This window comes from Bradyrhizobium macuxiense, from assembly GCF_001542415.1.
GTDB classification, from domain to species: domain Bacteria; phylum Pseudomonadota; class Alphaproteobacteria; order Rhizobiales; family Xanthobacteraceae; genus Bradyrhizobium; species Bradyrhizobium macuxiense.
Genome location: NZ_LNCU01000115.1, coordinates 1 through 55,964, shown reverse-complemented (window position 1 = coordinate 55,964; position 55,964 = coordinate 1). Strand labels below are relative to the sequence as shown.

55 protein-coding genes and 1 pseudogene (1 of these 56 running past the window's edge) are annotated in these 55,964 nt (G+C 64.0%); 28 read left to right on the top strand and 28 right to left on the bottom strand.

Features of this window, described 5'->3' with window-relative positions:
* A protein-coding gene (locus AS156_RS34875; protein WP_066513896.1) for a glucose 1-dehydrogenase crosses the window boundary here: on the bottom strand, positions 1–726 show its 5' portion. 48 nt of this gene lie to the left of the window's left edge; the window shows 726 of its 774 coding nt (coding positions 1–726); its start codon is at positions 724–726; its stop codon lies off the left edge, out of view.
* Positions 727–837: 111 nt separating this feature from the next.
* Between AS156_RS34875 and AS156_RS34870 the strand changes: the two genes are divergently transcribed.
* Complete coding sequence (locus AS156_RS34870; protein ID WP_066513895.1) at positions 838–1,314, top strand: winged helix-turn-helix transcriptional regulator; 477 nt, start codon at positions 838–840, stop codon at positions 1,312–1,314.
* Between the two features lie 557 nt (positions 1,315–1,871).
* Here AS156_RS34870 and AS156_RS34865 read toward each other — a convergent pair.
* Positions 1,872–2,144, bottom strand: coding sequence for a hypothetical protein (locus tag AS156_RS34865; RefSeq protein ID WP_136626594.1), 273 nt, complete (start codon positions 2,142–2,144; stop codon positions 1,872–1,874).
* A gap of 183 nt (positions 2,145–2,327) precedes the next feature.
* Here AS156_RS34865 and topA point away from each other — a divergent pair, with 183 nt between their 5' ends.
* From topA to AS156_RS34830, 8 genes and pseudogenes are all read left to right on the top strand, one after another.
* Positions 2,328–5,105 (top strand): type I DNA topoisomerase, encoded by a 2,778-nt coding sequence (topA, locus tag AS156_RS34860; RefSeq protein ID WP_066513893.1) that lies wholly within the window; start codon positions 2,328–2,330, stop codon positions 5,103–5,105.
* Entirely contained in the window at positions 5,106–7,436 is a 2,331-nt protein-coding gene (gene rnr / locus AS156_RS34855; RefSeq protein WP_066513892.1) for a ribonuclease R, read from the top strand.
* On the top strand, positions 7,424–7,864 hold the full coding sequence (locus tag AS156_RS34850; RefSeq protein ID WP_066513891.1) for a DUF983 domain-containing protein: 441 nt from the start codon (positions 7,424–7,426) through the stop codon (positions 7,862–7,864). Before rnr ends, AS156_RS34850 begins: the two co-directional genes overlap by 13 nt.
* A 36-nt stretch (positions 7,865–7,900) precedes the next feature.
* Positions 7,901–8,641 carry an NUDIX hydrolase gene (locus AS156_RS34845; RefSeq protein WP_066513890.1) on the top strand — a complete coding sequence of 247 codons (741 nt, stop codon included), beginning with the start codon at positions 7,901–7,903 and terminating at the stop codon, positions 8,639–8,641.
* Between the two features lie 265 nt (positions 8,642–8,906).
* Positions 8,907–9,230: pseudogene (locus AS156_RS45315) on the top strand (LLM class flavin-dependent oxidoreductase); the annotation flags it as partial.
* A 1-nt stretch (position 9,231) separates the two neighbouring features.
* Positions 9,232–10,226 (top strand): LLM class flavin-dependent oxidoreductase (locus AS156_RS34840; RefSeq protein WP_245313205.1); only part of this gene is annotated, 995 nt, incomplete at its 5' end.
* A gap of 127 nt (positions 10,227–10,353) precedes the next feature.
* A complete protein-coding gene (rpmG, locus tag AS156_RS34835; protein ID WP_018271988.1) occupies positions 10,354–10,521 on the top strand; it encodes a 50S ribosomal protein L33 in 168 nt (55 codons plus the stop codon).
* Between the two features lie 121 nt (positions 10,522–10,642).
* Positions 10,643–11,161 (top strand): hypothetical protein, encoded by a 519-nt coding sequence (locus tag AS156_RS34830; protein WP_245313204.1) that lies wholly within the window; start codon positions 10,643–10,645, stop codon positions 11,159–11,161.
* Here AS156_RS34830 and AS156_RS45695 read toward each other — a convergent pair.
* The 3 genes from AS156_RS45695 to AS156_RS34815 form a co-directional block, all read right to left on the bottom strand.
* On the bottom strand, positions 11,158–11,286 hold the full coding sequence (locus AS156_RS45695) for a hypothetical protein (RefSeq protein WP_280984561.1): 129 nt from the start codon (positions 11,284–11,286) through the stop codon (positions 11,158–11,160). The two genes, AS156_RS34830 and AS156_RS45695, sit on opposite strands and share 4 nt — an antisense overlap.
* Positions 11,287–11,358: 72 nt before the next feature.
* A complete protein-coding gene (locus AS156_RS34820; protein WP_430641832.1) occupies positions 11,359–12,750 on the bottom strand; it encodes an ammonium transporter in 1,392 nt (463 codons plus the stop codon).
* 505 nt (positions 12,751–13,255) lie between these two features.
* Positions 13,256–14,488 (bottom strand): MFS transporter, encoded by a 1,233-nt coding sequence (locus AS156_RS34815; RefSeq protein ID WP_066513886.1) that lies wholly within the window; start codon positions 14,486–14,488, stop codon positions 13,256–13,258.
* A 133-nt stretch (positions 14,489–14,621) separates the two neighbouring features.
* Here AS156_RS34815 and AS156_RS34810 point away from each other — a divergent pair, with 133 nt between their 5' ends.
* On the top strand, positions 14,622–15,236 hold the full coding sequence (locus AS156_RS34810; protein ID WP_066513885.1) for a TetR/AcrR family transcriptional regulator: 615 nt from the start codon (positions 14,622–14,624) through the stop codon (positions 15,234–15,236).
* Positions 15,237–15,363: 127 nt separating this feature from the next.
* Positions 15,364–16,569, top strand: a complete 1,206-nt coding sequence (locus tag AS156_RS34805; RefSeq protein ID WP_136626593.1) for a serine hydrolase domain-containing protein — start codon at positions 15,364–15,366, stop codon at positions 16,567–16,569.
* A gap of 134 nt (positions 16,570–16,703) precedes the next feature.
* Here the strand turns inward: AS156_RS34805 and AS156_RS34800 are convergent, their stop codons facing one another.
* Complete coding sequence (locus AS156_RS34800) at positions 16,704–18,077, bottom strand: PleD family two-component system response regulator (protein WP_066513884.1); 1,374 nt, start codon at positions 18,075–18,077, stop codon at positions 16,704–16,706.
* 15 nt (positions 18,078–18,092) lie between these two features.
* Complete coding sequence (locus AS156_RS34795) at positions 18,093–18,458, bottom strand: response regulator (RefSeq protein WP_066513883.1); 366 nt, start codon at positions 18,456–18,458, stop codon at positions 18,093–18,095.
* A gap of 229 nt (positions 18,459–18,687) precedes the next feature.
* Between AS156_RS34795 and AS156_RS34790 the strand changes: the two genes are divergently transcribed.
* Both AS156_RS34790 and AS156_RS34785 read left to right on the top strand, forming a co-directional pair.
* Positions 18,688–18,987, top strand: coding sequence for a DUF3572 domain-containing protein (locus tag AS156_RS34790; RefSeq protein ID WP_066513882.1), 300 nt, complete (start codon positions 18,688–18,690; stop codon positions 18,985–18,987).
* Positions 18,966–20,282: a DNA polymerase IV gene (locus tag AS156_RS34785; protein ID WP_066513881.1), complete on the top strand. Its 1,317-nt coding sequence runs from the start codon at positions 18,966–18,968 to the stop codon at positions 20,280–20,282. The genes AS156_RS34790 and AS156_RS34785 overlap by 22 nt, the downstream gene beginning before the upstream one ends.
* Positions 20,283–20,383: 101 nt before the next feature.
* Here the strand turns inward: AS156_RS34785 and AS156_RS34780 are convergent, their stop codons facing one another.
* Both AS156_RS34780 and AS156_RS34775 read right to left on the bottom strand, forming a co-directional pair.
* The gene (locus tag AS156_RS34780) at positions 20,384–20,785 is read right to left on the bottom strand and encodes a RidA family protein (RefSeq protein ID WP_066513880.1); all 402 of its coding nucleotides are present in this window, start codon (positions 20,783–20,785) and stop codon (positions 20,384–20,386) included.
* A gap of 69 nt (positions 20,786–20,854) precedes the next feature.
* Positions 20,855–21,721 (bottom strand): cell envelope integrity EipB family protein, encoded by an 867-nt coding sequence (locus AS156_RS34775; protein WP_066513879.1) that lies wholly within the window; start codon positions 21,719–21,721, stop codon positions 20,855–20,857.
* A gap of 302 nt (positions 21,722–22,023) precedes the next feature.
* On the opposite strand from AS156_RS34775, the gene AS156_RS34770 reads away from it, so the two are divergent.
* From AS156_RS34770 to AS156_RS34755, 4 genes are all read left to right on the top strand, one after another.
* Positions 22,024–22,491 carry a RidA family protein gene (locus AS156_RS34770; protein WP_066513878.1) on the top strand — a complete coding sequence of 156 codons (468 nt, stop codon included), beginning with the start codon at positions 22,024–22,026 and terminating at the stop codon, positions 22,489–22,491.
* Positions 22,492–22,494: 3 nt separating this feature from the next.
* Entirely contained in the window at positions 22,495–23,247 is a 753-nt protein-coding gene (locus AS156_RS34765; RefSeq protein WP_066513877.1) for a glycerophosphodiester phosphodiesterase, read from the top strand.
* Positions 23,248–23,401: 154 nt separating this feature from the next.
* A complete protein-coding gene (locus tag AS156_RS34760) occupies positions 23,402–24,649 on the top strand; it encodes a GNAT family N-acetyltransferase (protein WP_066513876.1) in 1,248 nt (415 codons plus the stop codon).
* 53 nt (positions 24,650–24,702) lie between these two features.
* Complete coding sequence (locus tag AS156_RS34755) at positions 24,703–25,128, top strand: HIT family protein (RefSeq protein ID WP_066513875.1); 426 nt, start codon at positions 24,703–24,705, stop codon at positions 25,126–25,128.
* Positions 25,129–25,249: 121 nt separating this feature from the next.
* Here AS156_RS34755 and tsaA read toward each other — a convergent pair whose 3' ends face one another.
* The 3 genes from tsaA to AS156_RS34740 form a co-directional block, all read right to left on the bottom strand.
* On the bottom strand, positions 25,250–25,741 hold the full coding sequence (gene tsaA / locus AS156_RS34750) for a tRNA (N6-threonylcarbamoyladenosine(37)-N6)-methyltransferase TrmO (protein ID WP_066513874.1): 492 nt from the start codon (positions 25,739–25,741) through the stop codon (positions 25,250–25,252).
* 3 nt (positions 25,742–25,744) lie between these two features.
* Positions 25,745–26,719 (bottom strand): Bug family tripartite tricarboxylate transporter substrate binding protein, encoded by a 975-nt coding sequence (locus AS156_RS34745; protein ID WP_066514117.1) that lies wholly within the window; start codon positions 26,717–26,719, stop codon positions 25,745–25,747.
* Positions 26,720–26,802: 83 nt separating this feature from the next.
* Complete coding sequence (locus AS156_RS34740; protein WP_066513873.1) at positions 26,803–27,765, bottom strand: lytic transglycosylase domain-containing protein; 963 nt, start codon at positions 27,763–27,765, stop codon at positions 26,803–26,805.
* Positions 27,766–27,856: 91 nt separating this feature from the next.
* On the opposite strand from AS156_RS34740, the gene AS156_RS34735 reads away from it, so the two are divergent.
* Positions 27,857–28,786, top strand: coding sequence for a glycine/sarcosine/betaine reductase selenoprotein B family protein (locus AS156_RS34735; RefSeq protein WP_066513872.1), 930 nt, complete (start codon positions 27,857–27,859; stop codon positions 28,784–28,786).
* Between the two features lie 236 nt (positions 28,787–29,022).
* Here AS156_RS34735 and AS156_RS34730 read toward each other — a convergent pair whose 3' ends face one another.
* Positions 29,023–30,036, bottom strand: coding sequence for a bile acid:sodium symporter family protein (locus AS156_RS34730; protein WP_066513871.1), 1,014 nt, complete (start codon positions 30,034–30,036; stop codon positions 29,023–29,025).
* A gap of 105 nt (positions 30,037–30,141) precedes the next feature.
* Between AS156_RS34730 and AS156_RS34725 the strand changes: the two genes are divergently transcribed.
* The gene (locus tag AS156_RS34725; protein WP_066513870.1) at positions 30,142–30,993 is read left to right on the top strand and encodes a LysR family transcriptional regulator; all 852 of its coding nucleotides are present in this window, start codon (positions 30,142–30,144) and stop codon (positions 30,991–30,993) included.
* 18 nt (positions 30,994–31,011) lie between these two features.
* Here the strand turns inward: AS156_RS34725 and AS156_RS34720 are convergent, their stop codons facing one another.
* Together AS156_RS34720 and AS156_RS34715 are read right to left on the bottom strand one after the other, a co-directional pair.
* On the bottom strand, positions 31,012–32,067 hold the full coding sequence (locus tag AS156_RS34720) for a phenylacetaldoxime dehydratase family protein (RefSeq protein WP_066513869.1): 1,056 nt from the start codon (positions 32,065–32,067) through the stop codon (positions 31,012–31,014).
* Between the two features lie 29 nt (positions 32,068–32,096).
* Positions 32,097–33,113 (bottom strand): carbon-nitrogen hydrolase family protein, encoded by a 1,017-nt coding sequence (locus AS156_RS34715; protein WP_066514115.1) that lies wholly within the window; start codon positions 33,111–33,113, stop codon positions 32,097–32,099.
* 207 nt (positions 33,114–33,320) lie between these two features.
* On the opposite strand from AS156_RS34715, the gene AS156_RS34710 reads away from it, so the two are divergent.
* The 3 genes from AS156_RS34710 to AS156_RS34700 all read left to right on the top strand — a co-directional run bounded on the left by AS156_RS34710 (position 33,321) and on the right by AS156_RS34700 (position 36,415).
* A complete protein-coding gene (locus tag AS156_RS34710) occupies positions 33,321–34,277 on the top strand; it encodes an AraC-like ligand-binding domain-containing protein (protein WP_066513868.1) in 957 nt (318 codons plus the stop codon).
* A gap of 147 nt (positions 34,278–34,424) precedes the next feature.
* Positions 34,425–34,778: a PilZ domain-containing protein gene (locus tag AS156_RS34705; RefSeq protein WP_066513867.1), complete on the top strand. Its 354-nt coding sequence runs from the start codon at positions 34,425–34,427 to the stop codon at positions 34,776–34,778.
* A gap of 215 nt (positions 34,779–34,993) precedes the next feature.
* On the top strand, positions 34,994–36,415 hold the full coding sequence (locus AS156_RS34700; RefSeq protein ID WP_082747909.1) for an MFS transporter: 1,422 nt from the start codon (positions 34,994–34,996) through the stop codon (positions 36,413–36,415).
* Positions 36,416–36,502: 87 nt separating this feature from the next.
* Here the strand turns inward: AS156_RS34700 and clpA are convergent, their stop codons facing one another.
* Both clpA and clpS read right to left on the bottom strand, forming a co-directional pair.
* Complete coding sequence (gene clpA / locus AS156_RS34695; protein WP_066513865.1) at positions 36,503–38,899, bottom strand: ATP-dependent Clp protease ATP-binding subunit ClpA; 2,397 nt, start codon at positions 38,897–38,899, stop codon at positions 36,503–36,505.
* Between the two features lie 258 nt (positions 38,900–39,157).
* Positions 39,158–39,490, bottom strand: a complete 333-nt coding sequence (gene clpS, locus AS156_RS34690) for an ATP-dependent Clp protease adapter ClpS (RefSeq protein WP_066513864.1) — start codon at positions 39,488–39,490, stop codon at positions 39,158–39,160.
* A gap of 482 nt (positions 39,491–39,972) precedes the next feature.
* Between clpS and AS156_RS34680 the strand changes: the two genes are divergently transcribed.
* Positions 39,973–41,394, top strand: a complete 1,422-nt coding sequence (locus tag AS156_RS34680) for a TadE/TadG family type IV pilus assembly protein (RefSeq protein ID WP_066513862.1) — start codon at positions 39,973–39,975, stop codon at positions 41,392–41,394.
* Positions 41,395–41,469: 75 nt separating this feature from the next.
* Here the strand turns inward: AS156_RS34680 and AS156_RS34675 are convergent, their stop codons facing one another.
* Positions 41,470–41,805 carry a phasin family protein gene (locus AS156_RS34675; protein ID WP_066513861.1) on the bottom strand — a complete coding sequence of 112 codons (336 nt, stop codon included), beginning with the start codon at positions 41,803–41,805 and terminating at the stop codon, positions 41,470–41,472.
* A gap of 425 nt (positions 41,806–42,230) precedes the next feature.
* On the opposite strand from AS156_RS34675, the gene AS156_RS34670 reads away from it, so the two are divergent.
* Positions 42,231–43,988 carry a D-alanyl-D-alanine carboxypeptidase gene (locus AS156_RS34670; protein WP_066513860.1) on the top strand — a complete coding sequence of 586 codons (1,758 nt, stop codon included), beginning with the start codon at positions 42,231–42,233 and terminating at the stop codon, positions 43,986–43,988.
* A gap of 321 nt (positions 43,989–44,309) precedes the next feature.
* Here AS156_RS34670 and AS156_RS34665 read toward each other — a convergent pair whose 3' ends face one another.
* Positions 44,310–45,032, bottom strand: a complete 723-nt coding sequence (locus AS156_RS34665) for a DnaJ domain-containing protein (RefSeq protein WP_066513859.1) — start codon at positions 45,030–45,032, stop codon at positions 44,310–44,312.
* 139 nt (positions 45,033–45,171) lie between these two features.
* Here AS156_RS34665 and AS156_RS34660 point away from each other — a divergent pair, with 139 nt between their 5' ends.
* The gene (locus AS156_RS34660; protein ID WP_066513858.1) at positions 45,172–45,579 is read left to right on the top strand and encodes a DUF302 domain-containing protein; all 408 of its coding nucleotides are present in this window, start codon (positions 45,172–45,174) and stop codon (positions 45,577–45,579) included.
* 13 nt (positions 45,580–45,592) lie between these two features.
* Here the strand turns inward: AS156_RS34660 and AS156_RS34655 are convergent, their stop codons facing one another.
* From AS156_RS34655 to AS156_RS34645, 3 genes are all read right to left on the bottom strand, one after another.
* On the bottom strand, positions 45,593–46,360 hold the full coding sequence (locus AS156_RS34655; protein ID WP_066513857.1) for a hypothetical protein: 768 nt from the start codon (positions 46,358–46,360) through the stop codon (positions 45,593–45,595).
* Positions 46,361–46,460: 100 nt separating this feature from the next.
* Entirely contained in the window at positions 46,461–47,408 is a 948-nt protein-coding gene (locus tag AS156_RS34650) for an alpha/beta fold hydrolase (protein ID WP_066513856.1), read from the bottom strand.
* A 412-nt stretch (positions 47,409–47,820) separates the two neighbouring features.
* The gene (locus AS156_RS34645; protein WP_066513855.1) at positions 47,821–48,744 is read right to left on the bottom strand and encodes a division plane positioning ATPase MipZ; all 924 of its coding nucleotides are present in this window, start codon (positions 48,742–48,744) and stop codon (positions 47,821–47,823) included.
* Between the two features lie 320 nt (positions 48,745–49,064).
* Between AS156_RS34645 and panC the strand changes: the two genes are divergently transcribed.
* Together panC and AS156_RS34635 are read left to right on the top strand one after the other, a co-directional pair.
* Entirely contained in the window at positions 49,065–49,916 is an 852-nt protein-coding gene (gene panC / locus AS156_RS34640; protein ID WP_066513854.1) for a pantoate--beta-alanine ligase, read from the top strand.
* A gap of 200 nt (positions 49,917–50,116) precedes the next feature.
* Positions 50,117–50,872: a hypothetical protein gene (locus AS156_RS34635; RefSeq protein WP_066513853.1), complete on the top strand. Its 756-nt coding sequence runs from the start codon at positions 50,117–50,119 to the stop codon at positions 50,870–50,872.
* A 61-nt stretch (positions 50,873–50,933) separates the two neighbouring features.
* Here AS156_RS34635 and AS156_RS34630 read toward each other — a convergent pair whose 3' ends face one another.
* The 5 genes from AS156_RS34630 to AS156_RS34610 all read right to left on the bottom strand — a co-directional run bounded on the left by AS156_RS34630 (position 50,934) and on the right by AS156_RS34610 (position 54,158).
* Positions 50,934–51,374 carry a DUF1489 family protein gene (locus AS156_RS34630; RefSeq protein WP_066513852.1) on the bottom strand — a complete coding sequence of 147 codons (441 nt, stop codon included), beginning with the start codon at positions 51,372–51,374 and terminating at the stop codon, positions 50,934–50,936.
* 148 nt (positions 51,375–51,522) lie between these two features.
* Positions 51,523–52,446 carry a hypothetical protein gene (locus AS156_RS34625; protein ID WP_066513851.1) on the bottom strand — a complete coding sequence of 308 codons (924 nt, stop codon included), beginning with the start codon at positions 52,444–52,446 and terminating at the stop codon, positions 51,523–51,525.
* A 154-nt stretch (positions 52,447–52,600) separates the two neighbouring features.
* Positions 52,601–52,804 (bottom strand): hypothetical protein, encoded by a 204-nt coding sequence (locus AS156_RS34620; RefSeq protein WP_136626590.1) that lies wholly within the window; start codon positions 52,802–52,804, stop codon positions 52,601–52,603.
* 216 nt (positions 52,805–53,020) lie between these two features.
* Positions 53,021–53,389: a YidB family protein gene (locus AS156_RS34615; protein WP_066513850.1), complete on the bottom strand. Its 369-nt coding sequence runs from the start codon at positions 53,387–53,389 to the stop codon at positions 53,021–53,023.
* A 115-nt stretch (positions 53,390–53,504) separates the two neighbouring features.
* Positions 53,505–54,158, bottom strand: a complete 654-nt coding sequence (locus AS156_RS34610; RefSeq protein WP_066514112.1) for a glutathione S-transferase family protein — start codon at positions 54,156–54,158, stop codon at positions 53,505–53,507.
* A 104-nt stretch (positions 54,159–54,262) separates the two neighbouring features.
* Between AS156_RS34610 and AS156_RS34605 the strand changes: the two genes are divergently transcribed.
* Positions 54,263–54,940, top strand: a complete 678-nt coding sequence (locus tag AS156_RS34605) for a DUF599 domain-containing protein (RefSeq protein ID WP_066513849.1) — start codon at positions 54,263–54,265, stop codon at positions 54,938–54,940.
* A 9-nt stretch (positions 54,941–54,949) separates the two neighbouring features.
* On the opposite strand, the gene AS156_RS34600 is transcribed toward AS156_RS34605, so the two are convergent.
* A partial coding sequence (locus tag AS156_RS34600) for an IS630 family transposase (RefSeq protein ID WP_082747544.1) occupies positions 54,950–55,964 on the bottom strand: 1,015 nt, incomplete at its 5' end.

The following is a 55,964-nucleotide window of genomic DNA, read 5'->3' as shown; positions in this document are numbered from 1 at the left end:
GTCGACGAACAGTTCCTGCCCTTGCAGATGCGCGGAATCGTCCGACGCAAGGAACAGCACCGTTTTCGAAATGTGATCTGGTTCACCTAGGCGCCCGAGCGGCGTGCTCTTGGCGATCCGCGCCTCGAGCATTTTCTCCGCTTCCGGCGTCGCGATTGCCGCGCCCCAGATCGGCGTACGCACCGCGCCGGGCGCCACCACGTTGACGCGGATCCCGCGCGGCGACAGTTCCGACGCGATCACCCGCGCCATTGCACGCACGCCGGCCTTGCTCGCCGCATAGGCCGAATAGCCGGGATTGCCCAGCACCGAGATTACCGAGCCGTTGAGGATGATGGACGCGCCGTCGTTGAGATAAGGCGCGGCCGCCTGCACGGTGAAGAACACGCCGGTGAGATTGGTTCGGATCACGTTCTCGAATGCCGAAAGCGTGGTGCCGCCGACCGGCGTCTGGCCGGGGATACCGGCATTGGCGAACACGATGTCGTATTTGCCGAATTTGTCCGCGCCCTGCCCCACGGCGGCTTCCAGCGCTGCGACGTCGGTGGCGTCGGCCACCACCGCAAGCGCGTTCGGCCCGAGTTCCCTCGCTGCCGCCGCCAGCGTCTCTTTGTTGCGTCCGGTGATGACGACCTTCGCGCCCTCGGCCACGAAGAGTTTTGCGGTCGCAAGGCCGATGCCGCTGTTGCCGCCGGTGATCAACGCCGTCTTGTTCGCCAGTCTCATGTCCGCCTCCAACGTGGTTGCATTATTAAACTCGGTTGCCCACGTAAGGTATCTGGTTTAATAATGCAACCACACAAGGACGTGATCGCACGCCCTTGTCCGGAGACAGACGTGGTGAAACGAACCAGCCTTGCAGGCGATGCCTGCCCGATCGCACGCGCCCTCGACGTGTTCGGCGACTGGTGGTCGCTCCTGATCATCCGCGATGCCAGCCTCGGCCGGCGCCGTTTTAGCGAATTCCAGGCGAGCCTCGGCCTCGCCAAGAACATCCTCGCCACGCGGCTGCGCGCGTTGGTCGAGCGCGGCATCCTGAAGACGGTCCCCGCCTCCGACGGCAGTGCCTATCAGGAGTATGTGCTGACGCCGAAGGGCCGCGGCATCTTCCCGATCCTGGTCGCGCTCCGGCAATGGAGCGAGGAGTTCGACGAGCACCCCGACGAGATCGCAACCATCCTGGTCGACCGCGAGAACGGCAAGCCGGTGAAGAAACTCGCGCTGTATTCGCGGGACGGCCGCGTGCTTCACGCCGCCGACACCGCGCTGAAGCCGCGGCCGGCGACGAAGCGTGCGCGGCGCGTAGTGCCGTAGCTAAGGGTCCGGTCACTGCGGCGCGCGCCCGTCCCCTCCGTCATTCCGGGGCGTGCGAAGCACGAACCCGGAATCCATCAAGCCGCAACGTTGGTGGTGGAATGGATTCTCAGATGCGCAATTGCGCATCGCTTGCGTCTTGAACGGGCGGTGACAAAAGAGCCCAGTCTCGCCGGGGAGAGCCCGTATAAGCCGTAAACCATCGCGCAGGGAAGGCCGGATTGCTCCGGTTACACCTGTGGTCCTACCCCCGAGCTTTCTACCATTGCTCGGGGCCCATGGGTGCGATCGGCACCCGGCTTTCCCTGCGCCCTCTGCTAACGAAGAGGGCGGAACGAAATGCAAAGCTCGGACAAATGATGTCGCGAGAATGCGAACGTACGACTCATTAGCGGTTCAACACATTCGCTGTCGTCCCTGCGAAAGCAGGGACGCAACCACGAATGTCTATTGTTGTGCGAAGCTGGAACGACGAATCCCCATCACGACAACCGCCGCGGAATATGGCTCCCTGCTTTCGCAGGGACGACGGAAGCGCACGACATCTTCCTCTCCCCTCACGACGGCTTCCGCCGGCTCCGCGCCCGCAACTGCTCGTCGGCTTCCAGCCGGGTCATCGCGAGCAGACGCTCGAGGACTTCGAATTTGTGGCGTTGGGCGAGTTTCGCGAATTCGGTCGCAGCCGCGCCGATCAGGACCAGGGCATCATCCGGGCTGTCCTCCCCACCTGTCCCGTCGTCTGCCGATCGGCCCCCTTCCGTTTCCGGCTGCCTCGTGTCCTGCTCAAAAAGCTGCTTCATCCCACCCAATAGAAGAAGAGATGGGCCCATTCCGGCCACAACTATAAGACGCATTTTTCAACCCTTGAGGTAGGATTTTGCTACCCAAACCTGCCCTTTCAATATCTGTCGATTTGACAGGGGCCGCCTCAGCACCCATGTTCGCCCCGAAACGGCGGACCGCGAGTCTAGCGGAATCCGTCTTCAAGTTTTCCCGTAAGCTATTGGAATGACATGAATATCGTCATTGTGGAGTCGCCGGCCAAGGCCAAGACGATCAACAAATATCTGGGATCCTCCTACGAGGTCCTGGCGTCGTTCGGCCATGTCCGCGACCTCCCGGCGAAGAATGGTTCCGTCGATCCGGACGCAAATTTCCAGATGATCTGGGAGGTGGACGCCAAGGCCGCCGGCCGGTTGAACGACATCGCCAAGGCGCTCAAGGGTGCCGACCGGCTGATTCTCGCAACCGACCCTGATCGCGAGGGCGAGGCCATCTCCTGGCACGTGCTGGAGGTGATGAAGGAGAAGCGCGCGCTGAAGGACCAGAAGGTCGAGCGCGTGGTGTTCAATGCCATCACCAAGCAGGCCGTCTCCGAGGCAATGAAAGCACCGCGCCAGATCGACGGTGCGCTGGTCGACGCCTACATGGCGCGCCGCGCACTCGACTATCTGGTCGGCTTCACCCTCTCCCCGGTGCTATGGCGCAAGCTGCCCGGCGCGCGCTCGGCCGGCCGCGTGCAGTCGGTCGCGCTGCGGCTGGTCTGCGACCGCGAGCTCGAGATCGAGAAATTCGTCCCCAAGGAATACTGGTCGCTGATCGCGACGCTGCTCACCCCGCGCGGCGAAGCCTTCGAAGCGCGCCTGATCGGCGCCGACGGCAAGAAGATCCAGCGGCTCGACATCGGCTCCGGCGCGGAGGCCGAAGATTTCAGGAAGGCGATCGAGGCTGCGACCTTCAAGGTCGCGACCGTCGAGGCCAAGCCGGCACGGCGCAACCCGCAGGCCCCCTTCACCACCTCGACGCTGCAGCAGGAAGCAAGCCGCAAGCTCGGCTTCGCGCCGGCGCACACAATGCGCATCGCGCAGCGGCTCTATGAAGGCATCGACATCGGCGGCGAAACCACCGGTCTCATCACCTATATGCGTACCGACGGTGTGCAGATCGCCGGCGAGGCGGTCACCCAGGCGCGCAAGGTGATCGGCGAGGACTACGGCAACGCCTATGTGCCCGACGCCCCCCGCCAATACCAGGCCAAGGCCAAGAACGCGCAGGAAGCGCACGAAGCGATCCGCCCAACCGACCTGTCGCGCCGTCCCGCCACGATCGGCCGCCGGCTCGATGCCGATCAGGCCCGGCTCTATGAGCTGATCTGGAAGCGCACCATCGCCAGCCAGATGGAATCGGCGGAGCTCGAGCGGACCACCGTCGACATCGAGGCCAAGGCCGGCGCACGCACACTCGAGCTGCGTGCCTCGGGCCAGGTCATCAAGTTCGACGGCTTCCTCGCGCTCTACCAGGAAAGCCGCGACGACGAGGAAGACGAGGATTCACGCCGCCTGCCCGCGATGAGCCAGGGCGAAGCGGTGAAGCGCCAGAGCCTTGCCGTCACCCAGCATTTCACCGAGCCGCCGCCGCGCTTCTCGGAAGCCTCGCTGGTGAAGCGGATGGAAGAGCTCGGCATCGGCCGTCCATCGACCTACGCCTCGATCCTGCAGGTGCTGAAGGATCGAGGCTACGTCAAGCTGGAGAAGAAGCGGCTGCACGGCGAAGACAAGGGCCGCGTCGTGGTCGCGTTCCTGGAGAACTTCTTCTCGCGCTATGTCGAATACGACTTCACCGCCGACCTCGAGGAGCAGCTCGACCGTATCTCCAACAACGAGATCGCCTGGCAGCAGGTGCTGCAGGATTTCTGGCGCGGCTTCATCGGCGCGGTGAACGACATCAAGGACCTCAGGGTCGCCGAAGTGCTCGATGCGCTCGACGAGATGCTGGGCCCGCACATCTATCCGCCGCGCGCGGATGGCGGCGATATCAGGCAGTGTCCGACCTGCGGCACCGGCCGGCTCAATCTGAAGGCCGGCAAGTTCGGCGCCTTCGTCGGCTGTTCGAACTATCCGGAGTGCCGCTACACACGGCCGCTCGCAGCCGACAGCGCCGAGAGCGCCGACCGCATCCTCGGCAAGGATCCCGACACCGGGTTCGATGTCGCGGTGAAGGCCGGCCGCTTCGGGCCCTATATCCAGCTCGGCGAGCAGAAGGATTATGAGGAAGGCGCCAAGCCGAAGCGCGCGGGCATTCCGAAGGGCACCTCGCCCGGCGATGTCGATCTCGAGCTCGCGCTGAAGCTGCTGTCGCTGCCGCGCGAGATCGGCAAACATCCGGAAACCGGAGAGCCGATCACCGCCGGCCTCGGCCGGTTCGGGCCGTTCGTGAAGCACGAGAAGACCTATGCCAGCCTCGAGGCCGGCGACGAGGTGTTCGACATCGGGCTGAACCGCGCGGTCACGTTGATCGCGGAGAAGATTGCCAAAGGTCCGAGCGGCCGCCGCTTCGGCGCCGATCCCGGCAAGCCGCTCGGCGATCATCCCACGCTCGGCGCGATTGCGCTCAAGAACGGGCGCTACGGCGCCTACGTCACCGCGGACGGCGTCAACGCGACAATCCCGAGCGACCGCGCACCCGACGAGGTCACGCTCGCCGAGGCGATCGCGCTGATCGACGAGCGCGCGGCCAAGGGCGGCGGCAAGGCAAAGGGCAAGAAGGCGAAGGCGGCGAAGCCTGCCAAATCGACAGCCAAGGCCGCTGCAAAGTCCGAAAAGGCCGACGGCGAGGCCGAGGCCAAGCCTGCGAAGAAAACCGCGGCCAAGAAGGCCGTAGCGAAACCGAAATCGGACGCCGCCAGCAAGGCGCGCGCGCCGGTCTCATCAGGCGCCAAGACGTCGGCCGCGAAGCCCTCGGGATCAACCAAAGCGCCCGCAAAGAAGAGCGCCGGCAAGGCAAGAGGATAAGTGAAACCAAAACACGACCATGGCTTTCCGGCCCGGGACGCCATCGTCGCCTTCATCCGCGCCAATCCAGGCAAGGTCGGCACTCGCGAGATCGCCCGCGAGTTCGGCCTGAAGAACGCCGACCGCGTCGAACTGAAGCGGATCCTCCGCGAGCTCGCCGAGGACGGCACGGTCGCCAAGCGCGGCCGCAAGATCCACGAGCCGGCCGCGCTGCCGCCGACCGTGCTCGCCGACATTACCGGCCGCGACAACGACGGCGAATTGATCGCCACGCCTGCCGAGTGGGATTCGGAGGAAAATGGCACCGCGCCGAAGATCCGCGTCGAGATCCCGCGCCGGCCGAAGCCCGGCACCGCTGCCGGGGTCGGCGACCGCGCCCTGCTCCGCGTCGAAGTCACCAATGAACGCGACGGCACGCCCTATCGTGGCCGCGTCATCAAGGTCATCGATCACGCCAGGAGCCGCATCCTCGGTATCTTCCGCCGCAACCCCGACGGCGGCGGGCGGCTGATCCCGGTCGACAAAAAACAGGCTGGCCGCGAGCTCAACATCGCCAAAGCCGACACTGCCGGCGCCGAGGACGGCGATCTCATCGCCGTCGACCTGATCCGCAGCCGCGGCTATGGGCTCGGCTCCGGCCGCGTCAAGGAACGTCTCGGCTCAATCGCGAGCGAGAAAGCGATCAGCCTGATTGCGATCCACAGCCACGACATTCCGCAGGTCTTCTCGCCCGCCGCTCTCAGCGAAGCCGAGGCGGCCAAGCCCGCAACCTTGCAGGGCCGCGAGGACTGGCGCGACGTGCCGCTCGTCACCATCGATCCGCCCGATGCCAAGGATCACGACGACGCGGTGCACGCCGAAGTGGACTCCGATCCGAACAACAAGGGCGGCTACATCGTCCATGTCGCGATCGCCGATGTCGGCTTTTATGTGCGGCCGGACTCGGCGCTCGACCGCGACGCGCTCCAGCGCGGCAACTCGGTGTATTTTCCCGATCGCGTCGTGCCGATGCTGCCCGAGCGCATCTCGAACAATCTCTGCTCGCTGGTGCCGGGCGAGCCGCGCGGTGCGCTTGCGGTGCGTATGGTGATCGGCCCCGACGGTCGCAAGCGCTCGCACACCTTCCATCGCGTGCTGATGCGCTCGGCAGCAAAACTCGCTTACGCGCAGGCGCAGGCGGCGATCGACGGCAGGCCCGACGACACCACCGGCCCCCTGCTCGATCCGATCCTCAAACCGCTGTGGTCCGCCTACGAGTTGGTCAGGCTCGCGCGCAACGAGCGCGATCCGCTCGATCTCGATCTGCCCGAACGCAAGATTCTCCTCAAACCGGACGGCACCGTCGATCGCGTAATCGTACCGCAGCGGCTCGATGCGCACCGGCTGATCGAGGAGTTCATGATATCAGCCAACGTCGCAGCCGCCGAGACGCTGGAGAAGAAGGGCCTGCCGCTGATCTATCGCGTGCACGACGAGCCGAGCCAGGAGAAGGTCCACAATCTCCAGGAATTCCTCAAGACGCTCGACCTGCCCTTCACCAAGTCAGGCGCACTGCGGCCCTCGCAGTTCAACCGCGTGCTCGCGCAGGTCTCGGGCGAAGACTACGAGCCGCTGGTCAACGAGGTGGTGCTGCGCTCGCAGGCGCAGGCTGAATACTCCGCGGAGAATTACGGCCATTTCGGCTTGAACCTGCGCCGCTATGCGCACTTCACCTCGCCGATCCGCCGCTACGCCGACCTGATCGTGCATCGCGCGCTGATCCGCGCACTCGGCCTCGGCGAAGGCGCGCTGCCGACGGACGAAACGGTGGAGACGCTCGCGGAGATCGCAGCGCAGATCTCCGTCACCGAGCGCCGTGCCATGAAGGCGGAGCGCGAGACCGCCGACCGCCTGATCGCGCATTTCCTTGCCGATCGCGTCGGCGCCAGCTTCCAGGGCCGCATCTCCGGCGTGACGCGTGCCGGCCTGTTCGTGAAGCTCGACGACACCGGCGCCGACGGGCTCATTCCGATCCGCACGATCGGCAGCGAATATTTCAACTATGACGAAACGCGCCACGCGCTGATCGGCTCGCGCAGCGGAACCATGTACCGGCTCGGCGACGTCGTCGATGTGCGCCTGGTCGAGGCCGCACCAGTGGCCGGTGCGCTGCGCTTTGAGCTATTATCCGACGGTCAGGCTATTCCGCGTGACAGAAAACGCGACGGCGCCAGAGCCGAGCGCCGCGCCAATGCACATCAGGAGCGGAAGGCACGCGGCAAGAAGAAAGACCGCAAGCCGGCAAAGCAAAAGTCCGGCAAATCGAAGCGAGGCAAATCATGGAAACGATAACCCCGCCCACGGTTGTCTGGACCCGCGACACCGCTCAGCCCGAGAAGCGCGACGTCTGGACTGCGATGAAACGCGGATTCCGCTGCCGCTGCCCGCGTTGCGGCGAAGGCAAGCTGTTCCGCGCGTTCCTCAAGGTCGATGACCATTGCTCGGTCTGCGGCCTCGATTTCACGCCGCATCGTGCCGACGATTTGCCCGCCTATCTCGTCATCGTCATTGTCGGCCATATCGTAGTACCGACGGTGCTGTGGATCGAGACCAACTATTCGCCACCGGTGTGGCTGCAACTGGCGATCTACCTTCCCCTCACCCTGGTCTCAGCCCTGGCGTTGATTCAGCCCGTGAAGGGCGCAGTTGTCGGATTTCAATGGGCGTTGCGCATGCATGGCTTTGACGAAAATGCCCCTAGCGACATCCCCCCGGTCTAGCTAAACGGGACGACAAGAAGAACCGAAAGGGATGAAATGACTGAAACTGCCACTGCCGTCCACCAAGGCGAAAAAGAAGCTGATCACCACGCCTATTTCAGGCCGAAGGATGCGGCAACGCTGATCCTGATCGATCGCTCCGGCACCAAGCCGAAGGTGCTGGTCGGCAAGCGTCACGACAAGGTGGTGTTCATGCCGGGCAAATACGTCTTCCCCGGCGGCCGTGTCGACAAGGCCGACAACCGCGTTCCCGTTGCCGCGCCGATCACCGCGGAGCTCGAAGCCAATCTGCTCAAAGGCAGCCCGAAGATCACGGCGGGCCGTGCGCGTGCGCTTGCCAATGCCGCCATCCGCGAGGCCTGCGAAGAGACCGGGCTCTGTCTCGGCCGCAAGGTCGAGAAGACGGTGAAGCTGGACGGGCCCTGGGGGCCATTCGCGGACGCCGGCCTGTTGCCCGATCCGTCCGGCCTGTTCCTGATCGCGCGCGCGATCACTCCGCCCGGCCGCGTCCGTCGTTTCGACACGCGCTTCTTCACCGCAGATGCCTCGGCGATTGCGCATCGTGTCGAAGGTGTGGTGCATGCCGACGCCGAGCTGGTCGAACTCGTTTGGGTCGAGATCGGCTCGGAGCCGCTCGCCGACGCGCATGCCATGACCAAGAACGTGCTCGCTGAACTCGACCGCCGCCTCGCCGCCGGCCCGCTCCGTCACGACGCGCCGGTGCCGTTCTTCCATTTCTACGGCGGCAAGATGCAGAAGGACGTGTTGGGAGCGTAGGCTCGCTCCCCCCTCCCGTCATTGCGAGCGAAGCGAAGCAATCCATTTCACTGCTTGCTGAACCATGGATTGCTTCGTCGCTTCTGCGCAAAATTGCTTTGCAATTTTGTCGCGAGCTCCTCGCAATGACGATGGTATAGACGACTGCAGACTTATCCTCCGGCCGTCCCTCAAATTGCAAGAATCTTCTGGCGTCGCCGGGATAGCGCGCCGCAGCCCGCCTCCCTATCTAATCTCCTAACGACCTCAACGACGGAACGCGGCGATGGCGAAGCGTCAACTCAAGCTCGGCGCGTTCATGCGGCCGATCAGCATCCACACCGGCGCCTGGCGCTATCCCGGAGCGTGGCCGGACGCCAATTTCAATTTCGTCCATATCAAGCAGCTGATCCGCAAACTTGAGGCCGGCAAGTTCGATGCCTTCTTCATGGCCGACCATCTGGCCGTCCTGAACATGCCGATCAATGCGCTGAAGCGCAGCCACACCGTGACCTCGTTCGAGCCGTTCACGCTGCTGTCGGCGCTCGCGGCCGTCACCGAGCACATCGGCCTGATCGCGACCGGCTCGACCACCTTCGACGAGCCCTATNCCCGCCGCTTCGCCTCGCTGGACCACATCTCCGGCGGCCGCGCCGGCTGGAATATCGTCACGACCTCCAATCCGGATGCGGCGCTGAATTTCGGCCTCGACGATCACATGGAGCATGCCGAGCGCTACAAGCGCGCCCGCGAGTTCTACGATGTCGTCACCGGCCTGTGGGACTCCTTCGCCGACGATGCTTTCGTGCGCGACGTCGAGTCCGGCCTGTTTGTCGATCCCGACAAGATGCATGTGCTCAATCACAAGGGCAAATATCTCTCGGTCCGCGGCCCGCTGAACATCGCCCGCCCGGTGCAGGGCTGGCCGGTGATCGTGCAGGCCGGTGCCTCCGATGACGGCAGGCAGCTTGCGGCAGAGACGGCGGAAGCCGTCTTCACCGGCGGCGGCAGCCTCGCCGACGGACAGAAGCTCTACGCCGACATCAAGGGCCGCATGGAGAAGATCGGCCGCGATCCCGAGCATCTGAAGATCCTGCCCGGCGCGTTCGTCGTGGTCGGCGACAGCGTCGAGGAAGCCAAGGAGAAGCGCGCGCTGCTCGACAGCCGCGTGCATTACGACAGTGCGATCGCCTCGCTCTCGGTGATCCTCGGCACCGACGCCTCCGGCTTCGATCCGGACGGGCCGCTGCCGCCGATTCCGGAAACCAACGCCAGCAAGAGCGGCCGGCAGCGCCTCGTCGATGTCGCCGCGCGCGACAAGCTCACGGTGCGCCAGCTCGCCCAGCGCGTCGGCGGCTATGGCGGGCTCGCCTTCGTCGGTACGCCGCAGACCATCGCCGACCAGATGGAGGAATGGCTGACGAGCCGTGGCAGCGACGGCTTCAACATCATGTTCCCGTATCTGCCGCAGGGATTGTTCGAGTTCGTCGACAGGGTGGTGCCGGAACTGCAGAAGCGCGGAATCTTCCGTACCGAGTACGAAGGGCGGACGTTGCGCGAGAATCTGGGCCTGCCGCGGCCGAAAAACCAGTTCTTCGAGGGTTAATCGGCCGGAATCGGACCGATCTGGAGCCGGAAATCCTTGACTTTGGGCGGTTTCTGGCTAGTTTCCCGGCCAAACGCGGGCCGATTTGGCCGGCTCTCGATTACCCCTGCATTTTTGAGGTTTGCACATGGCCAAGGCGGTCACCATCAAGGTCAAGCTCGTGTCGACGGCCGACACCGGCTTCTACTACGTCGCCAAGAAGAATTCGCGCACCATGACCGACAAGCTAGTCAAGAAGAAGTACGACCCGGTCGCGCGCAAGCACGTCGAGTTCAAGGAAGCCAAGATCAAGTAAGATCGTGTGCTTCCAGCGTTCGAACGGGGCCCTTCGCGGCCCCGTTTTTGTTTTTGCGGCCGCGCATCCTCGCCTATGCTTCCCGCACCGGCCCGGGCATAGGGTTCACATGATCGCAGCCTTGCAAGAGCAAGATGTCGGCGGCTACTCGGTCGCCTACGGACGCGAGGACACCTACTTTCCCGTGTACATCACGGCAGCGCTGGCCGCGATCTTCCTCACCGCCTCGTGGATCACCGGCGCGCTTTACTGGCTGGCGCTTGCGGCCGCGGCGGCCGCCTTCACCTACTACAACATTCCCCTGCTGGAGGCTGGCCGTCCGACCATCGGCGCCAACCAATACGGCATCTTCATCCAGGCCTTCGGGCTGATCCGATGGCGCGCCATCGAGCGCATCGATCTTGCAGAGATCGCCGAGCGGGCGATGACGGTGCATGAGCTGCAGATCGCGCTCAACGTGCCGCTGAGCAGCGCGCTTGTCGCCGACTGGCGCAAGCGGCCGATCTATCGCCTGTTGATGCGGCTGCCCTGGTCGATGGATCATCGCGGCGTGGTGCGGGTCAACCTGGACCCGTTCGATCGCGCGCCCGACGAAATCCATCGAACGTTCCTCAGGATGTGGCGCTACTACCGCAGCTAGCCGCCGAACGCCTCGTCACGCAGATGCGCATCCGCGACGCGCGCATCGGGATTGTGCGTGATGGTCATGAACCAAATCAGGCTGAAGAACAGCGACCATGCTGTGTTCCAATAGAACCAGTTCATGGGATCACCTCGAACAGCTTTGACCCGTGTGGGCCGGCGGCGATCGCCGGCCCTGCGGAATGCCGCCCCAGATTATTGCACGACTTCCCCATGTAGCGCGAGATCCAGCCCCTCGCGCTCGATGTCCTTCGTCACACGCAGGCCGACGAAGAGATTGACCACGAACAGGATGATCAGGCTCACGATGGCGTCATAGACGAATACAGTCGCAACGCCGATGCACTGGTTGAAGAACTGGCCGACATTGCCTTCCAGAGCGCCCGCCGTTCCGCCGTATTGCTCGACCGCGAACACCCCGGTCAGCAGCGCCCCGACGATACCACCGAGGGCATGGACGCCGAAGCAATCCAGCGCGTCATCGTAGCTGAACATGCGCTTCAGTCCGGTGCATCCCCAATAGCAGACAACACCGGCTGCGATGCCGATGGCGAACGCGCCGACCGGTCCGACGAAGCCCGAAGCCGGCGTAATCGCCACGAGGCCGGCGACGGCACCCGAACAGATGCCGACGACGGTCGGTTTGCCCTTGAGCGCCCACTCCACCAGCATCCAGGTGAAGCCGGCTACCGCGGTTGCAATCTGCGTCACCAGCATCGCCATGCCGGCCTGCATCCCCGCCGTGACAGCCGAGCCGGCGTTGAAGCCGAACCAACCGACCCACAGCAGCGAGGCGCCGATGAAGGTCAGCACCATGTTGTGCGCCGGCCCGGTCTCGACACGCTTGCCGAGCATGATCGCACACATGAGGCCGGCAACGCCGGCATTGATATGCACGACGGTGCCGCCGGCGAAATCGAGCACTTTCACCCACGCGGCATCGTTACCCGCGGAAAAGATTCCGTCAGGCCCCCACACCCAGTGCGCGACCGGCGCATAGACGAAAATCGCCCACAGCCCGATGAACCAGAGCATCGCCGAGAATTTCATCCGCTCGGCAAATGCGCCGGCAATCAGAGCCGGCGTGATGATGGCAAAGGTCATCTGAAAGCAGATGTAGACGGATTCCGGAATGGTCGCGGCAAGCGGATTGGGATTGCCGATCCCGCCCTTCCCGATGTCGCTCAGGATGTCCTTGAGAAACATGCGATCGAGACCGCCGATAAACGGAGTGCCTGCACGAAACGCCAGGCTGTAGGTAAGGGCCGCGAACAGGATGGTGACCAGGCAGGTGACGGCGAAACTGGTCATCACGGTGTCGCCGACATTCTTCTTGCGCACCATGCCGCCATAGAACAGCCCAAGACCCGGGACCGTCATCATCAAGACAAGTGCGACGGATGTCAGCATCCACGCGGTGTCGCCGGAGTTCGGCGTACACTTTTCGAGGATCTTGCCGCCGCAGGCCGGCGGCGCGGCGTCCTCAGCCAGTGCGAGGTCGCTGAACAGAAGGTAGAGGCACGCTACTCCCAAGAGGGCAACCAGAAGTCTCACGAGCCGTTGGCGCGTGTCTGTCGCTAACTGCATCATCGTCCTCCCCTCGCAAGAAATGTCAGTGGTTGAAGCCGCCCTGCCGGGCTCTCCCGGCCGTACGCGGACAGCGCAGCAAGCGCCGACGCGTTGCCAGCCTGTCCGGTTCTCGGGATGTCTTGCAGCGTAAAAGTCGCGGCCGCATCAAGCCTGGCACAAGGCGCAACAACTCTTTGCTCGGCGGCACGGCGATGGCCGTCGGGTTCGGATGGCTGGAGCTTGACGGCGACTAGCCTCATCATCGGCCAGCCTTTTCCCAATGCGTCCCCAGACGGAAAACCGAAACCACAGTTTCCGCCTCCATTCTTGCCTGGATTCAATCAAGATTCGTGCCACCGGCATCGCCGAGGTAGCACGTTGAAAGGATTGCCGTTTCAGTTCGCGAATAAAGCGGCGCGACGCACTCCTGCATGCTGTTTCAGCAGGCAACTGACTGGCAAATGGGCAGCCCGTAACGGCCGCCAATTTAGTTGGCAGCCGTCCAAAGTGCGAGAGCCGGAAACTAGGCGGCCTTGAGCAACGGCGGTTGCGACGGCCGGATCAGCGCGAACGTCAGCTGGATGATGCCGCCGGTCAGGCCGAGCGCGACGCCGATGCGCCACGCCATGGTGTAGGACCCGAAGGTGTCGTAGATCACCCCTCCTCCGTAGGCGCCGAGGAAGCTGCCGATCTGGTGGCTCATGAAGGCGAGACCCTGGATCATCGCCTGCCAGCGCAGTCCGAACATCTCGGCGACCGCGCCCGCGGTCAACGGACCGACGCCCATCCAGAGGAAGCCCATGATGGCGCCGAACAACAGCGTGGATGCAGGCGTTGCCGGCAGCATGAAGTACCAGGCGAGCGCCAGCGAGCGCAGGATGTAGATCGCACCGAGCAGCGCGAGCTTGTTCCAGCGTTGGCCGGCCCAGCCGAAGAACAGCGAGCCCAGCACGTTGAAGCCGCCGATCATGCCGAGCGTCTGCGCGCTGAGCATCGGGTCGAGGCCACAGATCGCGAGATACGACGGCAGATGCGTGGTGAGGAACACGAGCTGCATGCCGCAGACCATGTAGGCGCAGGTCATCACGACGAAGGACGCGTTGCTGAACGCCGTCTTCGCCGCCGTCATGGCGGTGGCGTTGCCGATATCGTCGCCTACGGGCTTGGGGAGCGGAACGCTGTCGACCCGTCCGGCATACCAGGCGGCCGGGATCATCGCGATCGACAGGATCACGAAGCCGGCGAGCCCAACGCGCCAGCCGAATCCTTCATTGAGCATCTGGCCGATCGGCGCCGACACCAGTGCACCGAGCGAGCCCGCGGCGGAGACGATGCCGAGCACGGTCGAGCGCACCGTCGGCGGCACCGCACGCGCCGAGACCGACATCGCCATGGCATTTGCCGTACAGGCGAGCGAGGCGCCGATCAGCACACCGCCGCCGATCATGATGGCGACCAGTCCGTGTGCGGTTGCCATCAACGCAAGCCCGGCGATGTAGAGCACCGCGCCCGTCACCGTGATCGTGCGGAAGCCGTAGCGCACCGTCATCGCGCCCGCCATCGGCTGCAGGAAGCCCCAGGCGAGGTTCTGCACGGCCAGCGCCAGCGTGAAATCGGACACCGAGATATGGATGTCATGCGTCAGCGGCTGCATGAAGATGCCGAGACTCTGGCGCAGCCCCATGCTCAGCGTGAGCATGATGGAGGTGCCGATCAGGATCGGAAGCGAGGGACGCAGGACCTTCAACAGGGACATTGTTCTTGTTCTCCCGACCGGCCGCAGCACGATAGCCGCAGCCTGCGATTCCCATATCTTTTGGTTACACAGACCTGTGTACTTAGGCTATACAAGGGTGCTGCTGTCAAGCAAAGAGGATCACTGCCGGCGCATGGCATCCCCGCCCCCCAAACAGACCATGAAAGAGCGGATCCTCGAGACCGCCGACAGGTTGTTCTACCTGCAAGGAATTCGCGCCGTCGGCGTCGACACCATCGCGGCGGAGGTCGGTATCTCCAAGCGCACGCTCTACAATCACTTCCCCTCGAAGGATGCGCTGATCTCAGCCTATCTCGAACGCCGCTTCGTGCAGCCCCGCCCGTCCGACAAGCCGCCCGTCGAACAGATTCTGGCAACCTTCGATTCGCTGGAGCGGCGCTTTTCGGCCAAGGATTTCCGCGGCTGCCCGTTTGTGAATGCTGTCGCCGAGCTAGGACCGGACGAGCGCGGAGTTCGCAACATCGCCGTCGCCTTCAAGGAAAGCCGCCGCGTCTGGTTTCGCGATCTGTTGCAGCAGCTTGGCGTCGCCGATGCCGAGGGACTTGCGACCCAGCTGGTGCTGCTGGTCGATGGCTCGATTGCGCAGGACCTGGTGCGCGACGACCCCGCAATGGCGCGCGCGGCCAAGGAAGCCGCGCGGGTATTGTTGGCAAATGCAGGCGTGAAGTGCGGCGAGACCGGTCCCGCGGACAGGCTCAAGGTCGCGGCGAAGAAGCGCGCCGGGTGAATCCGGTTGCGTCCCGAACTCCCGTTTGGTTGTTAGCGTTGACGACACGCGACGGCAATTGGATATTCCGTCAGACGAGATTGTCGGCGGTCGCGCGAACGGCCCGCGGCGCACAAGGGGAGCGACCATGGAATATCTGAAGGTGACCGCCACCGGCTACGATTTTGCACCGGCGCGCGCGGCGATGCAGCGCTATATCGACAACAACCTGCTGTCCGGCATCTCGTCCGCCGTCATGGTGGGCCGCGATCTTGTCGACGTGAGCTGCGTCGGCTGGGCCGACAAGGAAGCGCAGATTCCATTGCGGACCGACCACATCTTCCGCGTCTTCTCCAACACCAAGCTGATCACCTCCTGCGCCGCGCTGTTGCTGCTCGAGGAAGGCCGCTTCAAGCTCGACGATCCCATCGAGAAATTCATCCCGCAGCTTGGACATCGGAAAGTGTTGCGGCTCGGCGCAACGTCGCTGAACGAAACGGAGCCCGCCAAGAGCTCGATCACCATCCGTCAACTGCTGAGCCACACTGCCGGTCTCAGCTACGGTTTCTTTGATCCCGGCACCGTCATCTTCAAAGCCCTCAATGAGCGCGGCGTCCACAATCCCAACACGACCCTGGCTGACATGGTCGACGTGCTGTCGGACCTGCCGCTGATCTATCAGCCGGGCACGTCGTGGGAATATTCGCTCGCGATCGACGTGGTCGCGCGGCTGGTGGAAGTCATCAGCGGCCAGACCTTCGACAAGTTCATCCAGGCGCGCATCCTCGATCCGCTCGGCATGGTCGACACCGGCTTCGTCGTCCCGCAAAAGGATCAGGGCCGTCTTGTCGCGTACTATGCGGGCGCCGACCTGATGGAGCCCATGAAGCCAGGCCTCACCCGCACCGACAACGCGCCCTTCCCTGGCGCCTATCTGCGCCCGGTCGCAAGGCTCAATGGCGGCGGTGGCCTGGTGTCAACGCTGCCCGACATGGTCGCGCTGATCCGTAGCCTGCTGCCCGGCGGGCCGACGCTGCTCAAGCCGGAGACAATTGCGTTGATGATGAGCAACCAGTTGCCCGAGGGACAGTGGATCCGCTTCGCCATGATGGGCGAGCAGCCCGGCAAGGTGCACGGACTTGCCGGCGGCATCATCCAGACGCCCTCGGCGATCGATCATCCCGACGCGGCCGGCGAATTCTATTGGGGCGGCGTCGCGGGCACGCAGTGGTGGGTCTGCCCGAAGGCCAATGTCGCCGGCGTCATGATGGCGCAGCGGCAGATGGCGTTCGTCCATCCGTTCTCGTTCGAGTTCAAGCGGATGGCTTATGACGCCGTGAGGCGCGGACGCTGACAACGTCACGCAGCAACGCTGTCGTCACCCGCGAAGGCGAGTGCCCCAGTATTCCAGAGGCCGTGCAGCTTGAAATGGGAGGCCGCAGCGTACGCGAGGTATGACGATAGCGAACGCGGATAAGAGGAACGACCTTAAGCCGCTGCCGAGACGACGCGGTTGCGGCCGTCGTGCTTGGCGCGATAGAGCGCAGTGTCGGCGCGCTTGAGCACGTCGGTGACCGGCTCGCCCTTGCGCTCCAGCGTGGTGAGACCAATCGAGATCGTGACCTCGATCCGTTTGCCGCCCTTGTCGACGGTAAAGGGCTCGCCGGCGATCGAGCGACGCAGCCGCTCGGCGACCATGCCGGCGACATGGAGGTCGGTCTCCGGCATCACGATCACAAATTCCTCGCCGCCATAGCGGCAGGCGAGATCGATGCCGCGGATCGACTTGCGGATGCGGACGGCAAATTCGCGCAGCACGTCGTCGCCGGCATCGTGGCCGTAGGTGTCGTTGATGGCCTTGAAGTAGTCGATGTCGAGGATCATCAGCGCCAGCGGCTTGCCGCGCAGCGAGGCCTGTTCGGCGAGCGTCGCGAGGTGGCTTTCCATGTAGCGGCGATTGTTCAGGCCGGTGAGCGCGTCGGTGATCGCCATCTCGATCGAGTTCTGCACGTTGTCGCGCAGGTGATCCGTGTAGCGGCGGCGACGGATCTGGGTGCGCGCTCGCGCCAGCAGTTCGTTCTTGTCGACCGGACGCAGCAGGTAGTCGTTGACGCCGATCTCCAGGCCACGCATCAGCCGCGTGTTGTTGTCGGCATCCGAGACCGCGAGGATCGGGACCTGGCGGGTGCGCTCCAGCGAGCGCGCCTGGCTGCACAGCCGCAGACCATCGTAATTGTCGAGGCTGAGCGACACGATCAGGAGGTCGTAGTTGCCTTCGGCCGCGTGGAACAGCGCTTCCGACGGATTGATTTCGACATCGACGGTGTGCTCGGCGGAAAGGGTCGGCGCCAGCTTCTCGTAGGACGACGGACGGTCGTCGACCAGCAGGATACGGCCGCCCATTCCCTTGTCGGCGATCGCGCTGCGCTCGGGCGCCTGCATGCCAATCTCGAGCGAGGTGATGGCGCGCATGCGCAGCTCATCGGTCATCATCTTCAGCCGGGTCAGCGAGCGCACGCGCGCGATCAGCACGACGTCCGACACCGGTTTGGTGAGAAAGTCATCGGCCCCGGCTTCGAGGCCGCGGACGCGGTCGGAAGGACTGTCCAGCGCCGTGACGATGACGACCGGAATGAAATGGGTTGCCGGATTGGACTTCAGGCGACGGCAGACCTCGAAGCCGTCCATGTCGGGCATCATGACGTCGAGCAGGATGATGTCGCATTCGGCGCGCGCGCAGATCTCCAGGGCCTCGGCGCCGTTGGAAGCGGTCAGCACATCGAAATATTCGGCTGACAGGCGGGCTTCCAGCAGCTTGACGTTCGCCGGAACGTCATCGACGACGAGGATACGCGCGGACATTGCACCACAACTCCCCTATCCGATAAAGCGTCGGACAGTCTCAATAAATTTGCCGACCGAGATCGGCTTGGACAAATAGGCTTCGCAGCCGCCCTCGCGGATGCGTTCTTCGTCGCCCTTCATCGCAAAGGCGGTGACCGCGACCACCGGGATCGTGCGCAGGTCGGGATCGTCCTTGATCCAACGCGTGACCTCGAGGCCGGAAACCTGCGGCAATTGAATATCCATCAGGATAAGATCGGGATGCAGCTTGCGAACGAGGTCAAGCGCTTCGAACCCATTGCTGGTGCCCGAGGTCTGATAGCCATGCGCTTCCAACAGATCGCGAAAGAGCTTCATATTGAGCTCGTTGTCCTCCACGATCAGGACGGTTTTGGCCATCCCGTCCCTCCCAACCCTAGGAAACGGGCCCGGCTGCGGCGCCTCACGCACCGCGCTCGGGGCGCGTCGAAAATGTGAATTCAAACTAGCGCCAGAATCGCTCTAACCCGTTAACCCCCAAGTCAACTTCCGTAGCGTGGTTTCCGCTTGCTTGAATACACACAGAAGACTCGGGCATGATGGGCCTCTCAATAGAGACCATAAGTTAACGGAAAGGCAAACTGGCGCGTTGAAAAAGCCTGTTCACAACCCTCGGGAAGTCGCTGAAATCGTTGCGATTCAGGCGTTGAGCTTCGTTGCCGGAGATCCCGAGCGGCTGGGCCTGTTCCTGGCCGAGACAGGGATCGGACCGGAGACGCTACGCAATGCCGCAGCCGATCCTCAATTTCTTGCGAGCGTGCTCGATTTCGTGCTCCGCGATGACGCCACCGTGAAGGCCTTCGCCGACGCGTCGGAACTGCACCCGACCAACATCGCCGCCGCCCGTCAGGTGCTGGGGGACCCGCAGTGGGAGCGCGACGTGCCGTGACCGCGGCGTCGGCAGCTTTCGACGGCCCCCTCAGTTTCTGCAGAGACTGCCTCGGCGATCTCGATATCAAGGTGAAGCGGTGCAGCCATTGCGGCTCGCCGCGGTTGGTGCGTCACCGCACCCTTCCCACGCTGGCGCTGGCGCACATCGACTGCGACGCGTTCTATGCCACCGTCGAAAAGCGCGACAATCCGGATATTGCCGACAGGCCGGTCATCATCGGCGGCGGCAAGCGCGGTGTCGTGTCGGCGGCCTGCTACATCGCCCGCACCTACGGCGTCCGTTCGGCGATGCCGATGTTCAAGGCGCTCGAGCTTTGCCCGAATGCAACCGTGATCGGCCCGGACATGGCGAAATATGTCCGGGTCGGGCGCGAGGTGCGCCAGGCCATGCAGGCGCTGACGCCGCTGGTCGAGCCGCTGTCGATTGACGAGGCCTTCCTCGATCTGTCCGGCACGCAGCGCGTCCATGGCATGATCCCGGCCAAGGTGCTCGCCAAATTCGCGCGCGACGTCGAGTGCGATATCGGGATCACGGTGTCAGTCGGGCTGTCCTGCAACAAATTCCTGGCCAAGATCGCCTCCGATCTCGACAAGCCCCGCGGCTTTGCCGCGCTGGACCAGGAAGAGGCCCGCGAGATGCTGGCCGACAAGCCGGTCGGTTTCATCTACGGCGTCGGACCGGCGACGCAGGAAAAACTCGTGCAGCGCGGTTTCCGCCTCATCGCCGACCTGCAACGGGCCGACGAGAACGAGCTGATGAAACAGTTCGCCGGTGAAGGCCGCAGGCTGTGGCGGCTGGCACGTGGTATCGACGACCGCAGCGTGGTACCCGATCGCGGCGCCAAGACGATCTCGAGCGAGACCACCTTCGAGACCGACATCCGCGATTTCGCAACGCTGGAGAAGCTGCTCTGGAAATTGTCAGAGAAAGTCTCGGCGCGGTTGAAGACCAGCGACCTCTCCGGCTGCACCATTACGCTGAAGCTGAAGACCGCCGACTTCCGCCAGCGCACCCGTTCGCAATCGATCCAGACGCCGACCCAGCTCGCCGCCAAGATCTTCGCGGTGTCGCGCGAGATGCTGGTGAAGGAGATCGACGGCACCGCCTTCCGCCTGATGGGAACCGGTGTCAGCGCGCTGCGGCCCGGCTCGCAGGCCAATGATGCCGACATGCTCGACCGCCGCTCGGCGCACGCCGAACGCGCGATGGACAATCTCAGAAAGAAATTCGGCAACGCCGCCGTGATCAGGGGCATTGCCTATGACGGGCCGGGAAAGCCGGCTGAGGATTAATCCGTCATTGCGGGCGTAGCGAAGCAATCCATGCCTTAACGCATGTGGACAGATGGATTGCTTCGCTACGCTCGCAATGACGCGGAGAAGAACTCAGGCCCTCAATCGACGACGGCCACCGCCTCGATCTCGATCAGCCATTCCGGCGCCGCCAGCGCCGTGACGCCGACCAGCGTGCTCGCCGGCGGCTCCATGCCTGCAAAGAACGCACTGCGCGCCTTGCCGATGATCGGACGAAGCTCAGGCTTGTAGCCAACGACGAAGGTCGTGATCTTCACGATGTTGGCATAGCTGGCACCGGCAGCTTTCAGCGCGAGGCCCAGGTTCTGCATCACCTGCGTCGTTTGCGCAGCAAGGTCGCCGGGACCGACCACCCGTCCCTCCTCGTCGACCGACACCTGCCCCGAAATATAGATCGTGCGCGCGCCCGTGGCGGCGACAACGTGGGAGTATGCGGGATTGTGGTGAAGGCCGCTGGGGCGCAGATGTTCGAGCTTGGGCATGATGTGCCTCCCTGACACGCGTTGGACGGAGAGCCTACTCGGGTCCGGCGCGCTCGACCAGAGAAGTCGTCACTTGCAGGGCTTGGAATTCCTGATGTCGAACTTGTCCATCGCGCCCGAGATCACAAAATCGTTGTAATCGAGCACCAGCGCGCGCGAGACGCCGTTCTCGTAGAGCTCGAACGACATCGCATAGACCGGCGTCTGTTCGCCGTCCGTCGGCTTGGCGTCGCGGTCGTAATAGCTCACCGTCACCGGCCAGCGCGTCAACGATTTCATCACGTCGCTTGCCGTCGACGGATCGGGTGATGTCGGCGTGCGGTCGCCCGGGATCGCTTTGCCGATCACCGTCAGCGTGTTGTAGACCTTCTCGCCATTATCGGAGCCGTCATAGACCGTCAGTTCAAGCACCGACTTGCCGTCGCGGGCTGCCGCGATGATGCGCCTGATCTGCTCGGTCGGAAATACAATCTTGCCGTCGAGATCGAAGGACTTCTTCACCGGCTGCGTCAGCTTCACCGTGATGTGGTCGCCGACCCGCTCGGCCACGCCGTCGACCGGCGCGGCGTCGCTGTCGTTCATGCGGGTGTCGATCTTGAAGCGGTAGCTCTTGCCCGCGGCATCCTCCCAGGACTTCGATTGCAGATCGGAGAGCGTGACCTTGCCTTCGCCGCTGTCGAGCTCGGAGACTTGCCGGAATTCGGACGTATAGCCTTCGCAGGAACTTCCCGAGAAATTGTAGAGGATGCGCCCGCGCGCATCGTTGACCGCGTTGCCGCCCCGCGACTTCAGGAGGCTGAGATCATAAAGCGCCTGGTGTGCGAGGAATGGCCCGCCGGCGGCCGCGGCGGCCGGCGCATCGGCCCAACCAATTCCTGCAGCGGCCGTGATCGTCAGGACCAGGGCACGCGACACAGTCCGGAACGGCAGAATCATGGTTTCTCCTCGGGGAGGCGACGATTCGTCACAATAGTGACGGCCCTATTGCGCCGCAACTGGGGCATGTTTCACAAAAAGGTAACGAGCAGATACGGAAATGCCGGCTTCCTCAGCGGTTCTTCGCGTGAACCCCACAGATCAGGAAACAGTGTTCGGGTTCCCCTCGCTTGCAACCGGCGGCGCGATGGGCGAAACAAGGCTTCGTCTGAAACAAGGCTTGACCAGAACCAAGGCTTGACCAGAACCAAGGCTGGCCCGAGTGCGTTTCGGGCACAGATCATCCAACCAGGGACAAAAACATGGCGGGTACAGTCGAACAGAAGCTGGCATCACAGGGCGTCACCCTGCCTCAGCCGACCTCCCCGGTCGCGAACTATGTCCCCTTCGTCCGCAGCGGAAACCTGCTGTTCGTATCCGGCCAGGTTTGCTTCAACGCCGAGGGCAAGCTGATCGCCAAGGGCAAGCTGGGTTCAGGCGTCACCCTTGAGCAGGGCGCGGCTGCAGCGCGCGGTTGCGCGATCAACCTGCTCGCGCAGGTCAAGGCCGCGCTCGGCGATCTCGACAAGGTGGCGCGCGTGGTGCGGCTCGGCGGCTTCATCAACTCCGCGCCCGATTTTCTCGATGGACCGAAGGTGCTGAACGGCGCCTCCGACCTGATGGTGGAAGCGTTCGGCGACAAGGGCCGTCACGCCCGCACCACGGTCGGTGTCGCCTCCCTGCCCGCCGACGCCGCGGTCGAAGTCGAAGGCATCTTCGAAGTCGCCTGATCGATGCGCGCTCCTGATTGGCTGACGAAGCAGCCGGTCGCGCATCGCGGCCTGCACGATGCGGCACGCGGCATCATCGAGAACATGCCGGCCGCGGCCAGCGCATCGATCGCAGGCAATTTCGCCATCGAGTGCGACATCCAGCTCACCGCCGACGGCGAGGCGATGGTGCATCACGATGATGTGCTCGGGCGCCTCACCGAAGGTTCGGGCGCACTGCTGACGAAAACCGCCGCTGAGCTGAAGGCGGTGAAGTTCAAGGACACGTCCGAGCAGATGATGACGCTCGGCGATCTCTGCGCCCTGGTCGCCGGCCGCGTGCCGCTGGTAATCGAGGTCAAGAGCCATTTCGACGGCGATCGCAAGCTGGTAGCCCGGATGGCCGAGGTGCTGTCGTCCTATTCCGGCCCGGTGGTCGGGATGTCGTTCGATCCCGACCAGGTCCTGGCGCTGCGCGAGATCATGCCCGCATTGCCGCGCGGCATCACCGCCCAGCGCACCTATGACGACGGCTACTGGACCAAGCTGACGCCTGCGCAGCGCGACGGCATGCTCCATCTGCGCCACGGCTTCAGCACCCAGCCGCATTTCGTCGCCTTCTGGGTCAACCAGCTGCCCGCGCCGGCGCCCTGGGTCGCCCGCAACGTCTTCGGCTGCCCGCTGCTGGCCTGGACCGTGCGCACGGCGGAACAGCGCGAGCGCGCGGCGCACTACGCCGACCAGATGATTTTCGAGGGGTTCGTTCCGGGAACCTGACATGCCCCTGCAGCCTTGAAGTCGTCGCTGCGATGCACGATCTTTGCAGGAGTTGGTCGTCATCTGCGATGGCGGAATGCGGAGCATGATCCGGAAGTGGACCCAGTTGTTCCGGAAAGATCATGCTCAAAAGAGGCACCGGTCTTCATTCTCGATGGCGTCTTCTGAAATCACCCTCGAAGCTGTTCCTGACATCAGCGACATTCCTGCCGCCGAGTGGGATGCGTGCGCCAATCCGAGTCCCGATCCGGACAGCCTGGAACATCTCGATACGCTGGCCTCGCCCGCTGTAGCAGGCGATTGCCGAACGATCTCAAAGCCGAGCTATAACCCTTTCGTTTCTCACGCCTTTTTTACCGCAGCGGAAGCCTCCAATTCGGCCTGCGCGCGGACCGGCTGGGGTCCGCGGCATCTGCTCGCGAAGCTCGACGGCAAGATCGTGGGCGTGGTGCCCTGCTATCTGAAGTCCCACTCGCAGGGCGAATACGTGTTCGACCGCGGCTGGGCCGAGGCCTATCACCGCGCCGGCGGCAGCTACTATCCGAAGCTGCAGGTATCCGTCCCCTTCACGCCCGCGACCGGGCCGCGCCTGATGATCCGCGACGGCGTCGACCGCGCGCTGATCGGCTCGGCGCTGGCACGGGGCTTGAGGGGGCTCTGCAACGCCACCGAAGCCTCGTCCGTGCACGTGACGTTTGCCCGCGAGGATGAGGCCCGGTTCCTTGGCGAGCATGGCTTCCTGCAGCGGACCGACCAGCAGTTCCACTGGCACAATGAAGGCTACAAGACCTTCGACGACTTCCTCGCCACGCTGAATTCACGCCACCGCAAGGCTATCAAGCGCGAGCGCCGGGAGGCTATCGGGGCCGGGATCACCATCCACTGGCTGACTGGTTCAGATATCACCGAAGACGCATGGGACGCGTTCTTCGAGTTCTACATGGAGACCGGCTCGCGCAAATGGGGCCGGCCCTACCTCACGCGAAAGTTCTTCTCGCTGATCGGCGAGAGCATGAGCCGCGACGTGTTGCTGGTGATGGCCAAGCGCAACGGGCGCTGGATCGCGGGCGCGATCAACTTCATCGGCTCGGATACGCTGTTCGGCCGCAACTGGGGCGCAATCGAGCACCACCCGTTCCTGCATTTCGAGGTCTGCTATTACCAGGCGATCGATTTCGCGATCCAGCGCGGCCTCAAGATCGTCGAAGCCGGGGCGCAGGGCGAGCACAAGCTGGCGCGTGGATACTTGCCGCAGACGACCTATTCGGCGCATTTCATCGCCGATCCTGGCCTGCGCCGTGCAATCGCCGATTACCTGAAGCGCGAGCGCGACTATGTCGCCGAGGTCGGTCGCGAGCTCACCGAGGCCGGTCCGTTCCGGAAGACGGCCGATGACGCTTGACGTTTCGGCCGCGAGCAAGACATTAACGTTGCAGAATTCGAGGAGCCGCCGACATGCAAGCCGCCTATGACAACAACAACATCTTTGCAAAGATCCTGCGCGGCGAGCTGCCCTGCCACAAGGTCTATGAGGACGAGCACGTCTTCGCCTTCCTCGACATCATGCCGCGCTCGCCCGGGCACACGCTCGTGATCCCGAAGGCCCCTGCCCGCAACATTCTCGACATCAAGCCGGATGACTACGCGCATGTCGCGCGCGGCACCCACAAGATCGCGGCCGCCGCGATGAAGGCCTTCGAGGCCGACGGCATCACCGTGCAGCAATTCAACGAGCCCGCCGGCGGCCAGGTCGTCTTTCATCTCCACATGCATGTGATGCCCCGCATGAACGGCGTCATGTTGCTGCCGCCTGCCAGCCGCAAGGAAGAAACGAAGGTGCTGGAAGCCCACGCGGCGAAGCTGATCACGGCGTTGAAGTAAGGCACCGGCGTCATTCCGGGGCGACGCGCAGCGACGAATCCGGAATCTCGAGATTCTCAGGTGCGCACTGCGCACCATAGTTCCATGCTTCGCATCGCCCCGGAATGACGAGGGAGAAAACTCACTCCGTCTCGAAATCCCCCGACTGCGGCGGTGCGAGGGGCGTGAACTCGCAGCGGTCGGGCTTGACGTCGATCAGCGGTGTCTCATCGAGGCAGTCGAGCCCACGGACCAGGATGACGTTGCCCTCGACGCCGACCAGCTTCACGGTCGACGTCCCGATCGGATTGGGACGCACCGGTGAGCGCAGCGAGAAGGTGCCACGGGTGTTGCCGTTGTTCTTCGGGCTCTGCAGCACGATGTCGCGGCGCGACTGGTGCAGCCAATAGAGCACTTCTAGGTTCGAGTAGAATTCGACGCCCTTGATCGCGGCGACCCAGGGATCGAAGATCTCAAGCCGGCAGACGGGACCATCGTGCCGCCCCTGCCGCGGCGTCGCCAGCCGCGAGGTCCAGGGCGTGCGGATGCGTCCGATGAAGACAACGCCCGCATCGCGAGCGGCAGGCATGTCGATGGCGACCTCGCCCTCGCGCAGTTCCATTTCTCGTACCATGTGTCAGTCCAGCGATATGTTGAGCGTCATGACCACCTGCGCCCAGCGGGCGCGATCGGCGTTCACGAACGTGTCGATCTCGGCCTGGCTCTTCGGACGCAGCGGCGGAAAACCGATCTTGACCAGCGAAGCGCGAAACGCCTCGTCGTTCAAGGCCCGGTCCAGGCTCGCCTTGACCTTATCCGCGACATCGTCAGGCAGTTTCGACGGCGCAGCGATACCATACCAGACGCTTACGGAATAATCAGGATAGCCGCTCTCGGCGATGGTCGGCAGGTCGGGCAAATCCGCGATGCGCTCCGTCGAGCTGACGCCGAGTGCGCGCAGCATGCCCGACCTGACCGGCGGCAGCGCGGTGCCGAGCGTGTCGAACATCAATTGGATATTTCCGGACAGCAGGTCGGTCAGCGCCGGTCCGGCCCCCTTGTAGGGCACGTGGACCAGATCGACGCCCGCCATCTGCTTGAACATCTCACCGGCGAGGTGAACGGTGCCGCCGGTGCCGGCCGATCCGAAATTGAGTTTCCCCGGATTCTGCCTGGCGTAGGCGACGAACTCCGCGATCGTCTTTGCCGGCACGGATGGGTGCACCTCCATGATCATCGGCGAATCCGTGACCACCGCGAGCAAGCGGAAATCCTTTGCCGGATCGTAGGGCAGCTTCTTGTAAAGCAGCGGATTGAGCACGAAGATCGAGGCCGCCGTCACGAACAGCGTGTAGCCATCGGGATCGGAGCGCGCCGCGGCTTCCGCGCCGATCGCGCCCTGTGCACCGGCCTTGTTCTCGACCACGACCACCTGCTTGAGATCGCGTCCGAGATATTCACCGACGAGCCGGCCAAGCACATCGGTCGGGCCGCCCGCGGCATAGGGCACGATGAGCCTGATCGGACGCGTCGGATAGTCTGCGGCGCGCGCCGGCGGCGCCGCTGCAAGCAGTGTGATGAGTGCGACAATGAATGCTGATGCCCGCCGCATCATGCCGTTTCCCCAGTTTGTTGTTCTTGGGAGGCGAGAGTAGCGGAAGCTGCGGTCGCTGCAATCACACTCGCGCGGTGGCCTTACGCCCTGTTCCTCAGCACGAAGCACGCCCCACCCGCCTTGCGGATGCGGTTACAGAGGCCGTCGGCCTCGGGACGCGTATCGGCGCCGATGCGCACCTGATAGAAGGTGGCGCTGCCGCGGGTGCGCAAATGCGAGCTCAGCAGGCTCGGATCCTGGTCGCCGATCACAGTGGAAAGATGCTTCATGGCGCGGGCATACATCGCCAGCGCCTTGTCGCGGCTGAAGCCGGCGGCGAGCTGCACGCCCCAGACCTTGGCGGCAGACAGCGTAATGTGCTGCTCGAGCTCGGCCACGAACGGATTCGGCGCACGTTTCAACAGTGCCATCAATTCGCGGCAGTTCGTGGTCGGCGCGCGATCGGGCATCTTGCCGTTGCGGCCGGCCGCGGCCCAGGTGTCGACGCTGGAGCCCGTGATCGCGTACACGTAGGCGCGCGTCTCCTGCGGCATCGGGCCCGTGCCGGCGAGCCAGTCCTGCACCCGGCGCGGGCCGGCATTGTAGGCTGCCGCTGCAAGGCCGAGATTGCCGAACTGGCTGCGCAACTCGCTGAGGAATTCGGCCGACTTCGGCAGCGCCTGCACTGGATTGAAGGGATTGAGCAGCCCGCGCTCGCTCGCAGTGCCCGGCATGAACTGCGCAATCCCCTGTGCGCGATCGCCGCTGCGGGTCATCGGTCCGACCGCATCGGCCTGGAAACGGCTCTCCTGCCAGATCACGCGGGCGAAGAATTCGAGCGGCAAGCCGTTCGCACGCGCCGCCGACTCGATCATCAGGCACATCGCCTCGCGAGTGTCGCTCTCGCGCGCTGCGTCGGCGGGCATCTCGGGCGGCATCGCGAGTTCCTCGACGCTCGGATGCACATAGCGGGGCGCGTCGGCCGGCGCGTCCGCTGCACGGGCGCCGAGCGGCGACGCCAGCATCGCAAGCATGCCCAATCCTGCGTACAGGGCTGTTCGCATCGCAATTCTGCTCCCGCGCCGCGCGGCTTGACACCGCGAGCTCCTAGTCTAGCTATGGCTGACAATGATGGCGCGCAAAAGGGAGCGCAAAATGGCCGCACCTTCGGACGATCGACTCGGTTTTGCGCCAGATGACGACGCGCCGATCGGCTACATGAAGCGGACCCGGGACTATTACGCGGCGATCGGCTACACCACGCCCTATCGCTGGGCGCACTATACTTCCGCACCATTCCAGCCGCTGAAGAAGCCGCTCAGCCAGTCCCGCGTCGCCATCATCACGACCGCGGCACCGTTCGATCCCGCCAGGGGCGATCAGGGTCCCGGCGCAAAATACAACGGCGGCGCCAAGTTCTATTCCGTTTATGACGGCGATACATCGAAGCAGCACGATCTGCGGATCTCCCATATCGCCTATGATCGCGCGCATACCTCGGCCGAGGACAGCGCCACCTGGTTCCCGCTGGCGCAACTCAAGCGTCTCGCGGAGGCCGGCAAGATCGGCGAAGTCGCGCCGCGCTTCTTCGGCGCGCCGACCAACCGCAGCCACCGCGTCACCATCGAGACCGATGCGCCCGAAATCCTCAAGCGTTGCCGCGCCGACAATGTCGACGCCGCGGTGCTGGTGCCGAACTGTCCGGTATGCCACCAGACTATCAGCCTGGTCGCACGCCACCTCGAGCAGAACGGCATCTCCACCGTCGTGATGGGCTGCGCGAAGGACATCGTCGAGCACGCCGCGGTGCCGCGCTTCCTGTTCTCCGATTTCCCGCTCGGCAATTCCGCGGGCAAGCCGCACGATGTCGCCTCACAGGCCTTCACGCTGGAGCTTGCGCTTCGCGTGCTGGAGTCCGCGCCGGGTCCGCAAACCACGGTGCAGTCGCCGCTGCGCTGGAGCGAGGATCATTCCTGGAAGCGCGACTACAGCAACGCCGACGCGCTCAGCGCCGAGGAGCTGGCGCGCCTGCGCCGCGAATTCGATGCGCAGAAGGAAATCGCAAAAGGCCTGCGCGTCGCTTAGCGTAAAGCACTGTCACTTGCGCAACTTGCGGTGTCATCGCCCGGCCTTGTGCGCAATTGCGCACTAGGACCGGGCGATCCAGTATTCCAGAGACGTCGGTCCAAGACGGAAAAGCCGCGGCGTACTGGGTCCCCCGGTCCCGTCAACGCCAAGGCTTCGACGAGGCCATCAACTCTTGGCACGCCGAAGCTTCAGCGAAGGCGGCAAGCCGGGGGACGACAACGGAGGGATCTGGCTCAGCGCGCCTTCACCAGCACCGGGACTCCACCGCGTGAAGCGGCCTGCTCGCCGCCGGCATAGCGGCGAGCGAGCGCCGCGCAGGTCATCAGCTGGATCTGGTGGAACAGCATCAGCGGCAGCACGATCAGCCCCACCGATTGGCCGGCCAACAGCACGCTCGCCATCGGCAGCCCGCTCGCCAGGCTCTTCTTCGAACCGCAGAACATGATGGCGATGCGATCCTCACGGGAGAAGCCGAGCAGCCCGCTGCCGAAATTGGTGATGAACAACACCAGGGCGAGCAGGACCGCATCGACAGCGAGCACGGTGATCATCTGGGCCGCGTCGACCTGATGCCAGATTCCGTGGCTCACCCCCTCGCTGAACGCGGTGTAGACGATCAGCAGGATCGAGCCGCGATCAACCAGACCGACCATGGCGCTGTGCTTCGCAATCCAATTGCCGATCAGCGGCCGGGACAGCTGGCCCGCGACGAAGGGCACCAGCAACTGCAGGACGATGTCGAATGCGGCATTGCCGGAGAACCCGCCATGGCTGCTGAGCAGCACACCCGCGAGCAGCGGCGTCGCGACGATGCCGAGCAGATTGGAAGCTGTCGCCGAGCACAGCGCCGCCGACACATTTCCTCCGGCGATCGAGGTGAAGGCGACCGACGACTGCACCGTCGACGGCAGGATGCAGATCAGGATCACGCCCGCCCACAGCGCCGGCGTCAGCAGCTGCGGCGCCAGCGCGTGGGCCGCCAGCCCGAGCAGCGGGAACAGGCCGAAGGTAGCGAAGAAGATCGCCAGATGTAGCCGCCAGTGCCGCGCCCCGACCAGGGCTTCCTCCGTCGACAGCTTGGCGCCGTGGAGGAAGAACAGCACCGCGATGGCCGCGTTCGTGCCGTAGCCGCCGATCACGGTTCCCTGCCCCTGCAACGGCAGCAGCGTGGCAAGGCCGACCATGCCGACGATAGCCACTGAGTAGAGGTCGACGTTCGCGAGCGATCGCAACCGGCTGACAGACATGATGGCTTCCTTTCGCTTCCTGAAAGGTGCCCATCGAGGTGCCGATTGTGAAGTACGCTTACCGATGTTATGGTAATTGTGATTTGTAATTATCGGCATCCAGCCATGCTCGACCCAATCCAGCTCGAAACCTTCCTCACCGTGGCCCAGACCGAGAATTTCACCGAGGCAGGTCGCCGCCTCGGCCTGAAGCAGTCGACGGTGAGCCAGCACATCCGCAAGCTCGAAGCCGCGGCCGGTCGACGGCTGTTCGTGCGCGATACGCATTCTGTCACGCTGACGGCCGATGGCGAGGCGATGGTAGGATTTGCGCGCCCGATCCTGGAGGCGAATGCCCGCGCCCGCGACTACTTCGCGGGATCGCAGGTGCGCGGCAAGATCCGCTTCGGCGCCGCCGAGGATTTTGCCAGTTCGCGCCTGCCGGACCTGCTGCGCGATTTCGTCCGCCGGCACCCGCAGGTCGATCTCGAGCTCACGATCGGCCTGAGCGCGGGGCTCTACCAGAAGCTGGACGGAGGCGAGCTGGATCTCGTGCTCGGCAAACGGCGGCCCGGCGACGAGCACGGCCAACTGGTCTGGAGGGACCGCCTGGTGTGGACCGGCGCGCCGGGGACGCGGCTCGATCCGGGCCAGCCCCTGCCCCTCATTCTCTACGCGCCGCCGAGCGTCAGCCGCAGCGTCGTGTTGGAGGCGATGGAGCGCTCCGGACGGCCCTGGCACATCGTCTGCTCAAGCGGCAGCCTGAGCGGGCTGCGCGCCGCAGCGCTCGCAGGCCTCGGAATCACCCCACAGGCGCAGGCGTTCATCCCTGACGGCCTCGAGGAGGTCCCGGCATCCGGGCTGCCGCTGCTCGGCAGCGTCGAATTCGTGGTGCAGGCCGCGCGTCGGTCACGGCGCGGCCCTGCCGCCGAACTGGCCCAGGCGATCACGACACATGGTGGACGGCTGCGCCCGTAGCCCGGCAGCGGACGGCCTTCAGTCCGCCCCGTTCGTCGCGACCTCGCCCGCGTTGAGCATCCCGGTCCGTTCGTGGCAGTTGAGATACTCGAAGAACTGCTCGTCCGCGGCCGCGACGGTGACCTCGTGGTACAGCCTCAGCTTCGCATTCGGCCCCAGCGTCGACAGATACTTCATCGCCGCGCCGAAGATCCTGACATGGGTCGGATGCGATTCCGCCCAGCGCTCCAGCGCCGCGAGGCTCTTCCACCAGCTCTGGCCGTAGGACTTCTCAGTCGGCCGACCATCGGCGTCGACGACGCGCATGTAGCGGTTGGCGTAGCAGCCGATCGGGCCGCCGTCGTCGCGCAGGAAATCCATGCCCTCGCGCAGCACCGGCTCGACATCGTCGAGATACATCTTGCGCTCCTCAGCTGCGGTGTCGCTCCAATCCTGCCCCGAGCGGATCAGGCAGAGATTGTCATGCGCGACGACGCGGATGCGTGCGCCGTCGCGGACAACGCGCGGCTCTCCGACCGGCGTCATGGCGTCGGTCTGCGACAGCGGAATGCGGTCGCGCATGCCGCCCCAATAGGCGTGCTCCCGCACCTCGCCGCTCATGCTGTCGGCGAGAACCGCAACACCCTCCGGGCGTCCGAGCGACGAGAACAGCGTTTCGTAACGCTCGACATGCGGGCGCAGCACCTCGATGAAGCGGCCGACCTCACCTCCCGCGGCATTGCTGCCGGTCCAGGCCTCGCGTGCCCCACCAAACCAGGCATCGAAGCGCGCAGCGTCGTCCCAATAGGCAACCGAAACGACATTGGTGAAGCCGGCCTGATCGACATATTGCGCGCGATCCCAATGCGCTGGGCCGCTCTCCATCGCGAAGCGCTGCCCGATCTGCGCCAGCGCCTCGGCCACCGCGGCTGTCGGCTCGCCGCGATACTGCACGCCGAAATAGGCCATGACCACGCTGACGACCGCGGACTTGTGGCGCGCGACGAAGGATGGATAAGGCGGCGCGTAATCATCGGGCACGCGCCGGTGACGCGACCGTGCCGTCTGCAGGTGGGATGGAATGGCTGACTCCATGGCGGTCGTCTCCGGTTGGATTTCGCGTGTCAGGTTGCGGCCGCGTCCATGTCCTCGCTCGCGAGATTGTCGAGCGGCAGCGCAAAATGCTCGACGCGCTTCGACGGCTTCTTGTTAAGCAAGAGACGCGTGACGTCGGGGCGCGAATAGTGTCCGGCGGGATCGGCGGCGTTCTTGGCAATTCCGATTGCGCCGAGATCGATGTCGGCGAGCAGCAGGCCCTCCTGATCGGGCGGAAGCTTCTCGGCGATCGAACTGCCATCCGGTCCATAGATTGCGGCATGTCCGCCGCCGACATGCAGCAGCGCGTGCTTGTCGTCGCGATCGCAGAGCTCGTCCACCATCGCCTGCGAGACGGTCGCGCAGGGCGCGAGCACGAAGCACGAGCCTTCGACGGCATAGACACGCGACGCCGCGTTATTGACCTCCCAGCCGAGCGCGGGCGCGAACGGGTCGTACAGCGAGAAGCTCGGCCACGCCGCGACATGCACCTGCTCGTTCTGGGCATACATCGCGTATTTCGACAGCGGCTGCAGATGCTCCCAGCAGCACAGCGCACCGAGGCGTCCGATGCCGGGACGGTCATGCACGGCAAGATCGCTGCCGTCGCCCTCGCCATAGACGGTGCGTTCGGCATGGGTCGGGCGCAGCTTGCGCCGCTTGGCGATGGTCTCGCCGTCAGGGCCGATCAGCCATTGCGCGAGATAGAGGCTGCCGCCATCGCGCTCGGACAGGCCGAGCACCGCCGTCATGCCGGCCTTTTTCACGGCGAGCCTGAGACGTTCGGCTTGCGGGCTGTCATAGGCGAGCGAGTTGTCGAAATAGCGCTGCACGAAGCCGCGCCCGATCGCCCAGGCCGGCGAGTCAAGCCAGATGTACCAGGGATAGCCGGGGATGAAGGCCTCCGGAAACGCGATCAGCCTGGCGCCCTTAGCCGCGGCCTCCTCGATCAGCGCGATGGTCTTGGCGATGGAGGCATCGAGGTCGAGCCATGCCGGCGCCGCCTGCACCACCGCAACGCGATATTTCGGATGTTCAATGCCCATGATGTCCTCCTCGCTGCCGGCATCCCGGCCGGTTCGTGCTTGATCGGCCCTATCGGCCTCTGACATCATGCTGCCTTGGGATCGGAAATGCCGTTCGACTGGGGTGGAACGAAAATTCGACTGCCGGGCGATCGCCCGCAGGTGCTCCCGGCACGGACCTTGCTTGGAATGAGTGGCCCGCGTTTGGACTCGTGAAGGGAGGAAATCATGCCGGCCCTGTTCACCACGGAAGACGCGCCCACGCACCGGCGCCTCGCGCTCTGGCAGGACATCGTCTGCGACGTCTTCGTGCAGCTCGACTGCAAGTCCGACCTCGGCACCGCGTTCCACGGCGCCATCACCAGCTCGCAGGTGGGGCCGGCGAAATGCTCGACCGTATCGTCAAGCCGGCAACGCGTCTTGCGCACGCCGTCGCGGATCGCGCGCGCGAGCGAGGACTTCGTCCTGTTCGCGCTCGGCCGCCGCGGCGCCGGCGCCGTGCTGCAGGACGGCCGCGAGACCGTGATCCAGCCCGGCGAATTCGCGTTCTACGACACCACCCGTCCCTACGAATTGCGCTTCAACGACGACTTCACGCAAACCATTTTCCAGGTCCCGCGCGCGATGCTGCATCGGCGCTTTGCCGGCACCGAGCCACTGACCGCGACGACCTTCACGCTGGATCGGCCGGTCGAGCGACTGGCCTCCCAATTCCTCGCCGGGCTCTCCGATGTCGCCGACCGGCTCGATGCGGACAACGCGATCCGACTCTCCGATCAAGCCGTCGACCTGCTCGCCATGGCGATGAGCGAGCGGCTCGGTGCAGCCGCGCTGACGTCCTCAACGCATCGCTCGGCGCTGCTGTATCGGCTGAAGGCGCATGTGCTGGCGCACCTGCCCAACCCCGATCTCGGCCTCGCCGAGACCGCCGCGGCACTCGGCATCTCGTCGCGTTACGTCAACAGCCTGCTCGCCGATGAAGGGACCTCGTTCCAGCGCTTCGTGCTGGCGCAGCGGCTCGAGCGCTGCAAGCGCGACCTCGCCTCCTCAGCCCACGCCCATCGCCACATCAGCGAGATCGCGTTCGCCTGGGGCTTCAACGATCTCTCGCATTTCGGCCGGGTGTTCCGCGAGCATTATGGCCTGTCGCCGCGCGATTGGCGCCATGGTCAATTGCCAAATTGATCGGGCAGTCTGCAGCGCGAAAGCTACCGCAGAATCCGGACCTTCACGGTTGCGAACAATTTACGATAACTGCAACGGGTTCCGTTACCGACCTTCTCATGGCGCCGCATCCCGATACAGTCCGGCCATTCATTTGGAGGATTTCAGATGCAGGACCGGCGCCACGAGACGCGCGACAAGGTGCTTTATGGCGGTGTCGCCGAAATCAATGAATACGGGTCGACTGTGGATTGTGTGGTTCGCAACATCAGTGAGGGCGGCGCCTGCGTGGAATTCGAGCAGGCCGCATCGTTGCCCGAGGAGATCAGCCTGTCCATCCCGCGCAAGGGGCGCTCGTTCCTTGCACGGCTGATCTGGCGCCAGGCCAACAAGGTCGGGCTCGCCTTCCGCCTCATGACATCGGACACCCCGGTCAGCGATCTCGACGAGCGCCTGCGCCGCAGCGAGATCAAGAAGCGGCAGCTCCAGCGCCGCATCAGGGAACTGCTCGGCGAAGGCTGAGCTGCGAGCGCGCTCGCAGCCGCCTGACACGGCGATTCGCCGCAATGCTCTGCGCCGGCGCGCACTGGCGGAACTGCCCGCCCAAATGCCCTCGCACGGCCTTCCAAAGCGGCTCAAATCGCCGGAATTGGCCCGGCATTTCGGGGTTGCAAAGCACCGGTTAATCCAGCATGCGGTAGGCCCACCCGTGTCGGAACCGGAGGCAATTCTCCTTTATGTCGTCTGCAATGATCGAGCATGCCGACGGCTTGCCGCACCCACAACGCAATTGGGCCATTCTCACGATTGCGCTCGGTTTGACGATGTCCGTCATCGACGGCTCAATCGCCAATGTCGCGCTGCCCACCATCGCCCGCGATCTTGACGCAAGCCCTGCATTTTCGATCTGGATCGTCAACGGCTATCAGCTCGCGATCACGATCTCGCTGTTGCCGCTAGCCTCGCTCGGCGAGATCATCGGCTATAGCCGCGTCTATCTGGCGGGGCTGGTGCTGTTCACGCTGGCATCGCTGTTTTGCGCGCTGGCGCATACGCTGCCGTTGCTGACGATCGCGCGCGTCCTGCAGGGCTTTGGCGCGGCCGGAATCCTGAGCGTCAACTCCGCGCTGGTCCGCTTTACCTATCCGAGCGCGCTGCTCGGCCGCGGCATCGGCGTCAATGCGCTGGTCGTCGCCGTCTCGGCCGCGGTCGGCCCGACCGTGGCCTCGTTCATCCTGGCGGTCGGCACATGGCCCTATCTGTTCGCCATCAACATCCCGCTCGGTATCGCAACGCTGGCGCTGGGCTGGCACTACCTGCCGCACACCAAGCCGGCCGTCCACGCCTTTGACTGGCAGAGCGCCGCGTTGAGCGCCGTTGCCTTCGGCGTCGGCATCACCGCGATCGATAGCGCCGGCCATGGCGAGGCGCTGTATCTCTGTCTGGCCGAGTTTGCGATCGCAGCGGTTGCATGCGTTCTGCTCGTCCGACGCCAGACCCACCTTCCGTCTCCGTTGCTGCCGGTCGACCTGCTGCGAATTCCGATTTTCGCGCTGTCGATCGGCACCTCGATCGCCTCCTTCTGCGGCCAGATGCTGGCCTTCGTCGCGATGCCTTTCTATCTCGAGAGTCATTTCGGATATTCGGCGGTGCAGATCGGTCTGCTGATCACGCCCTGGCCGATCGCGGTGGCATTCGCAGCCCCGCTGGCGGGCTGGCTGGTCGAGCGTTATCCCGCCGGCCTGTTGGGCGGCATCGGGCTATTGGTGTTCGCGTTGGGATTGGGCGCATTGGCGATGATGCCGGCCGCCGCCACGCCTTTCGACGTGGCATGGCGCATGGCGCTCGCCGGCGCGGGATTTGGTTTGTTCCAGACCCCCAACAACCGCACCATGATCGCCGCAGCGCCACGTGAGCGCTCCGGCGGCGCCAGCGGAATGCTCGGGACGGCACGCCTGCTGGGACAGACCGTCGGCGCCGCACTCGTGGCGCTGCTGCTGGCGCGCTATCCGGCGGACGGTACAAGGATCTCGCTGATGGTCGGCGTCGGCTTTGCCGTGGTCGGCGCTGCGCTCAGCACGCTGCGACTGTCGTCGGCCGGCGGCCGGGGCGCCGAGCAGGTGCGGGTTCATGAGAGCCAGCGTCTAAAGGGCGAGTGACGCCCTCGGTAAGCATCTTAGGGAAGCATCATCAACAAAAAGGCCGGCTGTTCAGCCGGCCTTTTCATTTGATCGTTTGCTACGGCATCACGCCTTGACCAGCGGTCCGCGCGACGGCGGCGCCTTGGTGCCGCCTCCCCCGCCGCCGCCCGACTTCGGCTTGCGCTTGCGGGCCGGAAGGTTCTCGGGCTTCGGCGTGACCGGACCCTCGACGAACTCGAAGCCGATCTTGTCCTTCTCCTGCTCGTCCTTCACCAGCACAACGCGGACGTGACCGCCGCCCTTGAGCTGGCCGAACAGCACCTCATCCGCCAGCGGCTTCTTGATGTGCTCCTGGATAACGCGCGCCATCGGACGCGCACCCATCTGCTCGTCGTAGCCATGCTCGATCAGCCAGGCCTTGGCAGGCTCGGACAGCTCGATCGTGACGTCGCGGTCGGCGAGCTGCGCCTCGAGCTGCAGCACGAACTTCTCGACCACCATGCCGATGACGTCGGCATTGAGGTGCGCGAACGAGACGATCGCATCCAGCCGGTTGCGGAACTCAGGCGCGAACTGGCGGCTGATCGCCTCGTGGTCGTCGCCTTCCCGCTTGCTGCGGGTGAAGCCGAAGGCCTGGCGTGCGAGGTCGGCCGCGCCCGCATTCGTGGTCATGATCAGGATCACGTTGCGGAAGTTGACCTGCTTGCCGTTGTGGTCGGTGAGCCGGCCATGATCCATGATCTGCAGCAGCACATTGTACAGATCCGGATGCGCCTTCTCGATCTCGTCGAGCAGCACCACGCAATGCGGATGCTGGTCCACGCCATCGGTGAGCAGGCCGCCCTGGTCGAAACCGACATAGCCCGGAGGCGCGCCGATCAGGCGCGACACGGTGTGCCGCTCCATGTACTCGGACATGTCGAAGCGCAAGAGCTCGACGCCGAGCGAGGCCGCAAGCTGCTTCGCGACCTCGGTCTTGCCGACGCCGGTCGGACCCGAGAACAGGTAGCAGCCGATCGGCTTCTCCGGCTCGCGCAGGCCGGCCCGCGCCAGCTTGATCGACGCCGACAGCGACTCGATCGCCTTGTCCTGGCCGAACACCACGCGCTTGAGGGTCTGTTCGAGATGCTTCAGCACCTCGGCATCGTCCTTCGACACGCTCTTCGGCGGGATCCGCGCCATGGTCGCGATCGTGGTCTCGATCTCCTTGATGCCGATCGTCTTCTTGCGCTTGTTCTCGGCGACCAGCATCTGCGCCGCGCCGGACTCGTCGATCACGTCGATCGCCTTGTCGGGCAGCTTGCGGTCGTGGATGTAGCGCGAGGAGAGCTGCACCGCGGCCTCGATCGCCTCATTGGTGTATTTCAGCCGATGGTAATCCTCGAAATAGGGCTTCAGGCCCTTGAGGATCGCGATCGCGTCTTCCACCGTCGGCTCGTTGACGTCGATCTTCTGGAAGCGCCGCACCAGCGCGCGGTCCTTCTCGAAGTGCTGACGGTACTCCTTGTAGGTGGTCGAGCCCATGCAGCGGATCGTGCCCGAGGCCAGCGCCGGCTTCAGCAGATTGGACGCATCCATCGCGCCGCCCGAGGTGGCCCCTGCTCCGATCACGGTGTGGATCTCGTCGATGAACAGAATGGCGTTCGGATGCGCCTCCAGCTCCTTCAAGACCTGCTTGAGCCGCTCCTCGAAGTCACCGCGGTAACGCGTGCCCGCGAGCAGCGTGCCCATGTCGAGCGAGAACACGGTCGCAGCCGCCAGCACCTCCGGCACGTCGCTATCGACGATGCGCTTGGCGAGGCCTTCGGCGATCGCGGTCTTGCCGACGCCGGCTTCACCGACGAACAGCGGATTGTTCTTCTGGCGGCGGCACAGCACTTGGATCGCGCGGTTGATCTCGGCATTGCGGCCGATCACGGGATCGATCTTGCCGTCACGCGCCTTCTTGTTGAGGTTGACACAATAGGTCTCGAGCGCCTCGCCCTTCTTCTTGGCGTCCTCGTTGCCCTTGGTCTCGGTTTCCTCGTCGACGCCGCGCACCGGCCGCGCCTCGGAGACGCCAGGCCGCTTGGCAATGCCGTGGCTGATGTAGTTGACCGCATCGTAGCGCGTCATATCCTGCTCTTGCAGGAAATACGCGGCATGGCTCTCGCGCTCCGCGAAGATCGCGATCAGCACGTTGGCACCGGTCACTTCCTCGCGACCGGACGACTGGACATGGATCACTGCGCGCTGGATCACGCGCTGGAAACCGGCCGTCGGCTTGGCATCATCGGCACCGTCGGTCACCAGGTTCTCGAATTCGGTTTCGAGATAGTTGACGAGGCTGGTTCTGAGCTTGTCGAGATCGACGCTGCAAGCGCGCATCACCGCGGCCGCGTCCGAGTCATCAATCAGCGACAGCAGAAGGTGTTCAAGAGTCGCGTATTGATGGTGACGCTCGTTCGCGATCGCCAATGCACGATGCAGGGATTGTTCAAGGCTTTGGGAAAAAGTTGGCATTCGCGTCCTCTATGGCCCCAGGCCATCATGATCGCCATTGCAGGGTCAGGCAATAACAACCTTCGTGATCCCCTCTGATATAGTTACGACGGATCGTGGCGAAAGACCGGTTCCGGCGTGATGGTTTTCCTCTAAATTTCAGGCGCCACGATGTCACAAACGGCTACCCGTGGTTACACGGGATGCCATTCGCGTCCGTCAGGAATATCGATGCAAGAGCCGTTCCGCTCAGGCGGCGGATCGGCGGTTACCGGCGACCTATTTCTTTTCCATCACGCATTGCAACGGATGCTGATGCTTGCGTGCGAAATCCATGACCTGCGTCACTTTGGTTTCGGCGATCTCGTAGGTAAACACGCCGCACTCGCCGATCCCGTGATGATGGACATGGAGCATGATCTTGGTCGCCGCCTCGGCGTCCTTGTTGAAGAACCTCTCCAGCACGTGAACGACGAACTCCATCGGCGTGTAGTCGTCGTTCAGGATCAGGACGCGGTACAGGTTCGGACGTTTGGTCTTCGGTTTGACCTTGGTGATGACCGAGGTCGACGGGCCGCTCGGCCCTCCATTGCGGTTCTCGTCATTGCTCATTTTGGGCACTGACGCCGCTGGCGACGAAAGGGCTGTGGACGTGGATCGCGACATGGCTCAGGCGTTCGAATTCCCAGGGGAAACCGGTAAGCGCATCGGGGATGTAACGCGATTTGCCGCAGCAACCCATCGCGGAACCTCCAGCAACGCTTTCCAGATTGCCGCTCCCGGTCCGACCCAGCGGCTGGATCGGCTCTCCGAATATGGGCCCGGGGGCGTCCCGCCGCAAGCGCCGAAAAGACGCCCGTAGCTGTCCTGGCCCGATCGACTCCCGTCGCGGCAATCGCGCCAAGGTTAATCGTTTCTGGCCGATTTGACAAAGGAGTCCGCACCCCGGTTTAGCGGGCGTTGAGGATAACGCGGCCATTTTGCCGCTTTCAGGTATCCCCTGGCGGGCTCCGGCCCGTTTCGACAACGGGATTCATCGTCTGTTTAGCTGCAGCCATGGAGATGGCGCGCGCAATCCATTCGATGAGAACGTCATGCTTGGTAAAGCCATTTTCAGTCGAACCCGGGCGGCCGTCGGCCGCTTTTTTTCGGCGACGGAGGGCAATATCGCGGTCCTCTTCACCCTGGCAGCCGTGCCGATCATCAGCTTCGTCGGTGTGGCGGTCGACTATTCTCGCGTCAACAATGCCCGCTCCTCGATGCAGTCGGCGCTCGATTCAACGGTGCTGATGGTGTCCAAGGATCTGACATCAGGCACCATCACGACGTCCCAGATCGGCACCCAGGCGCAGGCCTATTTCTCGGCGCTCTACACCAATCCCGACGCCAAGTCCGTCACGGTCACCGCGAGCTACACGGCAGCCAGCGGCTCCAACAGTTCCACGATACAGATCAACGGGTCCGGCTCGATCAATACCGACTTCATGAAGCTCATGGGCTTTCCGAACATGAAGTTCGGTGTCAGTTCGACCTCGACTTGGGGCATCAACAGGATGCGCGTGGCGATGGCACTCGACAATACCGGATCGATGGCCGCCAACGGCAAGATCGGGGCCTTGCGCACCGCCGCCTCCAACTTGGTCGACCAGCTCAGCGCGCTCGCGAAAAACCCAGGCGACGTCTATATTTCGGTCGTCCCGTTCGCTAAGGACGTCAACGTCGGCGCCAGCAATTTCGCGGCAAACTGGATTGACTGGACGGACTGGAATGCTGCCAACGGCACCTGCAGCAGGAACTGGTACACCAATCAGGCGTCCTGCGTGAGCGCCGGCAAGACCTGGACGCCGGCCAACCACAACACATGGACGGGCTGCGTCACCGACCGTACCCAGCCCTATGACACACAGAGTACTGCGCCGACGTCGACCAATGTCGCGACCCTGTTCCCGGCCGAGGAGTATTATGAAAACGGCCAGTCGTATTGCAAGCCGGGCAACAATCCTCCTCTGCAGCAAATCATGCCGCTCAGCTACGACTGGTCGTCGATCAAGACCATGATCAACGCCATGCAGCCGACCGGCGGCACCAACCAGCCGATCGGTATCGCCTGGGCATGGCAATCGTTGCAATCGATCGCACCACTGAACGCGCCGGCTGAGGATCCGAACTACAACTATACCAGGGCTATCATTATCCTGTCCGATGGTCTCAACACCGAAGACCGCTGGCCTTCCTATGGCGACGGCAGCACCCAGTTTGGCGGGCAGATCGACGCCCGGCAGAAGATCCTTTGCGACAACATCAAGAACACGATCGATCCCAAGACCGGCAAACCGGCGTATACGATTTATACGATCCAAGTGAACACCGGCACGCCCGCCGATCCGACCTCACCGGTGCTGCAATATTGCGCAAGCAACCCCGGCCAGTTCTTTCTCGTCACGACGGCCAGCCAGGTTCTGACGGTGTTCAACACCATCGGAACGCAACTCTCGAAACTGCGCGTATCGAAATAGCCGCCCTGCTTCAGAGACAACAAAAAAGCCCGGCCATTTCGGCCGGGCTTTTGATTTTTGGAATTTCTGCGCCGCTTACTGAGCAGGCGAGAACTTCGAAACCAGGCCTTCGAACGGCTTGAAGGTCTGCTTGGCGCAGTCGCCGTAGAGGCCGGCGATCTTCTGCGATTCAGCAACGAAGGTCTCGTAGGACGCACGCGCGAACTCGGTCTGCGCCTCGATCGCCTTGTCCAGCGACTTCACGCCCGACAGCTTCTCAACAAACGACTTGGTATCTTCGTAGGACTTCTTGGCGTAGTCGCCGTAGGCGGTGGCGATCGCCTGAACGCCGCTCTGCAGGTTGCTCGCGGACGCAGTCACCGATTCCAGGTGCTGCTTGCCGTAGCTCTGAATGTCTTCGATCTTGACCATGGTGGAGTTCCTTATCCCAGACTTGAAAAACGCAATGTCTCATTATTGCCGGGAAGCTCCCGGCCCCCTGACGCGGCCAACATAGTGCACCGCACAATGAAGTCAAGGAATCTTGTGCATCGCACAAAACGAAATGCCTGGGTCCTGGGCATTTGCGATAAACCCCGGGGGACTACGCAACGGTTGCTTAATCTTTTGGAAACTCAGGCCGCCTAACTTGATTCCCGGACTTTGTTCGCCTTCCGACAGACAGCCCTGAAAGCTGTTTGTGAACAGCACCTTAGCTAGAAGAGCAACCTGAGCAGCCAGTGGGGTCAGGCGTTCTGCCCGGATTGGCGTGTTGCGCAGGCAAGGATCGGCGGCCGTAGGGCACAATTTCGCCTCACGAACCGGTGATTCAGATAGAAATTGGGACGGGGAAGTAAATGCTTCGTACAACCATGGCTTCCTCGCGTGCGTTGCGAGTTGGCGTTCTCGGGCTCGTTACCCTGACGACCGCGATCCTGATCAGCGATAGCGCTGAAGCGCGCCGCTACCGGCATCGTCATGTTCGCCATCACCAGAGCCAGGAGACGCGCGAGAGCGACAGCCCGCGATTTGCCTCGATCGTCGTCGACGGCAATTCCGGCGCGGTGCTGGCCGCCAACAGCCCCGACAGCCTGCGCCACCCCGCTTCCCTCACCAAGATGATGACGCTCTACATGCTGTTCGAGCGTCTCGACTCCGGCAAGATGAAGCTCGACACCGAGATGCCGGTGTCCGAGCACGCCTCCGAGCAGGACCCGACCAAGCTCGGCCTGCGGCCGGGCCAGACCATCAGGGTCGAGGACGCCATCAAGGGCGTCGTCACGCGCTCGGCCAATGACGCCGCGGTCGTGATCGCCGAGGCGGTCGGCGGCAGCGAAGACGATTTCGCCAGGATGATGACGCGCAAGGCACGCGCGCTCGGCATGAGCCGCACCGTTTATCGCAACGCCTCCGGCCTGCCCAACGACGAACAGGTGACCACGGCGCGCGATCAGTCGATCCTGGGCCGCGCGCTGCAGGATCGCTTTCCGCGCTACTATCGCTACTTCTCGACGACGGCTTTCAATTTCCGCGGTCACACCATCACCGGTCACAATCATCTGCTCGGCAGCGTCGAGGGCGTCGACGGCATCAAGACCGGCTACATCCGCGCCTCCGGCTTCAACCTCGTCACCTCGATGCATCGCGGCAACCGCTTCCTGATCGGCGTGGTATTCGGCGGCCGCAGCGGCGGCTCCCGCGACGCCATCATGCGCAACCTGCTCGCCGAGAACCTCGCCAAGGCTGCGACGACCCGCACCGTCGCTGCGATCACCGAGCGCAACCCGGCCAACGCCAATGTCGAGGTGGCTGATGCCGATGACGCGCCCCGCCCGACGGAGAGCGTCGCCGCCGCTTCCGAGCCGGCTTCCGCCGCGATGCAGCCGTCCCGCCCAGCCAACAAGCCCTCGCTGATGGCCGCAGCGGCCGCCGCCCTGCCGCCGCTGCCGGCCAAGCCCGCGCCGCAGGCCAAGCCCGAGCCGGCGCCGCTGACCAGCGGTGTGATCCAGACCCAGGCGATGGCCGCGATCCCCGGCTCGGCTGAACCGATGAAGCCGGTGAAGGTGAAGACCGTTCAGGTCAAGGCCGGGCAGATCAAGCTCGCTGCGGCAGGCCCTGCGCAGTCCGCTCCCCCGATCACCAACACGATCCCGTCGCGCAACGAGGTCGCCGAGACCTCCAACGCGATGATGGCGCGGGCCGCCGAGCCCGATATGCCACCGCAGCCGGCCAATTTCGGGACCGGAAAGGGCATTCTCGGCGTGCTGCCGGCCTCGGCTGTACAGGCGCCTGCTCCGGCCGCGCCCCAGGCCGTGGCCTCGATCGAACCCTCTCGCAATCAGACCAGCACGGCCAAGCCCGCGATCGCTCACACCGGCTGGATTGTCCAGGTCGGCGCGCTGGCGTCCGAGGGCGAAGCCAAGGAACGCATCGATCTCGCCCGCAACTCGGCCCGCGGCATGCTCAGCAAGGCCGATCCGTTCACAGAGTCGGTTGCCAAGGGCGATCGCAAGTTCTACCGCGCCCGCTTCGCCGGTCTCGAGCGCGATCAGGCCGAAGCCGTCTGCCGAACGCTGAAGCGCGCGGACATCTCCTGCATCACCGTTCGCAACTGATCGACCTCAGCATCTGAAACTCGCAGGGCCGGCGCCGCAAGCGCCGGCCCTGTTGCTTTTGGCGCGCGGTCATCAAAGTTGATCAGCCAATCCGCGCGCATCCACGGTGCGAAAACTTCTCGTCAAGATTTTACGGTTAAGTTTTCACGAAAGGATGAGCCACCACGCCGGATAACGGCGGGTGGTCAGCATGACCGGGAAACTGCAATCCGCGTTTCCCTCGCGACAGACGCCAGGCGTTTGCGCGGAGATCATGCTCCAGGGGCATCGACCAGAGACGGAAGGCAGCTCTCGGCTTGTGGCGTTGGTAGCGTGCCGGAGTTAGAGATGCGTGCGAAGCAGAGTATCCTTGGCCTCGTTTACACGGGCAGCGAGGTACGTAGAGCCCCCCTGGTCGGGATGCAGTTTCTTCATCAGGGTGCGGTGGGCACGGCTGATCTCGTCGCGCGACGCCCCCGGCTGCAGGCCAAGGATCTGATAGGCCTCCTCGTTCGTCATTTTGCCACTCGCCGCCGCGCGGCGCTGCCCCCCTGCCCGGTCGTCCTGCGCGTTCTGACGCCAGGCGGGAAACCGGCGGTCCAGGTAGCTTTCAAGTAGCGCGACGCTCTCGGCATCGAACGCCGGCATCATCGCCAGCAGCTGCGGCAGATCGAACTCGTCGAGCGCGTGGCCGGCATGCGGTCCGTCCACGATCTGGCCCCTGAGGACGCCGCTGTTGTGATCGAGGCTCATGTCGAGATACTGCGACCGCACCCGCGAGCTTTGCCCCGCCGTACGCTGCGTGCCGCCGAACATACCGCCGAGATTGGGAAAGCCCGTGTTCCCGAACGGTGACCAGCCGAGCAATCCCGCACCGAAGATGCCGAGCGGAATAGCGACCGCCAGTTCGCCCCTCACGCCGGTGAAGGCTGCGACGGCGAGCGCGAGGACCCCGCCGATGATCTTGATGACGCGCGCGAGCACGGCCGGATTGGCCGCACGAAACATCTGCAGCGCGGAATAAAGCACGATTACGGCAACGATGCCGGCGATCAGGGTTGGCATGCGCGAACTATACGCATCCCCGGAACAAAAAGCATCGCGTGAAGAACACGCTTCAAGACAAGAATCTGGAACTTCGGTTCTGATTCAATCAGAAGCGAAAATGCTCTAGGCTGACCGAAGTCGGAGCGGAGGAACTACGATGGCGGTTGAAGGACTGGTGAACCTGCGAAGCAGTTTCGGACCGAAGGAGACGACCGAAAGACTCAAGGCCGAATTGCAGGCGAGCGGGCTCACCGTGTTCGCGCAGATCGATCATGCCGCGGGCGCAGCCGGCGTTGGCCTCGAGCTCCGTCCGACCGAGGTTGTAGTGTTCGGCAACGCCAAGGGCGGCACGCCGCTGATGCAGGCATCACAGACGGCCGGAATCGATCTGCCGCTGAAGGCGCTGATCTGGCAGGACGCCGCGGGCGACACCTGGCTGTCCTACAACGACCCCGCATGGATTGCGCAGCGGCACGGCGTGACGGATCGGACGAAGACCGTGACCGCCAACATGTCGACCATGCTTGGCGCGGTCGCCAAAGCGGTGACGTCGCCGGCTGCGTGACGCAGCGCATCGTTCATTTCATCTGACCGATCAGCCTGGCCGCACCGCTCGCGCTCTTCGCCAGTTGCTGCAGCGCGTCGCGGCCGCCGACAACGTAGGCTGCAGCGGCGCGCAGGAGCTCGCGGAGCTGGGCGGCCGCGCCGGGATCAAACCTGCACCATGCACCGCCGGTCAGGCGCGCGATCTCGCGAAACGTCTGCTCGGCAACCGCGTCCCCGCCTTCCTGGAACATGAAGACGGGCACCTTGAGCAGGCCGAGCTCACCCGCCTTCGCGCAGAGCTCGTCGACATTCTCTTCCATCGCATCGCCCACGAACACGACCGCGCGCACGCCGGCGGCGACCGCCTCGCGGCGCGCGTCCGAAAGCACCTTCCCGATCTGCGTATTGCCGCCCTGGCAGGCGATCTTGCCCATCAGCTTCGCGAGCTGCGCGCTGTCGGAAATCCACCCGGTGGCGCGGCACTCATTGAAGCCGCGATAGTAGACGAGACGGATGTCGAGGCTGCCGAGCGATCCGGCCTCGCGGAACATGTCGGCCTGCAGCGCGCAGGCCATGTCCCAGGTCGGCTGCCGGCTCATCGTGGCGTCGAGCGCGAACACCAGCCTGCCGCGCGCGCCGGCACGATGCGGCGACGTCGCGCGCGCCTGCGCGACGAATGCGGCGATGTCGTCGGAGGTTGACCTTCGCGCATCCGGCAAAGTGCCAGACTTGCGCGCCTCGGGCGAATTCGCCGGGCGCACGTCGTTTCCGGATGTCGGTTTGGTCGGATCGCCAGCCATCAGCGCTTGCCTCTTGTAGCAAGCACTATGTGGGCCACCATTTCGGACTGGTCAATGCAGCGAGGCAGCGTGCCCCGTTAGAACCCGGAGCCACCAGGGATCAGTTGGTGGCCCGCGACGACTCCCTTTCGGTCGTCTTCTTCAGGCGTAGCGCCTCCTTCACCTTGTCGGTGAAGCTCTGGGCCTTGTCGACCGGCACGTAAAGCGAGACCGGACCGGGCTCCAGGATCTTCGGCGGCGCGCTCCTGGTGTCGACCGGGGCGATCTCGGCGTCGGCGTCGGTCTCGGCGAGGAATTTATCAAGCTTGGCCTCGATCGAGTCCTTAGCCTGCTCCGGTCCGGTGTCACGCATGTCGTTGTGCTGGAAGTTGGTGTTCACGACGGTGATGCCGGCCTTCTCGCATTCCTGCTCGTCCGGAACGACGCCCGGATCGGTCTTGAACTGCGGATCATGGGAGCGGAACGACAGGATCTTGAACTTGCCGTCGGTGATGAACGGCACGCGCAGGTTATCCAGCGTCACGACCTTCTTGATCTCGTCGGGATACTGCTTGGCGAAGTACATCGCGATGTCGCCGCCATTCGAATGGCCGACCATCGTCAATTTGCTGTAATCCGCGTTCGGCTGGATCTTCTTCATCTGGTCGATGGCGAACTTGATGTTGGTGATGCCGCGCTGATACTGCGGCAGACGGCCGACATAGAGTTCGCCGACCTTCGTCACCATCGGCCCGTCCGACGGGATGTCGTTCTGAATGCTGATCGCCAGATAGCCGCGCGCGGCGAACACGTTCGCGAGGAAGGAATATTCGGTAAACTTGACGGTATTGCCGTGATTGAGGATCGCGACCGGCAGCGTGATCATGCCGGCGTCGGCCTGCATCTCCTTGTCACGACGGACGGCGACATCGACCGCGACCGGGCGTTCGTTACGCGTCGGATCGTTGAACATGATAGTTTCGTGACGGATCGCCCACTTGCTCGCTGAGAAATAGGCCGCCGTGACCACCACGGAGAGCGAAAGCAGAACGATAATTCCACGTTTCATGACGTCCTCGAGGCGCCCGCCAATTCAAGGGCTATCTTTGGCCGGAGACTCTTCGGCCTCCTTCTTGAGCATATATGTCACAGCGGCGTGACAGGAAGTCCAAATCTTGTGTTTCTGCAGCACGTTCGTTGTGCGGTGCACCTACCGCTTGTGCACTTTAAGCCAAATCGCACAGGAGGAGGTGCCTTATTACCAGAAGCTACCAGTCACCTCATATCGGTTCGAGGGCCTGCCAGAGGCTGAGAAAACCAGGGGTGGTCAGCTTTGTTCCGCCTTTTTGGCGGCGAAATTGGTGAATTCGAGGCAGGAATAGAGCCAATTCACAAACTAATAACAGTGACATTAGTCACCTGTTGAGGGCGGATTGCAAAATGACCTCCCGCAAGGGCATCCAAGTTCCCCGGCCGGCCGCCTAACTCCCGATGATGTCGTGAACTTCGAGCGGCTTGTCGACCTGGCTGAACCATTCAGCCCGGTTGGCTGCCCGCCGCCGGCCGCGCTCGTCGAGCGGCAGCTTCAGCTGGCGCAGCAGGCTCGTGACCTCCTCGCGCGCGGTCACGTGGCCCATGCTCGGACGGGTTCCGAGCGTTGCCTCGTCGATGTCGTCGAGCGCGGTGAGCCCCCGGGGAAAGAACTCGCGATACACCACCCGCTCCGCGAAGCCGTCAACCGAGCGGAACCCGAGCCGGAGCGACAATTGCTTCAGGCCGTCGGCGACGAGCTGCTTGTTGCGCGAGCCGAGCATCGAGAGACGGTTGCGGACCACGATCCAGTCCGTGGTGGCGCCGTCGAGCTGGCGGCGCTTGCGCCTGGTGTCGCGCACCATCTCGGCATAGTGGCTCTCGCCGATCACCGCATAGGTGGCGGGATCGACGGTGCCCAGCACGTCGAAGTCGAGGAAACTGTCGTTGATCGGGGTCACCAGCGTGTCGGCCATCGAATGCGCCAGCCGCATCAGGTAGCTGTCCGAGCCCGGCGTATCGATCACGATGAAATCATAGGCACGCTCGACCGCGCTCACCGCCTCCATGAACTGCTGAAACTCGGCGTTCTCGTTCTCGGCGATCTGCATCGTCTCGCCGTACTTGATGCAGGTGTGCACGGGAAGCGCGAGGTCGAGCCCGGAGCGCCGCGCCCAGGCTCGGCGGTTGTCGATATAGCGGGTGAAACTTTGCTGGCGGCAGTCGAGATCGATGCTGGCGACGCGCTGGCCGGCCTTCAACAGCGCGACAGCGATATGCAGGGCGGTGGTCGACTTGCCCGAACCGCCCTTCTCGTTGCCCAGCACAACAACATGCGCAGAGCCGGATTGACCCTGACTAGCCTGCACTAACATGACTCAACCCCTAGTATGATCTTCAAATCGAGCGTGGCTGCGGTCAAGTGAATTGCATCGCGCCGGCACGAAATCGATTCGTGCCGTCCTTCATCATGAATCGATTGAATTAAACGACTGCGTCGATCGGCAGCACAAAGCCGCTGGTCCGCAAAAATTGGGAGTCGGGTAATGCTGTCCTGCCACGCCGATTTGCAGGCTACGTTGCGGTCTTGGTAAACTCACCCGGCCCGCCGCGCCGCTTACCTCGCAAGCCACTTCACCAAACTACGTCACCCAGGCCGCCTCACCCAAGGCACGCCCCAAGAGACCGAGACCCGATGCCGAGAAATCCTGCCGTCGTCCGTACAGTTCCCGCCCTGCGCCGCACCGTCGAGGCCTTGCGCGCCAAGAAGGCAACGATTGCGCTGGTGCCAACCATGGGAGCTCTCCATGACGGGCATGTGTCGCTGGTGCGGCTCGCCAAGCGTCGCGCCAAGCGGGTCGTCGTCTCGATCTTCGTCAACCCGACGCAGTTCGCGCCGACCGAGGATTTCGGCTCGTATCCGCGTACCTGGAAGGCTGACATCGCCAAACTCGCCGACGAGGGCGTCGACCTGGTCTGGCACCCGGAGGTGAAGGCGATGTACCCGGACGGCTTCGCCACCCGGATCGTGCCGGAGGGGCCGGCCACCGCCGGACTGGAGGATCGTTTCCGGCCGCATTTCTTCGGCGGCGTCGCCACCGTGGTCGGCAAGCTGTTCACGCAGGTCCGGCCTGACGTCGCGATCTTCGGCGAGAAGGACTTCCAGCAACTGCGCGTCGTGACCCAGATGGCCGCGGACCTCGACCTCGGCGTCAAGGTGATCGGGTCGAAGACGGTGCGCGAGCGCGACGGCCTCGCGATGTCCTCGCGCAACGTCTACCTCTCGGCCGAGGAGCGGCGCGCCGCCCCGGCGCTCAATCGGGTAATGAAGGACACCGCGGCCCGCCTGCGCGCCGGCGAGAACACCGCCAAGGCAATGGCGGCGGGCGCCGCGGCGATCACCAAGGCAGGCTTCGTGCTCGACTATCTCGAGGTCCGTCACGCCGCCACGTTGGCGCCGATCGGCTCGCTCAAGGACGGCCCGATGCGGATGCTGGTTGCGGCAAAGCTCGGCACCACGCGCCTGATCGACAACATCGCGGTCTAGAGCATGATCCGGAAAGAGTGCAGCGGTTTTCCCTCGCGACAAACGCGAAGCGTTTGCGCGGAGATCATGCTCAAACAAGGAGCTAAAGCGCGATGACGATTCAACCCAATCTCATCGCGCTTTAGCCACTGCGAGGGTTGCGTCGTGCTTGCGCCGCCCGCGCGGCGCGTGGATGATCGCGCCTTTCAGGGGCGATCGGCATGACTCGTTTTTTCAGGCAGACCATTATCCTCGGCGGCGCGCTGCTGGCCATTGGCGGGGCGCAGGCGCAGACCCGGCCGGCGGTCGGCGGCGTCAATTCGGCGCCTGGCGCGATGATCTTCTACGTCGCGCACGGCGCTCCCGATGCCTGCGGCCCCGGCTGCTCCGACTGGATCGCCGCCGAAGGCGCCGTGCAATGGGACACCTACAAGCGCCTGCTGGCGATCCTGGACAGGCAGGCCGGGCGCAAGCTCCCGGTGGTGATCAACATCAAGGGGCCGTCCGACCTCACCGTCGCCGCCAGCCTCGGCCACATCCTGCGCGATCGTGGCATCGACGCCGCGGTCGCGGCAACCGAGGTCGAGACCTGCAGCGGGAAATCCGACGCGGACTGCTTTGTGCTGAAGCGGCCCGGCGGCCCGCTGGATGCCAAAGAGACGCTCTCAGGTGCCCCCTGCGATCTTGCCTGCGTGTTGATGCTGGCAGGCGGCGTGCATCGCAGCCTCCCGCCCGGCAATCGCGTGATCCTGACCAGCACCATGGCGATCCACAACCGGCTCGCGCCCAACGTCTCGACCGAGCACCGCGAAAGCCTCACCATGATCTTCACCGATCAGTTCCGCAGGTATCTCGGCGAGATGGGCATCGACCATGAACTGTTCGACGTCACCGTCGGCAGTACGGAAGCCGGCCGCTATGTCGAGATCCCGGCCTCGCAATGGAGCCGGCTGCATCTGGTGACCACGTCGCCGTGATCCGCACCGGCCGTTGCGCGGTCGTCTACGGCAATCCGATTGCTCACAGCAATCCGACTGCTTACAGCAATCCGAGATCGCGCAGCTCGCGGCGCATCGGCTCGGGCATCGACGCCACGGTGGCCGCGCTCGATTTGGTGAGGTCTGATGGTGCGGAGTCCGCGGTCAAGTAACGCCACCCCTGGAACGGCCGCATCGGCCGCGGCGACACCGCGATCACCTTGGGCTGCATGACCAGCCGGCAACGCCCGATGCCGTCCTTGTCGCGGAACGGCTCGATCGCGATGATCTTCTCGCGCGCAGCGATCTCGCCCTTGATCACCCAATAAAGCGAGCCGCCAGCGAGGATTTCCTCGTCGCGCTTCGGCGTCATACGGGTGATGTGGACGTGACGGAGCGGCAGGCCCTTTTTCTTCGCGGTCGCCATCCGTTCGGCGACCCAGCCCTTGAGTTCCTTGACGGACTCGCAACCGACGGCAAGCTTGATGAGATGAAGCGGCATGCGCCGGATTTAGCGAGCGGCGCAGGCTTTGAAAAGGGAGCAGGATCGGGAACAGTGGATAGCGGCGACAAACAGAACGGATCTGTGCTGGCATCAGGTCCAGGCCGTCGCTCGCACGCGACGGCGGTTCAGCCAGACCTCCTCGCTGCTAGTCCTGGTTCGCGGCGGCTGGCGCGGGCGCTGCGGGCGCAGCCGGCGGCGGCGCGAGCTGGACTGGCGCGCGCTTCGGCGCCGGTGACCGCTTCGCCGCAACGGCGGGGCGTGCGGGCGGCGGAGCTGCGGCCGGCGGCTTGGCCGGCTCTGTCGTCATGATGCTGACCGGCGGCGTCGACGCCGAGCTCGGAAACTCGGCATTGGTCGGCCTGCCCGTCGGCATCGACGGCGGCAATCCGGCCACCAGCCCAGCGGCCGTCGGCGGCAGGCCGAGCGGCGCGTTCCAGGAGGCCGCATAGCGGGTGATCAGGTTCTCGTAGGTCCGGTCATTCATGTTGGCGACGACCTGATGATTGTCGCCGAGCGAGCGGAACGCAGGGCACGCGGTCGGCGTACAGTGGTCACGCGCCATCAGCACATAGGCCATCAAGCCGTAACGGTCGTGCTCGACCGCACGACGCAGCGCCTGCACCTCAGTGGTCGCATTGCGATCGGCCGTCGCGAGATCGCCGAACGAAGTCAGGCGTGATATCTGCGCGGAAGCATAGCTGACGGCCGCCGCAGCTGACTCCGCCGAACCGAACAGCACCTTCTCGCAGGCATTCAGGACAGCATCGCCGGCCAGATCATCGACGCAGGCGAGCGCCGGCAGCGTCGAACTCGTTGCCTCGGCGGTACGTGTCTCAGCCGGCGCGGCCTGCCCGCCCGGCGTGAAGCCTCGGATCGTCGCAGCGACCGCAACCGCAATCGACAGCAAGGTGATCACCGTCAACGCGCCATTGGCGACGGACTTCTCCGCGCGGAGCAGCGTGACCAGTACGACAATGCCAAAAAAACCTGCCGCGGCCAGCGTCAGCCACATCGGAAAGGTCGGCGAGCGCCAGATCTGATCCAGCGAAGAAGTCCAAGCCCAATTCATCCGCGATGTCCCTCAACGCAGCATAAGCACAATCACCGACGGTGGGACGCGGCCACCCCGGCGTCCAACCTTCGGCAGAATGGGTCTGCGAACAGGGCCTTTTAGCGGCGGCGGGGGCGGAAACGCTCAACCCGCCGGCTTGCGCACAGTTCCGTCAGGACAGCGCGAGCTGACTCTCCTTGGCCACACGTTCGAAAGCTTCGGTCGAGCTCTTGATGCGGTACTGGCAGTCGTCGCCGTCCGTCGGCAGCAGGCGGATCACCTGGTAGGTGCCACTCGCGGCAGGACGCGCCACGTTGCTGGCAGTAAAATACACAGTCTCTCCAACGGTGAACTTATGCTTCAACGCCCTCTCCATTTTCTAGAGATTGCTGGCCGTGCCTACTGTCCCGCTAGCACTGGCCAACCTATTGAGAACCCTGCAGCAAGCTAGCACACGGACGAGCCCGAAATCCAGCAGGATCGGGACATGGCCAATGCCTAATTTTTGCAGAGTTTTCAGGGCGATAGAGAGCAATTTGCGTGCCACGAGGAATTCCCCGGCCGATGTTCCGCGGAACCCGATTCCAGGGCGTTAGGCAGTGTGCGGCAGCTTGCCGTCGGGGCTCGCGCTATCGACTGCACCCGGAAGCGCCTGGGCAAGCACCTTGGAGAGCTGGTCGACCGGAATGTTGAACCTCGCAGCCAGCTGCTTGACCGTATCGCTGCCGAGCACCTGCTGGAGTTGGTCGGCTGTGATCGGCAGGTTCTGTCCGTTACCGATCCAGGATTTGACCTGGTCGCCGAGGCCGGCCTGCTCAAGCTTGGCGACGATCGCCGACAGTCCGCCCTGCCCGCCATTGCCCAGCACTTCGCCGAGCACAGCGGGAATGACCGCCGCGCCAAGCTGGCCAAGCATCCCTTTCAGCTCCGGCGAATTTTCCAAAGAATCGAGAATGCCCATGGTCTTAGTCCTTTCGCGATTGCAAAGACTGGTTGCAGATTCACACCCTTTGGCACCGCGGCGTCAAGCCGCGATGTTTGGCCCGGCTGTCACAATTCGGCAGTCGATGCGCGTATCAGACGTGCTCGAATCGATCGATCAGAAGCGTCTCGGCGAGGCCGTCGCGGGTCCATTCCTGGAATGCCGGTAGCGCCATCATCGCATCGACATAGTGCTGCGCCTCCGGCTTCACCGGGATTGCGTAGGTGCGGAAACGATGCACCACGGGGGCGTACATCGCATCCGCGCCGGAGAATGCACCGAACAGGAACGGCCCCTGCTTGCCGTAGCGCGCGTGGCAATCGGCCCAGATCTCCTGAACCCGTGCAACGTTGGCGCGGGCATCGTCCGACAGGGCGACGGCGCGGATCGGCCGGTGCAGGTTCATGCCGCATTCGTTGCGCAGCGCCATGAAGCCGGAATGCATTTCCGCCGAGATCGCCCGGGCATGGGCGCGCGCCGCGCGGTCCGCCGGCCAGAGCTTGGTGTCGGGAAATCGCTCCGCGAGATACTCGATGATCGCAAGCGAGTCCCACACCGTGATGTCGCCGTCGATCAGCGTCGGCACCTTGCCGGCCTTGCTGACGGCAAGGATGCGATCCTTGTCGGCCTGGTCGGTGTAAAGCGGAATGAAGATTTCCTCGAACGGGATGTTGTTGGCGCGCAGCGCTAGCCACGGTCGCAGCGACCATGACGAATAGTTCTTGTTGCCGATGACGAGCTTCAGCATGTCGGGAGAATCCTGTTGCAGCGCGCATTTTGCCATAGTGCATTGCACGCGTCCAACCTGTACATCACACGTGATGCGGCCGCGCAGTCTCGGGGAAAGGCAACATGACGGGCTATTGGGTCGATGTCGTCGCGGTCAGCTTCTTCGTCATCGAATGGCTGGTCTATGCCATCACGCTGGAGCACACCACCTACGGCCGCGACAGCCTGTCGTCGCGCATGCATGTCTATCGTGAGATCTGGGTCAGAAACCTGCTCAACCGCGATGCGCGGATGGTCGACATGCAGATCATGGCGAGCTTGCAGAACGGCACCGCGTTCTTTGCCTCGACCAGCCTGATCGCGATCGGCGGCGCGCTGACGCTGCTGCGCGCAACCAGCGATGCGATCGCCGTGCTGGGGACGCTCCCGGTCAATCTGAGCCCCTCGCCCGCGCTGTGGGAGATCAAATGCGTCGGGCTGATCCTGATCTTCATCTACACCTTCTTCAAATTCGCCTGGGCCTATCGCCTGTTCAACTATGTGGCGATCCTGTTCGGCGCAATGCCGCCGGCCACCCAGCGCGACACGCCGGAGGCGGAAGCCCATGTGATCCGCACCACGCGGATGTTCGAGAATGCTGGCCAGCACTTCAACCGCGGCCAGCGCGCGTTCTTCTTCGCGCTCGGCTATCTCGGCTGGTTCGTCAGCCCCTGGCTGCTGTTCATCACCACCGCGGCCGTGGTGATCGTGATCTGGCGCCGGCAATTCGTCTCGAATGCCTGGCGGGCGATGGAGAGCTAGTACCCGGAATCAGAGTTGATTGATACGGCGGCCCTTGAAACGGCGTTGACGGATCTTTTTCTTGGTCCAGACGAAGGGCTCGGCTTTGTCGTTGTAGGCGTTGACGTAGGCATCGATGTGTTCCTGAAGCTGCTTGAGGCTTGTGAAGGAGGTGCCGCTGAGCGACTGCCCCTGCAGGATTGAGAACCATACCTCGATCTGGTTGAGCCAGGACGCACTCGTCGGTGTGAAATGGAATTGCACATTGGGATGGGCCTTGAGCCAGCTCTCATTCTTCTTGTGGGTGTTGAGGTTGTCGAGGATGACGTGAAGCTTTCGGCCCGGAAAGGCCGCGGTGAGGCTGTTCATGAAATCGAGAAACTCGACACGGCGACGGCGTTTTGAATGCGTAGCGATGATCTTTCCGGTGGCGACTTCGAGCGCTGCAAACAATGTCGTGGTGCCATGCCGCTTGTAATCGTGGCTCTGGCCGGTCAAGGCGCGGCCATTGGGCAACTTCAGATAGCCCTGCGCTCGCTCCAAAGCCTGGATCGAGGGCTTCTCGTCCACGCAGAGCACAATAGCCTTCGCCGGCGGGGCGACGTAAAGGCCAACGACATCGGCGGCTTTGGCCGTAAAGTTCGGGTCGTTGCTCTCACACCAGGACTTGCGAGCCGCGAGGTCAATCTTGTGGCTGCGCAGGAACCGCCAGACATATTGGACGTCAACATCGCCTAGCGCCTCGGCCAGCAGAGGGCCGGTCCAGCGCGCAAACCCTTGCGGGGGCGGCTTATCCAGCAGCTTCAGAATCCGCTTGTCGGTCGTCTTCGTATAGATCGGCTGCTTGCCGGGCCGCGGCTTGTCTTGCAGCCCTTCAAGGCCTTGGTCGGCATAGCGATGCCGCCAAACGCTGACAATCCGCGGCTGGACCCCAACTTCCTTGGCGATCGACCGGGTGCTGCGCCCGTCCGCCGCTAACAGGACTATCCGCGCCCGCTTCAAATCGCGCTGCAATGTCATCGGTGAGCGACAACACGCCTCAAGC

Bases quoted from the DNA above. Each gene is read 5' to 3' on its own strand.
- AS156_RS34865 (WP_136626594.1), bottom strand. From the start codon at position 2,144: ATGGGCCCATCTCTTCTTCTATTGGGTGGGATGAAGCAGCTTTTTGAG.
- topA (WP_066513893.1), top strand. From the start codon at position 2,328: ATGAATATCGTCATTGTGGAGTCGCCGGCCAAGGCCAAGACGATCAAC.
- AS156_RS34850 (WP_066513891.1), top strand. From the start codon at position 7,424: ATGGAAACGATAACCCCGCCCACGGTTGTCTGGACCCGCGACACCGCT.
- AS156_RS34845 (WP_066513890.1), top strand. From the start codon at position 7,901: ATGACTGAAACTGCCACTGCCGTCCACCAAGGCGAAAAAGAAGCTGAT.
- rpmG (WP_018271988.1), top strand. From the start codon at position 10,354: ATGGCCAAGGCGGTCACCATCAAGGTCAAGCTCGTGTCGACGGCCGAC.
- AS156_RS45695 (WP_280984561.1), bottom strand. From the start codon at position 11,286: ATGAACTGGTTCTATTGGAACACAGCATGGTCGCTGTTCTTCAGCCTG.
- AS156_RS34820 (WP_430641832.1), bottom strand. From the start codon at position 12,750: ATGCAGTTAGCGACAGACACGCGCCAACGGCTCGTGAGACTTCTGGTT.
- AS156_RS34815 (WP_066513886.1), bottom strand. From the start codon at position 14,488: ATGTCCCTGTTGAAGGTCCTGCGTCCCTCGCTTCCGATCCTGATCGGC.
- AS156_RS34810 (WP_066513885.1), top strand. From the start codon at position 14,622: ATGGCATCCCCGCCCCCCAAACAGACCATGAAAGAGCGGATCCTCGAG.
- AS156_RS34805 (WP_136626593.1), top strand. From the start codon at position 15,364: ATGGAATATCTGAAGGTGACCGCCACCGGCTACGATTTTGCACCGGCG.
- AS156_RS34800 (WP_066513884.1), bottom strand. From the start codon at position 18,077: ATGTCCGCGCGTATCCTCGTCGTCGATGACGTTCCGGCGAACGTCAAG.
- AS156_RS34795 (WP_066513883.1), bottom strand. From the start codon at position 18,458: ATGGCCAAAACCGTCCTGATCGTGGAGGACAACGAGCTCAATATGAAG.
- AS156_RS34780 (WP_066513880.1), bottom strand. From the start codon at position 20,785: ATGCCCAAGCTCGAACATCTGCGCCCCAGCGGCCTTCACCACAATCCC.
- AS156_RS34775 (WP_066513879.1), bottom strand. From the start codon at position 21,721: ATGATTCTGCCGTTCCGGACTGTGTCGCGTGCCCTGGTCCTGACGATC.
- AS156_RS34770 (WP_066513878.1), top strand. From the start codon at position 22,024: ATGGCGGGTACAGTCGAACAGAAGCTGGCATCACAGGGCGTCACCCTG.
- AS156_RS34765 (WP_066513877.1), top strand. From the start codon at position 22,495: ATGCGCGCTCCTGATTGGCTGACGAAGCAGCCGGTCGCGCATCGCGGC.
- AS156_RS34760 (WP_066513876.1), top strand. From the start codon at position 23,402: ATGGCGTCTTCTGAAATCACCCTCGAAGCTGTTCCTGACATCAGCGAC.
- AS156_RS34755 (WP_066513875.1), top strand. From the start codon at position 24,703: ATGCAAGCCGCCTATGACAACAACAACATCTTTGCAAAGATCCTGCGC.
- tsaA (WP_066513874.1), bottom strand. From the start codon at position 25,741: ATGGTACGAGAAATGGAACTGCGCGAGGGCGAGGTCGCCATCGACATG.
- AS156_RS34745 (WP_066514117.1), bottom strand. From the start codon at position 26,719: ATGCGGCGGGCATCAGCATTCATTGTCGCACTCATCACACTGCTTGCA.
- AS156_RS34740 (WP_066513873.1), bottom strand. From the start codon at position 27,765: ATGCGAACAGCCCTGTACGCAGGATTGGGCATGCTTGCGATGCTGGCG.
- AS156_RS34735 (WP_066513872.1), top strand. From the start codon at position 27,857: ATGGCCGCACCTTCGGACGATCGACTCGGTTTTGCGCCAGATGACGAC.
- AS156_RS34730 (WP_066513871.1), bottom strand. From the start codon at position 30,036: ATGTCTGTCAGCCGGTTGCGATCGCTCGCGAACGTCGACCTCTACTCA.
- AS156_RS34725 (WP_066513870.1), top strand. From the start codon at position 30,142: ATGCTCGACCCAATCCAGCTCGAAACCTTCCTCACCGTGGCCCAGACC.
- AS156_RS34720 (WP_066513869.1), bottom strand. From the start codon at position 32,067: ATGGAGTCAGCCATTCCATCCCACCTGCAGACGGCACGGTCGCGTCAC.
- AS156_RS34715 (WP_066514115.1), bottom strand. From the start codon at position 33,113: ATGGGCATTGAACATCCGAAATATCGCGTTGCGGTGGTGCAGGCGGCG.
- AS156_RS34710 (WP_066513868.1), top strand. From the start codon at position 33,321: ATGCCGGCCCTGTTCACCACGGAAGACGCGCCCACGCACCGGCGCCTC.
- AS156_RS34705 (WP_066513867.1), top strand. From the start codon at position 34,425: ATGCAGGACCGGCGCCACGAGACGCGCGACAAGGTGCTTTATGGCGGT.
- AS156_RS34700 (WP_082747909.1), top strand. From the start codon at position 34,994: ATGTCGTCTGCAATGATCGAGCATGCCGACGGCTTGCCGCACCCACAA.
- clpA (WP_066513865.1), bottom strand. From the start codon at position 38,899: ATGCCAACTTTTTCCCAAAGCCTTGAACAATCCCTGCATCGTGCATTG.
- clpS (WP_066513864.1), bottom strand. From the start codon at position 39,490: ATGAGCAATGACGAGAACCGCAATGGAGGGCCGAGCGGCCCGTCGACC.
- AS156_RS34680 (WP_066513862.1), top strand. From the start codon at position 39,973: ATGCTTGGTAAAGCCATTTTCAGTCGAACCCGGGCGGCCGTCGGCCGC.
- AS156_RS34675 (WP_066513861.1), bottom strand. From the start codon at position 41,805: ATGGTCAAGATCGAAGACATTCAGAGCTACGGCAAGCAGCACCTGGAA.
- AS156_RS34670 (WP_066513860.1), top strand. From the start codon at position 42,231: ATGCTTCGTACAACCATGGCTTCCTCGCGTGCGTTGCGAGTTGGCGTT.
- AS156_RS34665 (WP_066513859.1), bottom strand. From the start codon at position 45,032: ATGCCAACCCTGATCGCCGGCATCGTTGCCGTAATCGTGCTTTATTCC.
- AS156_RS34660 (WP_066513858.1), top strand. From the start codon at position 45,172: ATGGCGGTTGAAGGACTGGTGAACCTGCGAAGCAGTTTCGGACCGAAG.
- AS156_RS34655 (WP_066513857.1), bottom strand. From the start codon at position 46,360: ATGGCTGGCGATCCGACCAAACCGACATCCGGAAACGACGTGCGCCCG.
- AS156_RS34650 (WP_066513856.1), bottom strand. From the start codon at position 47,408: ATGAAACGTGGAATTATCGTTCTGCTTTCGCTCTCCGTGGTGGTCACG.
- AS156_RS34645 (WP_066513855.1), bottom strand. From the start codon at position 48,744: ATGTTAGTGCAGGCTAGTCAGGGTCAATCCGGCTCTGCGCATGTTGTT.
- panC (WP_066513854.1), top strand. From the start codon at position 49,065: ATGCCGAGAAATCCTGCCGTCGTCCGTACAGTTCCCGCCCTGCGCCGC.
- AS156_RS34635 (WP_066513853.1), top strand. From the start codon at position 50,117: ATGACTCGTTTTTTCAGGCAGACCATTATCCTCGGCGGCGCGCTGCTG.
- AS156_RS34630 (WP_066513852.1), bottom strand. From the start codon at position 51,374: ATGCCGCTTCATCTCATCAAGCTTGCCGTCGGTTGCGAGTCCGTCAAG.
- AS156_RS34625 (WP_066513851.1), bottom strand. From the start codon at position 52,446: ATGAATTGGGCTTGGACTTCTTCGCTGGATCAGATCTGGCGCTCGCCG.
- AS156_RS34620 (WP_136626590.1), bottom strand. From the start codon at position 52,804: ATGGAGAGGGCGTTGAAGCATAAGTTCACCGTTGGAGAGACTGTGTAT.
- AS156_RS34615 (WP_066513850.1), bottom strand. From the start codon at position 53,389: ATGGGCATTCTCGATTCTTTGGAAAATTCGCCGGAGCTGAAAGGGATG.
- AS156_RS34610 (WP_066514112.1), bottom strand. From the start codon at position 54,158: ATGCTGAAGCTCGTCATCGGCAACAAGAACTATTCGTCATGGTCGCTG.
- AS156_RS34605 (WP_066513849.1), top strand. From the start codon at position 54,263: ATGACGGGCTATTGGGTCGATGTCGTCGCGGTCAGCTTCTTCGTCATC.